Annotated in this window: 41 protein-coding genes, 2 tRNA genes and 1 other RNA gene; 28 read left to right on the forward strand and 16 right to left on the reverse strand. The window is 70.3% G+C overall.

Annotated elements, in window-relative coordinates; genetic code table 11:
- Positions 1–184: 184 nt before the first annotated feature.
- Entirely contained in the window at positions 185–1,798 is a 1,614-nt protein-coding gene (locus tag BGO15_RS02495; protein ID WP_156454760.1) for a mannosyltransferase YkcB-related protein, read from the forward strand.
- Here the strand turns inward: BGO15_RS02495 and BGO15_RS02500 are convergent.
- Positions 1,773–3,230, reverse strand: a complete 1,458-nt coding sequence (locus BGO15_RS02500) for an HNH endonuclease signature motif containing protein (protein ID WP_056210010.1) — start codon at positions 3,228–3,230, stop codon at positions 1,773–1,775. The genes BGO15_RS02495 and BGO15_RS02500 overlap by 26 nt on opposite strands.
- Before the next feature lie 233 nt (positions 3,231–3,463).
- Here BGO15_RS02500 and BGO15_RS02505 point away from each other — a divergent pair, with 233 nt between their 5' ends.
- Entirely contained in the window at positions 3,464–4,531 is a 1,068-nt protein-coding gene (locus tag BGO15_RS02505) for a 2,3-butanediol dehydrogenase (protein WP_056210012.1), read from the forward strand.
- A 48-nt stretch (positions 4,532–4,579) separates the two neighbouring features.
- Here the strand turns inward: BGO15_RS02505 and BGO15_RS02510 are convergent, their stop codons facing one another.
- Positions 4,580–4,738, reverse strand: a complete 159-nt coding sequence (locus BGO15_RS02510) for a hypothetical protein (protein ID WP_048809123.1) — start codon at positions 4,736–4,738, stop codon at positions 4,580–4,582.
- Between the two features lie 76 nt (positions 4,739–4,814).
- On the opposite strand from BGO15_RS02510, the gene BGO15_RS02515 reads away from it, so the two are divergent.
- Positions 4,815–5,198: a DUF3054 domain-containing protein gene (locus BGO15_RS02515; protein WP_056210014.1), complete on the forward strand. Its 384-nt coding sequence runs from the start codon at positions 4,815–4,817 to the stop codon at positions 5,196–5,198.
- 64 nt (positions 5,199–5,262) lie between these two features.
- Positions 5,263–5,628: an ArsR/SmtB family transcription factor gene (locus tag BGO15_RS02520; RefSeq protein WP_045247288.1), complete on the forward strand. Its 366-nt coding sequence runs from the start codon at positions 5,263–5,265 to the stop codon at positions 5,626–5,628.
- Here the strand turns inward: BGO15_RS02520 and BGO15_RS02525 are convergent.
- Entirely contained in the window at positions 5,598–5,798 is a 201-nt protein-coding gene (locus BGO15_RS02525; protein ID WP_235557429.1) for a hypothetical protein, read from the reverse strand. The genes BGO15_RS02520 and BGO15_RS02525 overlap by 31 nt on opposite strands.
- 48 nt (positions 5,799–5,846) lie before the next feature.
- On the opposite strand from BGO15_RS02525, the gene BGO15_RS02530 reads away from it, so the two are divergent.
- The 6 genes from BGO15_RS02530 (at position 5,847) to BGO15_RS02555 (ending at position 10,718) form a co-directional block, all read left to right on the forward strand.
- Positions 5,847–6,743 carry a cation diffusion facilitator family transporter gene (locus tag BGO15_RS02530; RefSeq protein WP_056210015.1) on the forward strand — a complete coding sequence of 299 codons (897 nt, stop codon included), beginning with the start codon at positions 5,847–5,849 and terminating at the stop codon, positions 6,741–6,743.
- Complete coding sequence (locus BGO15_RS02535) at positions 6,740–7,360, forward strand: cation efflux transmembrane domain-containing protein (RefSeq protein ID WP_235557430.1); 621 nt, start codon at positions 6,740–6,742, stop codon at positions 7,358–7,360. Before BGO15_RS02530 ends, BGO15_RS02535 begins: the two co-directional genes overlap by 4 nt.
- Positions 7,361–7,421: 61 nt before the next feature.
- Positions 7,422–7,907, forward strand: a complete 486-nt coding sequence (locus BGO15_RS02540) for a hypothetical protein (RefSeq protein ID WP_045247285.1) — start codon at positions 7,422–7,424, stop codon at positions 7,905–7,907.
- Positions 7,904–8,992, forward strand: coding sequence for a DNA glycosylase AlkZ-like family protein (locus BGO15_RS02545; protein WP_235557431.1), 1,089 nt, complete (start codon positions 7,904–7,906; stop codon positions 8,990–8,992). Before BGO15_RS02540 ends, BGO15_RS02545 begins: the two co-directional genes overlap by 4 nt.
- Before the next feature lie 74 nt (positions 8,993–9,066).
- Positions 9,067–10,314 carry a serine/threonine-protein kinase gene (locus tag BGO15_RS02550; RefSeq protein ID WP_056210019.1) on the forward strand — a complete coding sequence of 416 codons (1,248 nt, stop codon included), beginning with the start codon at positions 9,067–9,069 and terminating at the stop codon, positions 10,312–10,314.
- Positions 10,311–10,718, forward strand: coding sequence for an outer membrane protein assembly factor BamD (locus BGO15_RS02555; RefSeq protein ID WP_156454761.1), 408 nt, complete (start codon positions 10,311–10,313; stop codon positions 10,716–10,718). The genes BGO15_RS02550 and BGO15_RS02555 overlap by 4 nt, the downstream gene beginning before the upstream one ends.
- Positions 10,719–10,720: 2 nt before the next feature.
- Here the strand turns inward: BGO15_RS02555 and BGO15_RS02560 are convergent, their stop codons facing one another.
- Positions 10,721–11,383, reverse strand: coding sequence for an LON peptidase substrate-binding domain-containing protein (locus BGO15_RS02560; protein ID WP_056210024.1), 663 nt, complete (start codon positions 11,381–11,383; stop codon positions 10,721–10,723).
- Between the two features lie 139 nt (positions 11,384–11,522).
- Between BGO15_RS02560 and BGO15_RS02565 the strand changes: the two genes are divergently transcribed.
- Both BGO15_RS02565 and BGO15_RS02570 read left to right on the forward strand, forming a co-directional pair.
- A complete protein-coding gene (locus BGO15_RS02565) occupies positions 11,523–12,098 on the forward strand; it encodes a PadR family transcriptional regulator (protein WP_056210066.1) in 576 nt (191 codons plus the stop codon).
- A 38-nt stretch (positions 12,099–12,136) separates the two neighbouring features.
- Positions 12,137–13,852 (forward strand): ABC1 kinase family protein, encoded by a 1,716-nt coding sequence (locus tag BGO15_RS02570; protein ID WP_056519204.1) that lies wholly within the window; start codon positions 12,137–12,139, stop codon positions 13,850–13,852.
- On the opposite strand, the gene BGO15_RS02575 is transcribed toward BGO15_RS02570, so the two are convergent.
- Positions 13,849–14,349, reverse strand: coding sequence for a hypothetical protein (locus BGO15_RS02575; protein WP_056210026.1), 501 nt, complete (start codon positions 14,347–14,349; stop codon positions 13,849–13,851). The two genes, BGO15_RS02570 and BGO15_RS02575, sit on opposite strands and share 4 nt — an antisense overlap.
- Before the next feature lie 326 nt (positions 14,350–14,675).
- Between BGO15_RS02575 and BGO15_RS02580 the strand changes: the two genes are divergently transcribed.
- Complete coding sequence (locus BGO15_RS02580; protein ID WP_056210029.1) at positions 14,676–15,380, forward strand: hypothetical protein; 705 nt, start codon at positions 14,676–14,678, stop codon at positions 15,378–15,380.
- A 58-nt stretch (positions 15,381–15,438) separates the two neighbouring features.
- On the opposite strand, the gene BGO15_RS02585 is transcribed toward BGO15_RS02580, so the two are convergent.
- The 5 genes from BGO15_RS02585 to BGO15_RS02605 all read right to left on the reverse strand — a co-directional run bounded on the left by BGO15_RS02585 (position 15,439) and on the right by BGO15_RS02605 (position 20,849).
- Positions 15,439–15,526 (reverse strand) — tRNA-Ser (locus tag BGO15_RS02585).
- A gap of 58 nt (positions 15,527–15,584) precedes the next feature.
- Positions 15,585–15,950: a hypothetical protein gene (locus BGO15_RS02590; protein ID WP_156454762.1), complete on the reverse strand. Its 366-nt coding sequence runs from the start codon at positions 15,948–15,950 to the stop codon at positions 15,585–15,587.
- A gap of 354 nt (positions 15,951–16,304) precedes the next feature.
- Positions 16,305–18,596 (reverse strand): transglutaminase TgpA family protein, encoded by a 2,292-nt coding sequence (locus BGO15_RS02595; RefSeq protein WP_056210033.1) that lies wholly within the window; start codon positions 18,594–18,596, stop codon positions 16,305–16,307.
- Entirely contained in the window at positions 18,593–19,837 is a 1,245-nt protein-coding gene (locus tag BGO15_RS02600) for a DUF58 domain-containing protein (RefSeq protein WP_056210035.1), read from the reverse strand. Before BGO15_RS02600 ends, BGO15_RS02595 begins: the two co-directional genes overlap by 4 nt.
- A gap of 25 nt (positions 19,838–19,862) precedes the next feature.
- The gene (locus BGO15_RS02605; protein ID WP_056519207.1) at positions 19,863–20,849 is read right to left on the reverse strand and encodes an AAA family ATPase; all 987 of its coding nucleotides are present in this window, start codon (positions 20,847–20,849) and stop codon (positions 19,863–19,865) included.
- Positions 20,850–21,043: 194 nt separating this feature from the next.
- Here BGO15_RS02605 and ffs point away from each other — a divergent pair.
- The 11 genes from ffs to BGO15_RS02660 all read left to right on the forward strand — a co-directional run bounded on the left by ffs (position 21,044) and on the right by BGO15_RS02660 (position 35,605).
- Positions 21,044–21,140: signal recognition particle sRNA small type (gene ffs, locus BGO15_RS02610), an RNA gene on the forward strand.
- Positions 21,141–21,214: 74 nt separating this feature from the next.
- Positions 21,215–23,356, forward strand: a complete 2,142-nt coding sequence (gene pta / locus BGO15_RS02615; RefSeq protein ID WP_056210037.1) for a phosphate acetyltransferase — start codon at positions 21,215–21,217, stop codon at positions 23,354–23,356.
- Positions 23,353–24,588, forward strand: a complete 1,236-nt coding sequence (locus tag BGO15_RS02620) for an acetate/propionate family kinase (RefSeq protein ID WP_056210039.1) — start codon at positions 23,353–23,355, stop codon at positions 24,586–24,588. Before pta ends, BGO15_RS02620 begins: the two co-directional genes overlap by 4 nt.
- Positions 24,589–24,710: 122 nt before the next feature.
- A complete protein-coding gene (locus BGO15_RS02625) occupies positions 24,711–25,448 on the forward strand; it encodes an HAD family hydrolase (RefSeq protein WP_045246317.1) in 738 nt (245 codons plus the stop codon).
- A gap of 44 nt (positions 25,449–25,492) precedes the next feature.
- Positions 25,493–28,027: a glycoside hydrolase family 65 protein gene (locus tag BGO15_RS02630; protein ID WP_056519210.1), complete on the forward strand. Its 2,535-nt coding sequence runs from the start codon at positions 25,493–25,495 to the stop codon at positions 28,025–28,027.
- Between the two features lie 28 nt (positions 28,028–28,055).
- Positions 28,056–30,209 carry a DNA polymerase III subunit gamma and tau gene (locus BGO15_RS02635; protein WP_056519212.1) on the forward strand — a complete coding sequence of 718 codons (2,154 nt, stop codon included), beginning with the start codon at positions 28,056–28,058 and terminating at the stop codon, positions 30,207–30,209.
- Entirely contained in the window at positions 30,209–30,802 is a 594-nt protein-coding gene (recR, locus tag BGO15_RS02640) for a recombination mediator RecR (protein ID WP_056210041.1), read from the forward strand. Before BGO15_RS02635 ends, recR begins: the two co-directional genes overlap by 1 nt.
- Before the next feature lie 112 nt (positions 30,803–30,914).
- On the forward strand, positions 30,915–32,201 hold the full coding sequence (locus tag BGO15_RS02645) for an aspartate kinase (protein ID WP_045246322.1): 1,287 nt from the start codon (positions 30,915–30,917) through the stop codon (positions 32,199–32,201).
- A gap of 99 nt (positions 32,202–32,300) precedes the next feature.
- Positions 32,301–33,371, forward strand: coding sequence for an aspartate-semialdehyde dehydrogenase (locus BGO15_RS02650; protein WP_056210043.1), 1,071 nt, complete (start codon positions 32,301–32,303; stop codon positions 33,369–33,371).
- A 130-nt stretch (positions 33,372–33,501) separates the two neighbouring features.
- The gene (gene mqo, locus BGO15_RS02655) at positions 33,502–34,962 is read left to right on the forward strand and encodes a malate dehydrogenase (quinone) (RefSeq protein ID WP_056210045.1); all 1,461 of its coding nucleotides are present in this window, start codon (positions 33,502–33,504) and stop codon (positions 34,960–34,962) included.
- Between the two features lie 7 nt (positions 34,963–34,969).
- Positions 34,970–35,605, forward strand: a complete 636-nt coding sequence (locus BGO15_RS02660; protein WP_056210047.1) for a thymidine kinase — start codon at positions 34,970–34,972, stop codon at positions 35,603–35,605.
- Here BGO15_RS02660 and BGO15_RS02665 read toward each other — a convergent pair.
- From BGO15_RS02665 to BGO15_RS02685, 5 genes are all read right to left on the reverse strand, one after another.
- Complete coding sequence (locus tag BGO15_RS02665; RefSeq protein WP_056210050.1) at positions 35,585–36,427, reverse strand: DUF1295 domain-containing protein; 843 nt, start codon at positions 36,425–36,427, stop codon at positions 35,585–35,587. The two genes, BGO15_RS02660 and BGO15_RS02665, sit on opposite strands and share 21 nt — an antisense overlap.
- Positions 36,428–36,499: 72 nt before the next feature.
- A complete protein-coding gene (locus BGO15_RS02670; RefSeq protein WP_045246331.1) occupies positions 36,500–37,267 on the reverse strand; it encodes an HAD-IIB family hydrolase in 768 nt (255 codons plus the stop codon).
- Between the two features lie 58 nt (positions 37,268–37,325).
- Positions 37,326–37,399 (reverse strand) — tRNA-Pro (locus tag BGO15_RS02675).
- Between the two features lie 16 nt (positions 37,400–37,415).
- The gene (locus tag BGO15_RS02680) at positions 37,416–38,378 is read right to left on the reverse strand and encodes a metallophosphoesterase (RefSeq protein ID WP_056210052.1); all 963 of its coding nucleotides are present in this window, start codon (positions 38,376–38,378) and stop codon (positions 37,416–37,418) included.
- Entirely contained in the window at positions 38,375–40,975 is a 2,601-nt protein-coding gene (locus BGO15_RS02685; protein WP_056519216.1) for a transglycosylase domain-containing protein, read from the reverse strand. The genes BGO15_RS02680 and BGO15_RS02685 overlap by 4 nt, the downstream gene beginning before the upstream one ends.
- An 83-nt stretch (positions 40,976–41,058) precedes the next feature.
- Between BGO15_RS02685 and sp36 the strand changes: the two genes are divergently transcribed.
- Together sp36 and BGO15_RS02695 are read left to right on the forward strand one after the other, a co-directional pair.
- Entirely contained in the window at positions 41,059–41,283 is a 225-nt protein-coding gene (gene sp36 / locus BGO15_RS02690; protein ID WP_056210056.1) for a Sp36 family protein, read from the forward strand.
- Positions 41,280–41,747, forward strand: a complete 468-nt coding sequence (locus BGO15_RS02695) for a RidA family protein (RefSeq protein WP_056210057.1) — start codon at positions 41,280–41,282, stop codon at positions 41,745–41,747. Before sp36 ends, BGO15_RS02695 begins: the two co-directional genes overlap by 4 nt.
- A gap of 61 nt (positions 41,748–41,808) precedes the next feature.
- Here the strand turns inward: BGO15_RS02695 and acs are convergent, their stop codons facing one another.
- The gene (gene acs / locus BGO15_RS02700) at positions 41,809–43,773 is read right to left on the reverse strand and encodes an acetate--CoA ligase (protein WP_056210059.1); all 1,965 of its coding nucleotides are present in this window, start codon (positions 43,771–43,773) and stop codon (positions 41,809–41,811) included.
- Positions 43,774–44,215: 442 nt separating this feature from the next.
- On the opposite strand from acs, the gene BGO15_RS02705 reads away from it, so the two are divergent.
- Positions 44,216–45,175 (forward strand): TadA family conjugal transfer-associated ATPase, encoded by a 960-nt coding sequence (locus tag BGO15_RS02705; RefSeq protein ID WP_056210403.1) that lies wholly within the window; start codon positions 44,216–44,218, stop codon positions 45,173–45,175.
- Entirely contained in the window at positions 45,172–46,056 is an 885-nt protein-coding gene (locus BGO15_RS02710; protein WP_235557427.1) for a type II secretion system F family protein, read from the forward strand. Before BGO15_RS02705 ends, BGO15_RS02710 begins: the two co-directional genes overlap by 4 nt.
- Positions 46,057–46,157: the final 101 nt, after the last annotated feature.

Here is a 46,157-nt window from a genome sequence, read left to right on the forward strand (position 1 = left end):
GTGGGCGTTGGCGTGGTCGGGCATCGCCGTCGGCGTGGGGTTCCAAGCCAAGATGATGCAGGCGTGGCTGATCGTGCCCGGGCTCCTCGTCGGCACACTCCTGGTCGCGGGGAATGGGTGGCGCCGCCGCGCAGGACGGGTCGGAGTTCTCGGTGCGGCGACGCTTGTCGCGTCGCTCGCGTGGATGACGATCGTGCAGCTGGTGCCTGCAGGGAGTCGGCCGTACATCGACGGCTCAACAGACAACAACGTGTTCGCGATGGTATTCGGCTACAACGGTGTGGACCGACTGCTCCCCAATTCGGTAGCGGGCGCCGTGGGGTCGACGACTGCGCACGTCACCACGTTGCAGGCGAGTCTTGCCGCACTGTTCTCTTCCGATCCGACCGCGGCGAATGTTTCGCGGCTCAAGCTCTTCCTTCCCGAGTACGCCACGCAGATCGGATGGTTGTACCCCGCGGCCGCTCTCGGCCTCGCGCTCGCGCTGGTGCGCTGGTGGCCCCGACGGCGACGGCCGCGACGAGATGTGGAGCGGATGGCTTTCGCATTCACGGTCGCCGTGGCGGTCTGGTTCGCCGCCTCGGCCGCCGTGCTCTCGTTCGCCACGCTTCCGCACGCTGCGTACGTCGCGGCCATCGGTGTGCAGCTGATTCTGCTCACAGCCGTGGGGTTCTCGCTGGCTGTGCATGATCTACGATCTCCTCGGCGCTGGCGGCGGTTCACGCTGGCCGCGTTGGTCACGCTGACCGCCGTGTGGGGATGTCTGCTTGCTGTGTGGGGCGCGCTGCCCGTTGCGCTGGCGATACCGATGGTCGCCTTCGCGATCATGGGCGTCATCGCATCGATCGTGCTCGGATTCCGCGCCCACGATCGCGTGCTGGCCGTCCCGGCGGATCCTTCCGACATGATGCCCTTCCGATCCGTCGTCACCAGGGAGTTCGCGCCCGAACCGGTGCCGATGATCAGATACTCGCCGGCGATGAACGTCATGCTGGTCCTGGCCGGTATCGCGCTCGTCGGTGGGGCGACGTGGTGGAGCATCCAGGCGCTCGACGCGAATCGCGATGGATCCGGCGGGGAGGCGTACATCGGCGCACGCTCGCAGATCGCCGGCGTCGCCGCCGCGCCCGCTGATCCCCCGGACGACATCGATCGGTCGTTGCCCGACCCGGCCGTTCAGGATGCGTCCTCGGGGATTGTCGGTGGGGACGACGCCCGAGCCGACTCCACGGACGGCACTCAGCAAGCGGCCGTCGCCACCGCTTCGTGGGTGGTCTCGCGATCTGCAACCGCAGATGGTGCGTCTCCAGATGATCCGGGTGACGCGGGCGATCCGCAGGATGGATCTGACGCCGTCGCCACGGGCACCAATGCTCGAGAACGCTTCACGATCTCCGCCCCCGACCTCTGGGTCGCATCCCCGGTCTCGAGTCTCGCGCCCAGAGAGATGCTCGCGGAGGTCGCCCGGCGAACCGCGCAGTCAGCAGATCCCGCGTCATCGATCATTCTCACCGACTCGTGGGCGATCTCGGCCGACATCATCAACGGAACGGGCGAAGACGTGCTCACAGACGGAGGCTACTCAGGGGCTGTTCCCGTGTTCACAGAGGCAGAGCTGGGGAAGATGGTGCGAGACCGTGAGCTTCAGTGGGTCGTACTGCGCCCAGGGGAGAGAAAGGATCCCGTCGGCGCGTTGACGACGACCGGGCTCTGTCACGAGATTCGCGCCTGGGGAAGCGTCACGACATCAGCGCCCGCGCAGGTCACGTCGTTCACGCTGTGGCAGTGCCGACCATGACCGGTTCAGCTGTGACGGTATCGCCCACCACCGGATCGCTGAGGGTGACCCACGGCGGAACGGTGCGAGTGTGGGGTCTCCGCTCCGTCCGCGGACTCCCGGCCCGCTGACTCTCCACATCCCACAGGGGCAGATCGACGGGATCACCGTCGACATCGGGGGCGAAGAACACCCGGCTCGCCGGCGCGTCGCTGTAGTGGCGACCCGTCGGGCTCGTCCAGGTGAGCACGCCGTCGCCCCGCTGCACCACAGTCCAGGGCGAGTGATGCTTCAGCGTGTGGTGTCGTCGGCACAGGTGCGCCAGGTTGTCGGCGCGCGTCTCCCCGCCGAACTGGTGATCGAGCGTGTGATCGATGTCGCAGGCTGAGACCGGGATGCGGCATCCGGGGAACCTGCAGTGCCGGTCTCTCACGGCGAGATGTCGACGCATCTGGTCGCTCGGCCGGTAGCGATCGACGCCGAGCACCGTGCCCGTGAGCGGGTGGGTCAGGATGCGGTCCCACCCGGGTGCTTCTGCGGCCAGCGCCCGTGCCGTGGGTGCATCGATCGGCACGAGGCCGGCGCCCACCGCACACTCGAACGGGTCATCGACCTCGCCGCCCATCAGCGTGAGCACGGGCACCGTGACCTGCACGTGCGCGCGGATGGCCGCGGCATCCGTCACTCGATCGATGTGAGCCGCGGGGTCGGCGGTCAGCAGCAGGTCGGCGAGGATGTCTGCGCGGAGCTGATCGACCGCGCGTGGTGCGGGCAGGGTCGCCGCATCGTCAGCACGCGCGGCGGCCTCGGTCTCGCTCTGCGCGTGCGCGAGCCGGGTGAGGCGATCATGTACGCCGAACGCGAGCATCGACGGCAGCACGGCGACGAGCTCGGCCATTCCGTCATCGAGCGGCGTGACCCGCACCGAGCGGTCGGCACGTGCGCGCGCGTGGCGTGCGGACACGGTCTCGTCGCAGAACCGCTCGGCACGTCGTCGGGCCACCGGGGCGAGGCGTGAGGCCGACGTGCTCTCGGCGTAGTCGAGCACCGCGTTCTCGAACTCGTGGCGCAGCTCGGGGTGGGTGATCGGCAGGCCCGCGTCGACGATCACGCGCACGTGGGCCAGCGCGATGCGACCCTGTGCGAGCGCATCGAGTGTGGTCGGGTAGTCGCCCGCGATCGTGCGGGCCTCGCCCAGCCGCCGTTGCACGGTGCGGTCGGAGACACGCCACGCCGCGCCGATCTCCGCGGCCACCGCACGATGCGGAAGGTCGGCATCGGAGGGGGCCGCGGCATCTGTCCACTCGGCCGCGATGGCCTCGGCCTCGGCGAGCTGGCGAACCTCGAGCGCCTGCAGACGGGCGATCTCGCGCCGCGTGCGCTCGAGTCGGGGGAGCAGCGCGGCGAGCCGCGCGGTGGCCCGCTGCTCGGCGTCACGCTGCTGATCGGTCATGTCTCGAGTGTTGCGCGGGGTTCCGACATTGCTTCGACTAACGGCTGCTCCACAGTGTGTGATCTACGTATATATAAACGATGCAACAGAATGCAACCTTGCATCCATCCGGTCCCGAGCTCGCTCCCGCCCGCGGGGATAGCGTGGAGAAGACGGAGGATCCCGTCAGCCACTGGGGGCGGCCGCGAGGCATGATCATCGACCGCTCCACTATGCAAAGGAGCTGAGCGACCATGAAGGCTGCGCGCTACTACGACCGCGGCGACATCCGCATCGAGGACATCCCCGAGCCGGTCGTCGAACCCGGAACCGTCGGCATCGACGTCGCGTTCTGCGGCATCTGCGGAACCGACCTGCACGAGTACCTCGACGGGCCGATCTTCGTCCCCCCTCACGGTCACCCGCACCCGATCTCCCACGAGTCGGCTCCTGTGACGCTCGGTCACGAGATGTCCGGCGTCGTCTACGCGGTCGGCGAGGGTGTCGACGATCTCGCTGTCGGCGATCACGTCGTCGTCGAGCCCTACATCATCGGCGACGAGGTCGACACGAGCTCAGCCAACAATGCATACCACCTCTCGCACGACATGAACTTCATCGGCCTCGCCGGCCGCGGCGGCGGACTCGCCGAGAAGATCGTCGTGAAGCGCCGCTGGGTGCACCCCATCGGCGACACCATCCCGCTCGACGAGGCCGCGCTCATCGAGCCCCTCTCGGTGGGATACCACGCCTACCAGCGCTCGGGCGCGAAGGCGGGCGACTTCGCCCTGATCACCGGCGCCGGCCCCATCGGCCTGCTGACCGCCGCGGTGCTTCGCGCGCAGGGCATCACGGTCGCGATCTCCGAGCCGAGCTCGCTGCGCCGCCAGAAGGCGCTCGACACGGGCGTCGCCGCGCACGTGTTCGACCCGCGCGAGGTCGACGTCGTCGCCGAGGTGAGGGCCCTCACGAACGGTGTCGGGGCGGATGTCGCATTCGAGGCGACATCCGTGCAGCCCGCCCTCGACACGCTCTTCGACGCGATCAAGCCGACCGGCGTCATCGTCGTCGTGTCGATCTGGGGGCACCCGGGCACGCTCGACATGCAGAAGCTCGTGCTCAAGGAGGTGGACCTGCGCGGCACGATCGCCTACGTCAACAGCCACCCCGAGACCATCGCGCTGGTGCAGCAGGGCAAGGTCGACCTGAAGCCGTTCATCACCGGCAAGATCGGCCTCGACGACCTGATCGACCAGGGGTTCGACACCCTCATCAACCGCAACGAGACCGCGGTGAAGATCCTGGTGGACCCGCGCGCCTGATCGCGTGATGCCGACTCGGCCCGCGGCGAGTGATCGTCGTGGGCCGTGTCAGTGTCGGCGGGCGGTGCGCGCGACGAACAGGAAGGTCGCGAGCGAGCCGAGGGTCGTCAGGGCGGCGACCCAGGGGCCGGGGTTCGTGAGCACCGCGTCGATGAACGCGGCGAGGGTGAGGGCGAGGCCCTGACCGAACTGCGCGAGTGCGTCCATGCTTCATGGTCCCACCTCCGGCGCGCCCAGAGGCTGGATCGGGGAAGATGATCGAGTCGACCGTCGAGGAGTATCCATGTCGCCCCGTCCCGCCCCGCGCACCGTCACCGTCGCGCTCATCGTCGATCTCGTGCTGGTCGTGGTCTTCGCCGCGATCGGGCGCGCCAGTCACCACGAGGACGTCCTCGCGGGGCTCGTGACGACGTCGTGGCCTTTCCTGGTCGGCGCTCTCGCGGGCTGGCTCGTGACCCGCGGCTGGCGGGCGCCGCTCGCACCGGTGCGTACCGGCGTCGGCCTGTGGGTGACGACGGTCGTGATCGGGATGCTGCTGCGCGTCGTGTCCTCGCAGGGCGTCGAGCTCGCGTTCATCATCGTCGCGAGCATCGTGTTGTTCGTGTTCCTGGTGGGCTGGCGATTCGCCGTGCGCGCGATCCGCGGCGGGCGGCGCTCGACCCGTTGAGGTCCCGCGCCCCTCGACGCCGCGGCGTCGCGGGCGACCGGTGCGTCGACTAACGTATCTGCGTATGAGTGCAGATAAGCAAGGATGCGGCTTCTCGACCGAGAGTCCGTACGTCGAGCTGGCGGTCGAGGTGTTCGGGATGCTCGCCGACGCCACGCGGGTGCGCATCGTGCTCGCCCTCACGGATGCGGGAGAGCTCTCGGTGAACCACCTCGCCGACATCCTCGACAAGCCGGCCGCCGCCGTATCGCAGCACCTCGCGAAACTGCGGCTCGCGCGCATCGTCGCCACCCGTCACGAGGGCCAGCGCGTGTTCTACCGGCTGGAGAACGAACATGCGTCGCAGCTGGTGCGCGACGCGATCTTCCAGGCGGAGCACTCGCTCGGCGGCACCCCGCGTCACCACCACGCCGACAGGGTCAGCTCGTGACCGCGCCGCGGCGAGCCGCAGACGGTCGCAGCGCCGAGGATCCTCAGGGGCATCACCGCGGCCACGCGCACGACCACCCGCACGACCATGACCACCCGCACGGTCACGGTCATGACCATCCGCATCATCATGACCACCCCCATGGTGGCATCCGCGGCTTCATCACCCACCTCTTCGTCCCGCACACCCACGATGCGGCGGACTCGATCGACGAAGCGATGGAGGCGAGCAGCGCCGGAATCCGGGCCCTCAAGGTGAGCCTGTTCCTGTTGCTCGCCACGACCGTGCTGCAGGCGGCTGTCGTCGCGATCAGCGGGTCGGTGGCTCTGCTCGCCGACACCGTGCACAACTTCTCCGACGCGCTCACCGCCGTGCCGCTGTGGGTGGCGTTCGTGCTGGGACGCCGGGCGGCGTCGCGCCGCTACACTTACGGGCTCGGGCGGGCCGAGGACCTCGCGGGACTGTTCATCGTGTTCGTCGTGCTCCTGTCCGCCGTCGTCGCGGCCTGGCAGTCGATCGATCGCATGATCCACCCGCAGCCGCTCGAGAACATCGGCTGGGTGATCGCCGCGGGGCTCATCGGGTTCGCCGGCAACGAGGTCGTGGCCGTCTACCGCATCCGTGTCGGGAGGCGCATCGGCTCGGCGGCGCTCGTCGCCGACGGCGTGCACGCCCGCACCGACGGCTTCACCTCGCTCGCGGTCGTGATCGGCGGGCTCGGCGTGCTCGCTGGGTTCCCGCTCGCCGACCCGCTCGTGGGCCTCGCGATCTCCGCGGCGATCGTCGTGCTGCTCTGGGGAACCGTGCGCAGCGTCGGTCGCCGACTGCTCGACGGCATCGAGCCCGAGCTCGTCGACTCGCTCCACCGTGCCGTCGGCGAGACTCCCGGGGTTCGCGGCGTGGCACGCGTGCAGCTGCGTTGGGTCGGGCACCGGCTGCAGGGGGCTGTGCGACTCGAGACGGATGCCGCCTCCCTCGCCGATGCGCAGGCGATCGCCGGGCACGCCCGAGAGCGGGCGCGCACGACACTCCGGAGCCTCGACGACCTCCAGGTCGAGATGGTCACGCCCGTCGTGACGACAGCTGCCGGACACGTCCACGAGGAGTCGTCGTGACCGATCCGGGCGTCACCCCGCGCGGCGGGATGTCGGAGCGCAGCGATCGTCGCGGCATCCGTCTCGCGGTCGCGCTCGAGTGGACGACGCTGCTGTGGAACGTGGTCGGCGTCGTCGTGCTGGCCGTTCTCGCGTGGTCGGCGAGCTCCGTCGCGCTCGCCGGCTTCGGGCTCGACAGCCTGATCGAGATCGGCGCGAGCGCCGTGGTGCTCTGGGAGCTGCGCGGCACGGACGAGGTGCGGCGTCGTCGGGCGCTGCGACTCATCGGGCTGGCGTTCGTGCTCCTCGCGGGCTACCTCGCCGTGCAGTCGATCGTGGCGCTCGTGACAGTGCATCGACCGGCGCCGAGCCTCGGCGGGATCATCTGGACGGCCGTCACCGCCGCGGTGATGTTCGCTCTCGCCGCGGGGAAGAGCGCGGTCGGGCGCCGCATCGGCAACGAGGTCGTGGTCACCGAGGGCAGGGTCACCCTGATCGACGGGATCCTGGCGGCGAGCGTGCTCGCGGGGCTGCTGCTCGATGCGGTGCTCGGCTGGTGGTGGACGGATGCCGTCGTCGGTGTCGTCATCGTCTTCTACGCCGTCCGCGAGGCCGTGCACATCTTCCGCGAGGGCTGACACGGCCGCGGCATCCGAGTGCCTGCTTCCGGATGTCGCACGCCGCCGCCATGCTGGACGCGTGGCGATCCGATCCTTCGAGCTGAGCACCCTCGTGCCGGGCGTGCCGGAGCGCGCGGTCGACTTCCTCGCGAAACTCGACGGGCACCGCGGCATGCATCCCTACCTCCACTCGGCCGACGTCGTCGCCCGCGGCGAGGACGGGCGGGGTGTCTGGGCCGACTGGGTGATCGTCGAGCGGCCGACGGTGTGGGGCATCCCTTATTCGATCCGGTTCCCGGCGCGCATGACGCGCGTCTCGCCGACGCTTCTCATCGGTGACGTGCGCGCGGCGCCGGGGTGCACGCTCACCACGACGACGTCCGCGACGCCGACCGAGGCGGGCACGCTCGTGAGCGAGGTCACCGAGGTGACCGCTCCGGCACCGCTCGTCGGCTACATGACCCGTCACGCTCGGCTCGCGCACACGCGCACCTACGGGCTGCTGGCGGGTGAGCTGAACAGGCTGGATGCCGCGGCCTCCGCGCCCGAGGAGGGAGCGGCGTGACCGACACGGTGCAGCTGTCGAACGACGAGGCGCGGCGCATCGCCGTGCGTGCGGCGCTGCTCGACGCGGAGCGTCCGGGCGACGTCGTCGAGGTCGCCGAGCAGCTGGCGATCATCAAGATCGACCCGACGAGCGTGATCTCCACGTGCGAGAACACCATGATGTGGTCGCGCATCGGCTGGTCGTACGAGTCGGGTCAGCTGCAGAAGGCGGTCGAGATCGACCGGCTGCTGTTCGAGTACGACGGCACGTTCCGCCCGGTGAGCCTGCTGCCGCTCATGCTGCCGCGCATGCGGGCGATGCCGCTGCGGGACCGCACCAAGGAGTGGTTGGCCGCCAACCCGACGTTCAAGCACGAGGTGCTCGCGCGGCTGCGAGGCGAGGGGCCGCTGAAGGCGAGCGAGATCCCCGACACCGCGCAGGTCGCCCGCCACAGCGACAGCGGGTGGTACGGGCCGAACCAGGTGCCGCACATGCTCGAGTTCCTGATGCGCACGGGCGAGGTCGCCGTCGTACGGCGCGAGGGACGCACGAAGGTGTGGGATCTCGCCGAGCGGGTGTTCCCGTCTGACCTGCCGCAGTACGGCGAAGAGGAGGCGGCGCGCCTTTACGAAGGGCGACGCCTGCAGGCCGCGGGGCTCGCCAAGCAGAAGTCGCCCTGGAGCGGAGCCGGTACCGCGGGGCTCGCGGCGACGGTCGAGGGCTCGTCGTGGAGATGGCGGGTCGACCCGACCGCGCTCGCCGCGCTCGACGAGGACGCCGGCGGACGGGTGGCGATTCTGAACCCGTACGACACGACGCTGTTCGACCGGCCCCGGCTGCGGGAGCTCTTCGACTTCGACTTCGTGCTCGAGCAGTTCAAGCCGAAGGACCAGCGCGTCTACGGCTTCTTCGCGCATCCGATCCTTGTGGGCGACCGGTTCATCGGCTTGCTCGACGCGCAGATCGATCGCAGCGAGAACGTGCTGCGGGTGAATGCGCTGCACGAGCTGGTGCCGTTCGACGAGGATGAGACCGAGATGGTGAGGGCCGAGCTGTTCGATCTCGGCGAGTGGCTCGGGATGCCGGTGGTCGGCCTGCGCTGAGCGCTCGGGCTGTTGTCAAGCACCGCGGTCGGCGCCGGGGTGTGTGCCAGCATGGGGGGCCGGAGGTGATCCCCGTGGATGACGACACGGCAACCGCACCGCTGGTCCCGGATCTCGGAGTCGCCCTCAGTGGGCGATATGTGCTCGAGGACGTGATCGGCAGTGGCGGCTACGCGAGGGTGTGGCGCGCGAACGACGCACAGCTCGGGCGCACCGTAGCCGTGAAGGTGTTCACCCTGGACGGCACTGATCGCTCCGAGCGAAGCCGCATGGCGAGCGAGACGCGGCTCCTGGCTTCACTCGCGCACCCCAACCTGGTCACTCTGTACGACGCTCAGATCGACGCCGAGCCTCCCTACTTAGTGATGGAGTTCATCGACGGCCCAAATCTGCGTGACACCCTCGTTCGCACGGGAGCCTTCTCGCCGGCCCGCACGGCGGACGTGGCCGCGCAGCTCGCAGGTGCGCTCGCCGTCATTCACCGGCGAGGCATCGTCCACCGCGACATCAAGCCGGCCAACGTCTTGCTGAGGCCCGCTCACACCCCGGGGCATCCGCCGCTCGCAACTCTCGCCGACTTCGGCATCGCCTCTCTCATCGACACCACACGCGTCACCGCGACCGGAACCCTCGTCGGAACGGCGGCCTACCTCAGTCCAGAGCAGGTGAAGGGCGCCAAGCCTGCGACGCCGGCGGATGTCTACTCTCTCGGTCTGCTCCTGCTCGAGGTGCTGACCGGCGCGCCAGCGTTCGCCGGGGCGACACCGCACGAAGCGCTCGCCATCCGACTGACGCGCTCCCCGGAGATCCCGGCGGGCATCGCCGACGGCTGGCGCACATTGCTCGAAGCGATGCTGCAGATCGAGCCCGAGGCGCGGCCCACGGCGGCCCACGTGGCCGACGCCGCGCTCGCCTTGATGCGTGGCGACGATCTCTCTGGTGCCACCGCGGTGTGGTCCGCGGTGAGCGGGCCGGTTACAGTGCGACCCGATGGCGAGCCTGCGTCTGCGGCAACTGACGACGCACCGCAGAACCTCACCGCGCTGCCTACGGGTGCGCCGACACGTCCCGACCTGCCGCCCGAGCCGTCGGCGGAGGCCTCGGCGCCAGGTCAACGGCGCCGAGCCGAGGCGCCTCGCCGGCGAACCTTCCGCTGGGTGGTACCCGCGGTCGTTGCACTGATCGTGGTGATCGGGGTCGTGGTTGTCGCGATCGGTTTCGCCTCTGCGGGCCCGCACCCGACGGTTCAGCCGACCATGCCCGCGGTGCCCGGCGACCTCGGCTCTCACCTGCAGCAACTGTGGACGCAGGTCGGCGGATGAGGCGGACCACCCGTGCCGTGATCATGACGATCGCAGCGCTCGCCCTCGCCGGGTGCGCGAGTCCCTCGCCGTCCCCGGCTGCCGCGCTGCAGGCGCTCGTCGCGGATGCCGCCGACCAGGCGCAGAGCGGCGACTACGCGGGCGCAACCGCGACGATCGATGACCTCGAGAACCAGGTTGCCGCGGACCGATCGAGCGGCAGGTTGTCGACCGACCGCGCCGATGCGATCGACGCGACGATCGCGCTGGTGCGCGCCGACATCGCGGCGTTGACGGCTCCCGCGAGTCCGACTCCCCGTCCCACCTCCACGACCGTGTCGACCGGCGGCTCCGGCAATCACGGTGACAACGGCAGCAGTGGGAACAACGGGAACGGCAAGGGGAAGGGCAAGGGCGGCGGCTGACCTCAGTCGCCCCGGGGGTCGCCCGGTTCGCCGCCGAAGGCGTCCTCGATGTCGATGGGCGGCGCGGTGACGACGGGCTCCACGTCGAGGGTCAGATCGAGGATGCCGCGCAGCAGCCCGCCCATCGTGGTCGAGCGCAGCAGCGTGTAGCGGTCGAACTCGCCGAGCGGTGCGATCGCGGCCAGCTGCCAGGCGGACTCGACCGGGTCGTCGGACAGCTCGGTGTCGGCGTCCCACTGCAGATCGCGGAACTCCGCCGCGCGGGTGAGCACGCGCCGCACGGTGCGCTCGGCCTCGGCGCGCAGCGGCGCGAGCGCCTCGTCCCACGTGAGCCGGGGAAGGGGTGACGCATCCGCCTGCGGGTACGGGTCGTCGTCGAGCCAGCGGTCGACGACGACGCGCTCGCCGCCAACGGCGATGACGTGCAGGGCATCGGTGCCGCTCGGGTCGACCTTCACGATGCGTGCCATCGTGGCGATGCCCTCGCGCTCCTCGCCGCCGCCGGCCTCCCGGCCGCGCGCGATCAGCACGACGCCGAACTGCGGCTCCTCGTCGTCGAGGAGGCGACCGAGCATCGTGAGGTAGCGGGGCTCGAAGATGCGCAGCAGTAGCGGCGTGTGCGGGAACAGCACGGTCCCGAGGGGGAACATCGCCGCGGCATCCATGGCCTCAGTCAACCAGCGGGACGGATGCCGCGGGCCGCCGCGGGCGGATTCGCAGACAGCCGATCACCCCCTTCCTCTTCGACACATCTCGATATATCGTTAACCATCGTTCGATAGTCGAGTGGGCCTGGAGGGCATCATGAGCGGTGGATTCGGTGGCGGCTTCGGCGGGTTCGGCGGCGGACCCCGGGGGTTCGGCGGACGCGGCCCGGGCGGCAACGTGTGGGAGCAGTTCGAGCAGTTGCGCGGTGCCTTCGACAAGCGTGTCGGCATGCGCATGGGTCGCGGCGATGTGCGCGCCGCGGTGTTGGCGCTCCTCGCCGAGCAGCCCATGCACGGCTACCAGATCATCAGCGAGATCGCCGAGCGGTCCGGCGGGGCATGGAAGCCGAGCGCCGGCTCGGTCTACCCGACGCTGCAGCTCCTCGCCGACGAGGGCCTCATCAGCGCCGAGGAGTCGAACGGTCGCAAGACCTATTCCCTCACCGACGCGGGCCGCGAGGCTGCCGAGGAGGCGTCCGAGAAGTCCGCTCCCTGGGAGGCGCCGAGCATCAAGGACGCCTCGGGTTTCGGCGCGCTGCCCAAGGCCGCGGTCGAGCTGGCGCAGGCGGCCGCGCAGGTCGCCCGCAGCGGCACGAAGGAGCAGGCGGAGGAGGCTGCCGCGGTGCTCGATGAGGCGCGGCGTAAGCTCTACTCGATCCTCGCCCAGGCCTGACCGGCGTGCCGCCGGCCCGTCGGCGTCAAGGAGAATCAATGCCTGACGTCGCAGACACGCGCGCCCGTTACCGCCGCATCCTCTGGTTCGCGGCGCGCCAGCTCGCACGCACGTGGTGGTTCGAGCTCTTCCTCCCGCGCGTCGGTCTCGAGCGTCTCGCCGCGCGCGGACGAGCAGAGCGGATGCGCCGCTTCGCGCGTCGCTTCCACGACCTCGCCGTCGACCTCGGCGGGCTCGTGATCAAGGTCGGACAGTTCATGTCGTCACGCCTCGACGTGCTGCCGCCCGAGATCACGAAGGAGCTCGAGGGACTGCAGGACGAGGTGCCGGCGGTGCCGTTCGTCGACATCCGTGCCCTCGCCGAGGCGGAGCTCGGGGTGCCGCTCGACGCCGCGTTCGCGTGGGTCGACGAGGTGCCGGTGGCCGCGGCATCCCTGGGACAGGCGCACCGTGCCCGTCTCGCGGGCGCCGTCGCCGACGACATCGGTCTCACCGACGTCGTCGTGAAGGTGCAGCGCCCCGGTATCGACCGCATCGTCGACGTCGATCTCGCCGCGCTGCGGCGGGTGGGCCGCTGGCTCAGCCATGTGCGAATCGTCTCGGATCGCGTCGACATGCCCCACCTCGTCGAGGAGTTCGCGGCGACGAGCCTCGAGGAGATCGACTACCTGCACGAGGCGGCCAGCGCCGAACGCTTCGCCGAGAACTTCGCCGACGACCCCCGGGTCGCGACCCCCGAGGTCGTCTGGGAGCGCACCACGCGGCGCGTGCTGACCCTCGCCGACGTCACCGCGATCAAGATCACCGACGCGGACGCTCTGCGCGCCGCCGGCATCGACCCGGCGGAGGTCGCGCCCGTGTTCGCCGAGGTGATGTTCGAGCAGCTGTTCACCCACGGCTTCTTCCACGCCGACCCGCACCCGGGCAACATCTTCGTGACGCCGGTGCGAGCGGCGGATGCCGCGGCTCCGGGTGAGCCCGCAGCATCCGGCACCGGGGCGCCCGCGCCCGCGTGGAAGCTCACGTTCATCGACTTCGGGATGATGGGCGAGGTTCCCAGCGGCATCCGCTCGGGTCTGCGGAAGCTCCTCATCGCCGTCGCATCGCGCGACGGGAAGGGTCTCGTCGCCGCGATCCAGGACGTCGGCGTGCTGCTGCCATCGGCCGACACCGGCGAGCTCGAGCGTGCCCTGACGCAGCTGTTCTCGCGATTCGGCGGCATGGGGTTCGCTCAGCTGCGCGAGGTCGATCCGCGCGAGTTCCGCGATTTCGCCACCGAGTTCGGCGATGTGGTGCGCTCGCTGCCCTTCCAGCTGCCCGAGAACTTCCTGCTCATCATCCGCGCGATGTCGCTCACCTCCGGGGTATGCAGCTCGCTCGTCGCCGACTTCAACCTGTGGAACTCGGTCGAGCCGTATGCGTCGAAGCTGCTGCGCGACGAGCGCGGAAACCTCCTGCAGGATGTCGCGACCCAGGCGCTCTCGTGGGTGACGACGGCCGCGCGGCTGCCGCAGCGCGTCGACGGTCTCGTGACGCGGTTCGAGCAGGGCAAGGTCGCGCTCGACACCTCTCGGATCGAGCGTCGCGTGAGCAGGCTCGAGCGCATGGGGCGCCGTCTCATCGCGGCGGTCGTGTTCGCCGCGCTGCTGATCACGGGCGCTGTGCTGCATCTGCAGGATCCAGTGTTCGGCACGGTCGTCATGATCGTGTCGGTCGTGCCGTTCCTCGGCGCCCTGATCGGCGGGAGGCGCTAGGCGTCAGTCCCCGGCTCGCGCCCGGCCGGCTTCGGGAACGCCGCGCGCATGTAGTCGGTCTGCAGGTAGTCGGAGACGCCGATGAGGATCAGCGCGAACACGATCTGCTCGGTGATCACCCACAGCGGATAGAGCCCGGGGATCGCCGCGAGCACCAGCGCGATGACGGGAAAGATGCGGCTGAACAGCTGCAGGCGGCGGTAGGCCCAGTACCAGCCGGCGCGGGCGCGCCAGAGGAAGTAGAAGAGCGTCGTGGAGATGCCGAGCACGACGAGGCAGCGCATCCACACGGCGATCGTCACCTCGGCGCCGACGGCGAGCAGGACGACCCCCGTGACGACGGTCGCGATGCCGAGCAGGAAGCACACGACGAGCAGCCAGGCGATCACGGTGAAGGCGCGCCGCACCTTGGGGTCGGTCGACGGCTCGACGCGATGATCGGCGGCACGGCCGCCCGCGATCCGGTCGAGTCGGCGCAGCATCGGTTCGAGTGACATGGTGCTAGCTTAAGCCATGCTGAAGGTTGATGGGTGCCGAGGCTCCGGCCCGGGTGTGGAGCCGTTGTCCAGGCCGACCCCCTACCGTGGAGGCCAGCAAGGGGAGTACTCCCGTCTGCGGCGACGCCGTCATTACGGTCACGCGATCGTGACCCGGTGCGCCGGCCCACCCTGGGTGGAGGAGACCTTGGCGTCCGTTGCACGCCGTCCCCGGAGCATCCCTTGCCACTCATCGACCGCACCGCCCGCACGGCGATCGATGTCGTGCGCTCGGGCCTTCGACGAATGGATGCCGCGGCCGCACCCATCGCCACGAAAGGTTCGAGATGAGCTCCTTCTCCCGTCTGTTCGACCTCGCCAAGAACGCCCTGAACTCCGACACGGTGCGCGAGGTGCGCCGCTCGGTCGGAGGGCAGGGCGCGGCATCCGCTCGTGATCCGCTCACCCCGCCGCCGGTCCCCGGGAGCGACGCGACGGCTGCATCGGCCGCCGATCGTCAGGCGATCGCGCGCTACGACTACCTGATGCAGACCGCCGACCCGCAGCACATCGAGCAGATCCACCGCGACGCGTTCGCCCGGCTCACACCCGACCAGCGCGGAGTGATCGAGCGACGCATGCGCACCGAGCTGCCCGTGCACGAGCAGCCGCGCTCCTCATCGCCCGGCGACCTTGCGCGGGCGGCCGGCCGGGCGGAGGCGCAGCGCCCCGGCCGCATGCGGGGCATCCTCGCTCGCGCGGGCGGCGGGGCCGCGGCCGTCGGCGCCGGCGGGGCCGCGCTGGGCCTGCTCGGCGCGGTTGCGGGCGGCGCGATGCTGAGCGCCGTCGCCGCGCCCCACCTCGAGCACGCTGCGGGTCTCGGTGTCGACATCGATCAGCTCGCGCAGGGCGTCGACGTCGAGGGGGTCGCCGCCGGGGCCGACGGAGTCGTCGGCGGCCTCGGGGATCAGGTCACCGGCATCGGCGACCAGCTCGGCGGACTCGGCGACCAGCTCGGCGATGTGGGGCTCGGCGAGATCTTCGGTCGCTGACAGCGCCGACTCCACGACGAACCGGCTGCCGCGCTCGGAAGCGCGACAGCCGGTTCGATGGCGGAGGATGGGGGATTCGAACCCCCGAGGGCTTTCACCCAACACGCTTTCCAAGCGTGCGCCATAGGCCACTAGGCGAATCCTCCATGGCCCGAAGGCCTCGATCATCCTAGCCGAGCCTCACCGCACGCGCTGCGCAGGGCCTCACCGCGTCACCGCCGACAGGATGACGACGCCGAAGACGAGCACAGCGAACACGACGAGCGCCGTGCGTGCGATGAACGCGCGCCGCTCAGGTGCGAAGGTTGTGTGGGGGCCTTCCGAGAATGCCGCCGCATCGTGAGCCACGGCAACGTCATCGATGCTCTTCTCGCCGAATGCAGCTGCCTGACGCGCATCGTCGAGCCGCCGTTGCCGGCCCGCTGCCGCCAGCGAGGCGAAGACCACCTGCGCCAGGCGCTGCGCCTGCCATCGGATCCTCGCGGCGGCGATCATCACGACGACCGTCGCCACCGCCAGCGCCTGGGTCACCACGATGGTGAGACCCGCGCCGTGGACGCGCGCGGTCAACACGCCGCAGGCGAAGGTGAGCAGCAGCAGTCCGTCGGCTACCGCCCACCAGGTGCGCGAGCGCTTCAGGTGGGTTCGGGCGACGATCGGCCACAGCCGATTCGGTCGCCAGAACCGCCATCCGGCGGGCGCAGGCCGTAGGCCCGGCAGCGGAGTCCAGCCCGGAGGTGGCACCCACATCGCGTTCTCCCGCACCCACCGATCGTTGGGCGTCGGCCATCCCCGCGGCACACGGACATCGACCGGCACCCCCGGCACCCTCGCTCGTCCGACCCCCATGAGCCCCCGCACCTTCGCCCGCGCACGGATTCGACCGAGACTACCGAGCGGATCGGCCGCTCGGAAGAGTCGCACTCACTCCCGCGCCCACAACGACCGGGGCCAGGCTCGGGCGATCAGCCGGCGCGCGGGTGCGACCGACCCGAGCACGCCGGAACGCACCGCAGCGGCCGCATCCGCCGTCGCCGGGTCTCCGCTCGCGGCACGCCGGGCGCGACGCCCCGTCGGCGCGGGTGGCGGGGCGTATGCCGCCCGCTCGACCGCGTCGACGAGTCTCCACACCGCCTCGGCTGGCACGCCGGGCTGCGCGATGAGCGCGGCGCCGAACTCACGAGGCGACGCCGCTGCGCTCACGGGCACTCCCACATCGCGCGCGGCATCCTGCACCCAACTCCATGCGGCGACCGCGTCCCCACGGGCCGCAGCTGCGCGCAGCCGTCTCGCGCGTGCGGCGCCCAGCACGCCCGGCACCGCGAGAACGGCGATGACGAGCACCGCACCCAGCGCCCAGGGAACGATGGCAGCGATCGCCGGTCCGCTCGTCGAGGTGGTCGACGTCGTCGTGCCCGTGGTGGGTGCGGTCGACGGCTGGTCGCTCGGGGCGGCGGTCGGCGCGCTCGAGGCGGTCGGCTGCGGTGTCGAGCCCGAGCTGTCGACGGTGCCGGACGTACCCGACCCCGGTGCGAAGCTCGTCGAGACGCCGAGGCTCTTCGTCGGCTCGAAGCGCACCCACCCGATGCCCTGGAAGTACGCTTCCGGCCAGGCGTGCAGCTGGTCGCTGACGACCTTGTAGGTCACCGTGTCCGGAGTCGACGACGAATACGTCCCCGGCAGGTAGCCGATCACGATGCGCGTGGGGATGCCGAGGGAGCGCGCCATCAGCGTGAACGCCGAGGCGTAGTGCACGCAGTAGCCCGACTTGACCTGCAGGAATCGCGCGACGGCGTCGGCGCTGGATCCGTCGAACCCCTGCTCGACCGGCGCGTTGAGCGAGTAGGTGAACTCGTCGCCACGGAACCACGTCTGCAGCGCGATCAGCTTGTCGTAGGCGCTCGTCGCCCCCGCGGTGACCTGCTGCGCGTCGGAGGTGATGATCGTCGGCAGGTTCTGCGGCAGCACGGTGTAGATCGAGTTCGTCGAGCGGGCCGGTGCGGCCTCGATCTGCTCGAGGGTGGGCTGCGGACTCGTCGTCGTCACGGTGTACTGCTGGCCGCGGGTCGATCCGCCCTGGGACTCGACGGTGAGGTTCTGGTCGGCGATCGCCCACGATCCGGTCAGGCCGCTGATGGATGCCGCGGGGTACGGCACGGGCAGCCAGGTGGTGTCGAGGCGGCTGATGTCGATCTGCGTCTGCGCCTCGGTCGTCGTGATGGTGCTCCCGAGCGCCTGAGCCGGGAACGTGCCGTCGGATCCGATCGCCGTCGTCGACGGCGCGTCGGGCACCCAGGTGCCCGACCCCTGCAGGAGGGAGAGCGTCGCGAGTCTCAGGTACGGCGCCGATCCGGTGTCGGTCGTCACCGTGAGGATCTCGGTGGAGGCGGGATTGCGCAGGTTCCGGCCCAGATCGATCGAGGCGTCCACGCCGACCGAGACCGAACCGGGCACGAGGACGACCGGGTTCAGCGTCGGGAGCAGCGGCGCAACGATCAGCGTCGTCACGAGGGCGGCCGCGCCCAGCACGAACCCGGCTGCCGTGCGCACCGCGCCCGGTCGCTCCGGCTCCCGGCGGGTGTGGGTCTCGAACCGGAACAGCAGCAGGAAGGTCGCCCCGAGCGTCACCAACTCCCACGTCGGCATCGACCGTTGCACCGACACCGTCGGGATGAGGGCCACGGTCAGCAGCGCGACCACGGCGAGAAGCGGCATCCGCGCGGTCACGACGATGTGGTCGAGCGCGATCGCGAGTAGTGCGACCGAAGAGACGAGGAGGAACGCGATCGCGGCCGTGGCATCCAGCGGCGCGTAGCCGGTGATGATGTCCTGCGCCGCGCGCGAGAGCACCTCGGGCACGGCGGCGAAGACCGCCGGCGAGGGGATGACGAGCAGCCACGCCTGACCGGCGAAGAAGAGGCCGGTGACGCCGAGCATCCACACGACGAGCTCGATCAGGCTGACCGCCCATGCCGGCATCCCGCGCACGCGCAGGAGGTACCCGATCGTCAGCACGAGCGCGGCGAGACCGAGCGCGGCGGCGAGCCAGAAGCCGGGAGTGATCACTCGCAGCAGGGGAAGGAGCGCCGCGACGAGCGCGACGAACGCTCCCACGGTGAGACGGAACGTGCCCCGCGCGGTGCGACGCGGACGTCGAGCCACAGATGCGTCCCGTGTCGCGAACACCCGGTCGTGTGCGGTGGGGTCGTCGCTCATGCGCTTTCGCCCTCCGTCGCCGCCGACTCGGATGCCGCCGCGCGCCGTTCGAGCTCCTGCCACACCGTCGCGAGCGGTTCGGCGCCCGTCAGCGCGGCTGCGCGCCATCCGCGTGCGCGGACCGCGGGCAGCGCGCCGGACTCGGGCGCCGCGGTCAGCAGGATCGGCAGGGCGGAGTGCGGGGCGATCGTCGCGAGAGGCGCGGCATCCGAGAGACCCAGGCTGCCGGCGAGGAGGATCACGGGGCCCGTGAGGCCGCCCGTGAACCGTTCGGCGAGCCGATGCAGCCCTCCCCCCGTACCCGTCGGCGCCACGGTCGCGAGGAGGAAGGCGAGATCGCCGAGACCGCTGTGCTCTTCGGGGTCGATTCGTTCCGCGAGGGGGGTGCCGTGCGCGTCGACGACGCTCACGGCGAAGCCCTCTCGCGCCAGATGGGTCGTGATCGACAGGCACGCCGAGACCGCTGCCTCGAAGCCCCGGTCGCCGCCGGGTGCACTCGCCCGCGCCGGCCAGCGTGCAGCATCCAGGTCGATCACGACCGTCGCCTCGGGAGCGGCCTCCTGCTCCTCCTGACGCACCATGAGCTCGTCACGGTGGGCGGTCGCGCGCCAGTGGATGCGACGCATCGAGTCGCCCGGTGCCCATGCCCGGGGGATGAGATTGTCCGCGCCCTGGCCCAGCCGGCTCGTCGCCGCCGGCAACGCGCCCCCGGTCTGCACCGCCATCGCGGCGAGGGCCGGCACATCGACGAGCTCGGGCGTCACCACGACGTCGGTCGCCTCACCGGCGGCCTGCGAGCGCCGCACCAGGCCGAACGGATCCGTCGAGGTCACCTGCAGGCGGCCGAGTCGATGGATGCCGCGCACCCGCGGGCGCACGCCGTACCTCAGCTCGATCGTGCGCGACCCCGACCCGGGTCGCAGAGCGGGGAATACGCCGCGGGCATCCCCGGCGAGGCTTCGGGGGAGGCGGTCCCGCCACTGCCCGGGCGGCACCGGCAGCGAGCCGTGCACAGTGGCGTGCACGCGCACCCGCGCGTCCTCGCCGACGGCCGGCAGGGCGGGCACGACCTGCCGCGTCGCGTCGAGGCGACGACGCAGGCCGAACTGCGTGACGGCGCCCCACAGCACGGCTGCGATCAGCAGCACGGCGAACCACACGAGCTCCTCGAGTCCGAGCATCGGGGCGGCGATGAGGCATCCGAGCGCGACGACGAGGGCACCGGTGCCCCGCAGGGTCAAGGGCCAGGATCGCACGGCGACGTGGTCAGACCCGCACGCCGAGCGGCACGCGCACGGTCTGCACGATCTCGTCGATCACTGTCCGCACCCGGTCGTCGCCGGCACCGCCGGAGACCCGTGTCGGGATGAGCCGGTGCGCGAACACGGGGGAGATGAGCGTCGCGACGTCGTCCGGGATGACGAATGTGCGGGTATCCAGCGCTGCCCACACCTTCGCGGCCCGGACGAGAGCGAGCGTCGCGCGCGGCGAGGCACCGAGCCGGAGCTCGGGGTGAGAGCGCGTCGCCGCAGCGAGCGACACGGCGTACTCCTCGACCGCGGGGGAGACATGCACCCGCCGCGCCCACCGGATCAGCTCGTCGAGCTCGGCGAGCCCCACGACCGGGGTGACGAGGTCGATCGGATTGGCGGTGTCACGCTGGCGCAGCATCTCGGCCTCGGCTGCGGCATCCGGGTACCCCATCGAGATGCGCATCATGAACCGGTCGCGCTGCGCCTCGGGCAGGGCGTACGTCCCCTCCATGTCGAGGGGGTTCTGCGTCGCCACGACGAAGAACGGCGAGGGCAGCAGATGGGTGCGGCCATCGACCGTCACCTGACCCTCGGCCATCGCCTCCAGCAGCGCCGACTGCGTCTTCGGCGATGACCTGTTGATCTCGTCGGCGATCACGACGTCGGCGAAGATCGCGCCCGGGGTGAACTCGAAATCCCGGGTCGCGGGGTTGAACACCGAGACGCCGGTCACATCGCTCGGCAGGAGGTCGGGGGTGAACTGGATGCGACGCACCCGGGCGTCGATCGCGGCCGACAGCGCGCGGGCGAGCATCGTCTTGCCGACGCCCGGAACGTCCTCGATGAGCAGGTGCCCTTCGGCGAGGAGCGTCACCAGCGCTGCTCGCACGGCATCCGGCTTTCCGTCGATGACCGACCCCACGGCCTGCACGATCGCGCCCGTCAGCTCGGCGAATCGTGCCGCATCCAGCGTCGCGGGCGCCTCGGTCACATCCGTCATACGTGCTCCCGACATCGGTGGGGCTCCCGGGGGAGAGCCGCTTCGTAGGCCGGGCGGAGCCTCGGTCTAGGCCGATCGTAGCTGTGCGCCGCCTATGCGGGGCTGGGCGAATCCTGGGCGCCGATTCTCGGATCGCCCAGTGGAGCCGATGCGTCGTGCGCGTCGCGGAGGCCGCGGCATCCGGGTAGACTCGAGGTCGCTCTCCGCGAGGCGGCATCCAGGCCAACTCCCCCAGGACGGAAACGTAGCAAGGGTAACCGGGCTCTGCCGGGTTCGCGGAGAGTCTTTCTTTTGCGGGGATGTTCGCCGATTGTTCCGGCGCTCGCGCCCGGCGGTCCGTGCATGGCCCGGCATAGGCTGGTGGGGTGGCGCAGAGCATCCTGATCACGTCCGCCGAAGGTCATTCGGGCAAGTCGACGATCGCGCTGGGCGTGCTCGACGCCCTCAGCCACAGCGCCGCACGGGTCGGCGTCTTCCGCACCATCGCACGGTCCCGCGACGAGCGCGACTACGTGCTCGACCTGCTGCTGGCCCACGACGGCGTCGACCTCGACTACGACGCGTGCATCGGCGTGCACTACGACGACGTGCACGACAACCCCGACCAGGCGCTCGCCGTCATCGTCGAGCGGTACAAGGCGATCGAGGCCGTCTGCGACGCCGTCGTCATCCTCGGCAGCGACTTCACCGACGTCGGCAGCCCCGCGGAGCTCGGCTACAACGGCCGCATCGCGGCGAACCTCGGCGCCCCCGTGCTGCTGGTGCTCGGCGGTCGCGCCCAGCAGGGGCAGAGCGAGCAGCTGGGATCGACCCTCGCCCGCACCCCCGACGAGATGGGTCAGATCACGAGCCTCGCGCTGAGCGAGCTGCGCGCCTCCCGGGCCGAGCTGTTCGCCATCGTCGCGAACCGCACCGACCCCGACGCCGACGCGGTCGTCGCCGCGATCCGCGACGTCGTCGAGCAGAGCCCGGCCCGCGGCATCCCGATCTGGGCGCTGCCGGAGGACACCCTGCTGGTCGCACCGTCGGTGCGCGGCGTGCTGCGCTCGCTCGGGGCGACGTTCCTGAAGGGCGACGAGGCGCTGCTCGACCGTGAGGTGCTGAGCGTCGTCGTCGCGGGGATGTCGATGGTCAACGTGCTCCCGCGGCTGACCGAGAGCGCCGTCGTCGTGATCCCGGCCGACCGCTCCGAGGTCCTCCTGGCGACCCTGCTCGCCAACGCGTCGGGGACGTTCCCGTCGGTCGCTGCCGTCGTGCTCAACGGCCCGTTCGCGCTGCCCGAGCCCATCGACCGGCTCATCGACGGCCTGCGCTCGCCGCTGCCGATCATCGCCACCGACCTCGGCACCTACGACACCGCGGTGCACATCATGAACACCCGCGGTCGCCTCGCCGCCGAGTCGCCGGCCCGCTACGACCGGGCCCTGGCGCTTTTCGAGCGGCACATCGACACCGCCGAGCTGACGCGGCTGCTCGGCCTCGTGCGGCCGACGGTCGTGACCCCGCTCATGTTCGAGTACGGCCTCATCGAGCGCGCCCGTGCCGACCGCAAGCGCATCGTGCTGCCCGAGGGCGACGACGACCGGGTGCTGCGGGCGGCGGCGACGGTGCTGGCCCGCGGGGTGGCCGACCTCGTGATCCTCGGCGACGAGCAGGCCGTGCGCGGACGCGCCATGACCCTCGGCATCGACATCTCCGCCGCGCGGATCATCAGTCCGTTCGACCCGGTGCTGGGCGCCCGCTTCGCCGAGGAGTACACGCGACTGCGCGCGGCGAAGGGGATGACCCTCGAGCGCGCCGCCGACACCATCACGGATGTCTCCTACTTCGGCACGCTGATGGTGCACCTGGGGCTCGCCGACGGCATGGTCTCGGGCGCCGCGCACACCACCGCCCACACGATCCGGCCCGCGTTCGAGATCATCAAGACCCGGCCGGATGTCTCGGTCGTCTCGAGTGTCTTCCTCATGGCCCTCGCCGACCGGGTGCTCGTCTACGGCGACTGCGCGGTCATCCCCGACCCCTCCGCCACCCAGCTGGCGGACATCGCGATCTCCTCCGCCGAGACGGCCGGCCAGTTCGGTATCGAGCCGCGCGTCGCGATGCTGTCGTATTCGACGGGGGAGTCGGGGTCGGGCGCCGACGTCGACAAGGTGCGGGAGGCGACATCCCTCGTGCGCGAACGCGCCCCGCAGCTGCTCGTCGAGGGACCCATCCAGTACGACGCCGCTGCCGACGCGGCCGTCGCGCAGAAGAAGCTGCCGAGCTCGGCCGTCGCCGGGCGCGCCACCGTGTTCGTCTTCCCCGACCTCAACACCGGCAACAACACCTACAAGGCGGTGCAGCGCTCGGCCGGCGCGATCGCCATGGGACCTGTGCTCCAGGGGCTCAACAAGCCCATCAACGACCTGTCGCGCGGCGCCCTCGTCGACGACATCGTCAACACCATCGCGATCACCGCCATCCAGGCCCAGGGCGAGACCGCGCCGAAGGGGGAGCAGGCATGAGCGTCGTGCTGGTCGTCAACAGCGGGTCGTCGTCGTTCAAGTACCAGCTGATCGACATGTCGACCGAGTCCGTGCTCGCCTCGGGTCTCGTCGAGCGCATCGGGCAGGCCGACGGCCGCGCCCGGCACACGGTGACGGCAGCCGCCTTCGGCGGGTCGGATGCCGCGGCCCCCACCGTGCTCGACGCGACCACCGAGCGGGAGCTGCCCATCGCCGACCACGCGGCCGGCTTCGCGGTGATGCTCGAGGCCTTCGCCGAGAGTGGTCCCTCGCTCACCGAGCGCCCGCCGCTCGCCGTCGGGCACCGCGTCGTGCACGGCGGGGCGCGCTTCTTCGAGCCGACCCTCATCACGCCGCTCGTCGAGATCAACATCGACGACCTGTCGATGCTCGCGCCCCTGCACAACCCCGGTGCGGTGCAGGGTATCCGTGCCGCGCGGGCCGCCTTCCCCGACATCCCCCATGTCGCGGTCTTCGACACCGCGTTCCACCAGACCATGCCGCCCGAGGCATACACGTACGCGATCGACCGCGACCTGGCCGATCGGTACCGGTTGCGCAAGTACGGGTTCCACGGGACATCCCACAAGTTCGTCAGCGAAGCCGCCGCGGCGTTCGTCGGCCGTCCGCTGCGCGACCTGCGTCAGATCGTCTTCCACCTCGGCAACGGCGCGTCGGTCACCGCGATCGACCGCGGCCGCTCCGTCGACACCTCCATGGGGTTCACCCCGCTCGAGGGGCTCGTCATGGGAACCCGTTCGGGCGACCTCGACCCGGCCGTGCTGCTGCAGCTCGCGCGACGCGCGCGCATGACCACGGACGAGCTCGACGACCTGCTCAACAAGAAGTCCGGCCTCGTCGGGCTCGCGGGCGCGTCCGACATGCGCGACATCCTCGCGCGCGTCGAACAGGGCGAGGATGCCGCGGTGCTCGCGTTCGACGTGTACATCCATCGCCTGCGCGCCTACGCCGGCGCCTACCTCGCCCAGCTCGGCGGCGCCGACGTCATCAGCTTCACCGCGGGTGTCGGCGAGAACGTCCCCGTGGTGCGCGCGCAGGCGCTCGCGACCCTCGGCTACGCCGGGGTGCTGATCGATCCCGTCCGCAACGCGGCCCGGGGCCGCGGCATCCGCGTCATCTCGGCCGAGGACTCACCTGTCACCGTGCTCGTCGTGCCCACGAACGAGGAGCTCGAGATCGCCCGGCAGACGCTGCAGGTCGCCCGCACCTGAGCGTGCGGGACGCGCGGATCAGCCGACGCACCCGGGCGCTGCGGCCGGCCTTCGGGCTAGGGCGTGCGGTGGCTACGCTGGACGAGCGGACCCGGACCATCCACGAGACCCTCGGAGGCGACGTGACCCTGCCCGACCTGACGACCTACGACGCGGTGCTGTTCGATCTCGACGGCGTGCTCACGCCGACCGCCGAGGTGCACATGCACGCGTGGCGCACCATGTTCGAGCAGCTGTTCGCGGCCTGGGACGTGACGCCCGCGTACACGGACACCGACTACTTCGAGTACCTCGACGGCAAGAAGCGGTACGACGGCGTCGCGAGCCTGCTGCGCTCGCGCGACATCGAGGTGCCGTGGGGTGAGCCTTCCGACACGCCCGACCGTGACACGGTCTGCGGCATCGGCAACCGCAAGAACGAGGTGTTCGCGGCGATCCTGCGCTCCGAGGGCATCGAGCCCTATCCGGGCTCCGTCGCCCTCCTCGACCTGCTGCAGGACCAGGGCGTGCCCGTGGCCGTCGTGTCCAGCTCGAAGAACGCCGACGAGGTGCTGCGCGCCGCCGGGCTGCGCGACCGGTTCGAGGTCGTCGTCGACGGGGTGCTCGCCGAGAACGAGAACCTCGCGAGCAAGCCCGCACCCGACGTGTTCGCCGCCGGGGCCCGGCTCCTCGGCGTCGACCCCGCCACCAGCGCCGCCGTCGAGGATGCTCTCAGCGGCGTGCGGTCGGCCGTCGCGGCCGGATACGGCCTCGTCGTCGGCGTCGACCGCGGAGTCGGCGAGGGGTCGCTGGCGGAGGCCGGGGCATCCGTCGTCGTTCCCGACCTCGGCGTGTTCGTGCCCGACACATCCGCTTCATAGACTGACTCGACACCTCTCCGCCCACCCGAGCCGAAGGCCTGCCCATGATGGATCGCGACCGCTTTCCCGTCGACCCCTGGCGTCTCGTCGAGACGCGACCGTCGCTCGATGACGTGGGGGTGACCGAGACGATCTTCTCGGTCGGGAACGGCTACCTCGGCCTGCGCGGCAACCACCCCGAGGGTCGGCACGCGGTCGAGAACGGCACCTTCGTCAACGGCTTCCACGAGACGTTCCCCATCCATCACGCCGAGCGGGCGTTCGGGTTCGCCGAGGTGGGCCAGACGATCATCAACGCTCCCGACGCGAAGGTGATCCGCGTCTACGTCGACGACGAGCCGCTCACGCTCGACGTCGCCGACCTGCGTGAGTACGAGCGCGTGCTCGACCTGCGCGACGGGGCGATGCGACGCCACATCCTGTGGTGCACCCCCTCGGGCAAGGAGGTCGTGATCGACCTCGAATGGCTCGTCTCCTTCGAGGAGAAGCACCTGGCGGTGATGCGCATCGACGTCACCGTGCTCAACGACGACGCACCGGTCACGATCTCGAGCCAGCTCGTCAACCGTCAGGACGGCGAGGACATCTACGGGGGCACGCCCGGCTCCGGCAAGGCCGGCGCGGGCTTCGACCCGCGCAAGGCCGAGCGCATCGCGCAGCGGGTGCTGCAACCCGACACCTACTGGCAGGACGGCGACCGGTCGGTGCTGAGCTACCGCGTCACCGCATCGGGGATGACGATCGCCGTCGCGGCGGACCACATCATCGAGACCGCGAACGACTACACGTCGCGCCGCCTCATCGAGCCCGACATCGCCAAGAACGTCTTCCGCGTGCACGCGAAGGCCGGTGTTCCTGTGCGTCTGACGAAGTTCGTCTCCTACCACACGTCCCGTGGGGTGCCCGCCGGCGAGCTCGTCGATCGGTGCCGCCGCACCCTCGACCGCGGCGCGGAGTTCGGTGCCGACGCGGTGTTCGCACAGCAGCGCGAGTGGATGGACGCCTTCTGGAAGCGCTCCGACGTGCGCATCGGCGGTCACGAGGACCTGCAGCAGGCGACCCGGTGGTGCCTGTTCCAGCTCGCGCAGGCCTCGGCTCGCGCCGACGGCCAGGGCGTGCCGGCGAAGGGCGTCTCGGGCTCCGGCTACAGCGGCCACTACTTCTGGGACACCGAGATCTACGTGCTCCCCTTCCTCGCGTACACGAGCCCGCTCTGGGCGCGCAACGCCCTGCGCATGCGCTTCCTCATGCTCCCGGCCGCGCGCAAGCGTGCGAAGCAGCTCAACGAGGCGGGGGCGCTGTTCCCCTGGCGCACGATCAGCGGCGAGGAGGCGTCGGCATACTACGCGGCGGGCACCGCGCAGTACCACATCAACGCCGACGTGAGCTATGCGCTCGCGAAGTACGTGCGGGCGACAGGCGATGACGACTTCCTCTACCGTGAGGGCGTCGACATCGCCGTCGAGACCGCGCGGCTGTGGGCGACGCTCGGGTTCTGGCGCGAGAGCGACGAAGAGGATGCCGCGACCTTCCACATCCACGGGGTGACGGGTCCCGACGAGTACACGACAGTCGTGAACGACAACCTGTTCACGAACGTCATGGCCCGCTTCAATCTGCGTTTCGCCGCCCGCACGGTGCGCGAGATGGAGGTCGAGCGCCCTGAGGAGTTCCGGCTCATGGCCGAGCGCCTCGGCCTTGACGCGGAGGAGCCCGACGCGTGGGAGATGGCCGCCGAGGCGATGCACATCCCTTACAGCGAAGCCCTCGGCATCCACCCCCAGGACAGCGTGTTCCTCGAGCGTGAGCTGTGGGACCTCGAGAACACCCCGGCCGTCCAGCGGCCGCTGCTGCTGCACTTCCACCCGCTGGTGATCTACCGCTACCAGGTGCTGAAGCAGGCCGACGTCGTGCTCGCCCTGTTCCTGCAGGGCAACCACTTCACGAGCGCGGAGAAGCTCGCGGACTTCGAGTACTACGACCCGCTGACCACGGGCGACTCGACGCTGTCGGGGGTCGTGCAGTCGATCCTCGCGGCGGAGGTCGGCTATCAGGACCTCGCCCTCGAGTACTTCCTCGACGGCATCTTCGTCGACCTCGCAGACCTGCACCACAATGCGTCGGACGGCGTGCACGTGGCATCCGCCGGTGGGGTCTGGACCTCGCTCGTGAGCGGGTTCGGCGGCATGCGCGACCACTACGGCGAGCTGTCGTTCGACCCGCGCCTGCCGAAGGACTGGCCCGAGCTGGCCTTCGCGCTGCGCTGGCACGGCACGCACCTCGACATCACGGTCCGTCGCGACGAGCTGCTCGTGGTCGCGGAGCCGGGCGAGGGTTCGGCCACCTTCACGGTGCGCGGTCGCGAGTACACGATCGCGGGCGGTGAGGAGCTCTCGATCGCGCTCGACGGGCAGGGCCCGGTCAAGCCCGGGCGCCCGACGCTGCGCAAGATCATGAAGGATTCGCGCCGCGAGGACGGCTCTCTGCTGGTGGCCTCCGTGCCCACGCCGACGACATCGATCCCGGTCGTGACCGGGGCGACGCCGATCGCCGAGACGGATGCCGCGGGCCCGGCCTGATGTCCCACCCACACCGTAGAGTGACGGGGTGACCACCGCCCTCTACCGCCGCTACCGCCCCGAGGCGTTCGGCGAGATGATCGGGCAGTCGCAGGTCACCGAGCCGCTCATGACGGCGCTGCGCGGCGACCGGGTCGGTCACGCCTACCTGTTCTCGGGTCCGCGCGGCTGTGGCAAGACGACCTCTGCGCGTATCCTCGCGCGCTGCCTGAACTGCGCGCAGGGCCCGACCGACACCCCGTGCGGCACGTGCGACAGCTGTGTCGAGCTGGGACGCGGCGGCGGCGGGTCGCTCGATGTGGTCGAGATCGACGCGGCGAGCCACAACGGCGTCGACGATGCCCGCGACCTGCGTGAGCGGGCCGTGTTCGCGCCGGCCCGCGACCGCTACAAGATCTTCATCCTCGACGAGGCCCACATGGTCACCCAGCAGGGCTTCAACGCGCTGCTGAAGCTCGTCGAGGAGCCCCCCGACCACGTCAAGTTCATCTTCGCGACGACCGAGCCCGAGAAGGTTCTCGGCACCATCCGCTCGCGCACCCACCACTACCCGTTCCGGCTCGTGCCGCCGGCTGCCATGCTCGACTACGTCGCGCAGCTGTGCGAGAGCGAGGGCGTGCAGGTCGAGGCCGGTGTGCTGCCGCTCGTGGTGCGTGCCGGAGGCGGCTCGCCCCGTGACACGCTCTCACTGCTCGACCAGCTCATCGCCGGGTCCGAGGGCGGCGTGGTCGCCTACGACCGGGCGGTCGCCCTCCTCGGCTACACGCCCGGTGCGCTCCTCGACGAGATCGTCGATGCCCTCGGCGGGGGAGACGCGGCATCCGCTTTCGCGGCGGTCGACCGCGTGGTGCAGACCGGACAAGACCCGCGGCGGTTCGTCGAAGACCTGCTCGAGCGGCTGCGCGACCTCATCGTCATCGCAGCAGTCGGTCGGGGTGCGACTGCCGTGCTGCGCGGAGTGTCCGAGGAGGAGATCGAGCGGATGTCGCGCCAGGCCACGACGTTCGGTGCCTCACTGCTCTCGCGCATCGCCGATGTGGTCGTGGCGGCCCTCGACGAGATGAGCGGCGCGACATCGCCCCGACTGCAGCTCGAGCTCATGATCGCTCGCGTGCTCACGCAGGGGGAGGCGGCGGTGTCAGGCGTCGCGGCCGCGTCGGCGCCCGCCGCGCCGCCGGTGACACCCGCTCGTGCGTCGGAGCCGGCCCCGGCCCCGGCCGGCCCGAGCGAGCCCGCTCCCGTCCTTTCGAGCGAGCCCGTTCCTGCGACCGAGCCGACCGAGCCCGTCGCGTCAGCCGCCGCCGTCACCGACCCGGTCGCCCCCGTGCGTGCGGCACCCACCGGGCCTCTCACCACCGAGCACGTGCGCGACGCGTGGACCGAGGTGCTGGCCCGTCTCGAGACGATCGATCGCACCTCGTGGCTGGTCGCCTCGTCGGCTCGGGTGGTGTCCCTCGAGGGTGATGTGCTCACGCTCGCGTTCACGTCGCAGACCGACCTCGCGGCGTTCAAGAAGCGCACCGCGGGCGCCGGGCCCAGCGAAGACCTTCGCCAGGCGATCTCCGGGGTGCTCGGCATCCGGGTGAAGTACATCGCCCGGTACGAGGGCGACGGACCCGCCGACGGTGCGTCCGCGCCCGAGCCTCCCGCACCGCGCGGCGGTGTCGCCGCCACACCGCCGTCCCGCAGGTCCGGCAGCGAGCGTCCGACGCCGGCCCGGGCATCGGCGGCCGCGGCCGCCTCGGTGACCGACTGGGCGGTGGCTCCGATCCCGGGCGACGATGAGGCACCGTCCGGGGTCGAGGCATCCGCTGCGCCCCGCGCCGTGGTCGCCCCGCCCGCGCCGCAACCGATCGCGCCCGAGCCGGTCGCTCCCGCGCAGTTCGCCGTCGACGACGAACCCGAAGACGCCGTGCCGACGCCCGACCGTGACCTGCCGCCGCGCGACGGCGACGTGCTGCCGCCTACGGCAACGACACCGTCGGTGGCCGTCGACGAGGACGACGACGTCGACGACGAGCTCGACACCGACGCCGGCGTCGGTGCCCCGCCGGTCATCGCCCCGCCGACGCCGCGCGTCGCCACCGGACCCGAGCGCTACGGCGAGGCCGTCGTACGCCAGTTGCTCGACGCCCGGTTCGTGGGTGAGGAGCCCTATTCGGCGCCGACGAGGTTCGCCTGATGTACGACGGCATCGTCCAAGAGCTGATCGACGAGTTCGGGCGTCTCCCCGGCATCGGCCCGAAGTCGGCGCAGCGCATCGCGTTCCACATCCTGCAGACCCCGAGCTTCGACGTGTCGCGGCTCGCGACCCTGCTCGTCGACATCCGCGAGCGGGTGCGGTTCTGCGAGATCTGCGGCAACGTCTCCGAGCAGGAGCGTTGCGCCATCTGCCGCGATCCGCGCCGCGACCAGACGCTCATCTGCGTCGTCGAAGACGCGAAGGATGTCGCGGCGATCGAGCGCACGCGGGAGTTCCGCGGTCTCTACCATGTGCTCGGCGGGGCGATCAGCCCGATCGGCGGCGTCGGTCCCGATGACCTGCGTATCGCGCAGCTCATGCAGCGCCTCGCCGACGGCACGGTCACCGAGGTCATCCTCGCGACGAACCCCAACCTCGAGGGCGAGGCGACGGCGACCTACCTCAGCCGCCTGCTCACGACGCTCCAGATCGCCGTCACCCGACTGGCCTCGGGCCTCCCGGTCGGCGGCGACCTCGAGTACGCCGACGAGGTCACGCTCGGGCGTGCCTTCGAGGGGCGCCGCGCGGTCTGACGCATCGCGGCCCGTCCCGCCGGACACATGGCGGATCGGCGATGCGGCCTTGCCTAGAATGGACGGTCGGGCGCGGCATCCGTGCGCCAGGCATATTCCCGGGAGTTCCACTGTGGCGTTGATCGTGCAGAAGTACGGCGGCTCGTCCGTCGCCGACGCCGAGAGCATCAAGCGGGTCGCGAAGCGCATCGTCGACACGCGGCGTGCCGGGCACGACGTCGTCGTCGCGGTGAGCGCCATGGGCGACACGACCGACGAGCTGCTCGACCTCGCCCACGAGGTCGCCCCCATCCCGGCGCCGCGCGAGCTCGACATGCTGCTCTCGTCGGGCGAGCGCATCTCGATGGCGCTGTTGGCGATGGCGATCCACTCGATGGGCTTCGAGGCGCGCTCGTTCACCGGCAGCCAGGCAGGCATGATCACGGATGCCACCCACGGCGCGGCGCGCATCGTCGATGTCACCCCGGTGCGCCTGCGCGAGGCGCTCGATGAGGGCGCCATCGTCATCGTCGCGGGCTTCCAGGGCTTCAACCGCGACACCCGCGACATCACGACTCTGGGTCGTGGCGGGTCGGACACGACGGCCGTCGCGCTCGCCGCCGCCCTGAGCGCCGACGTCTGCGAGATCTACAGCGACGTCGACGGCATCTTCACCGCCGATCCCCGTGTCGTGCCGAAGGCCCGCAAGCTCGGCGTCGTCACGAGCGAGGAGATGCTCGAGCTCGCCGCCAACGGCGCCAAGGTCCTCTACATCCGGGCGGTCGAGTACGCCCGTCGTCACGGCGTGACCATCCACGCCCGGTCATCGTTCAGCTCGGCCGAAGGGACGTTGGTGCTCGGCCCCGACGCCCGTGCCGAGCGTCTCGCACAGGGAGAGCACATGGAAGAGCCGATCGTCGCGGGCGTCGCCACCGACCTCAGCCAGGCCAAGGTCACGGTCGTCGGGGTGCCCGATGTTCCCGGCAAGGCCGCCGAGATCTTCACGATCGTCGCGAAGTCGGGCGCGAACGTCGACATGATCGTGCAGAACGTGTCGGCCGCCGCCACCGGTCGCACCGACATATCGTTCACGCTTCCCAAGTCGGATGCCGCGGCGGCCCTCCGCGCCCTCGCCGCCGACCAGGCGGAGGTCGGCTTCGAGGCGCTGCTGCACGACGACCAGATCGGCAAGCTGTCGGTCGTGGGTGCGGGTATGCGCAGCCACTCGGGTGTGTCGGCGACGCTGTTCGACGCGCTGTCGAGCGCCGGCATCAACATCGAGATGATCTCGACGTCCGAGATCCGTATCTCCGTGGTGGTGCGTGGGTCGGATGTCGCCGCCGCCGCCCGCGCGGTGCACACCGCCTACGGGCTCGACGGTGACGACGAGGCCGTCGTCTACGCCGGCTCCGGCCGCTGAGGCCCGACTTCATGCGCCGAGGGGGATCGGCGCCCGGATAGAATCGGGCAAACCTTCCGCCCGCGACTTCCGCGCGCCCGTCCCACCCGAGGTACCCGCATGACCCGCATCTCCGATTCCGGATTCACCGTCGCCGTCGTGGGCGCCACTGGCCAGGTCGGCACGGTGATGCGCGAGATCCTCGCCGAGCGCGCCTTCCCGGTGCGCGAGCTTCGCCTGTTCGCGACGGCGCGCAGCGCCGGCACGTCGGTCGAGTACCAGGGTGTCTCGGTCGTCATCGAGGATGTCGCGACCGCCGATCCGGCCGGCATCGACATCGCCCTCTTCTCGGCGGGTGCGACCGGCAGCCGCGCCCACGCGCCCCGGTTCGCCGAAGCGGGCGCCACCGTCATCGACAACTCCAGCGCCTGGCGCATGGACCCCGAAGTGCCGCTCGTCGTCAGCGAGGTCAACCCGCACGCCATCGACGAGGCCGTCAAGGGCATCATCGCGAACCCCAACTGCACGACCATGGCCGCGATGCCCGTGCTGAAGGTGCTCGACGCCGACGCCGGGCTCGAGCGTCTCATCGTCTCGACCTACCAGGCCGTCTCGGGGTCGGGTCTCGCCGGCGCCCGCGAGCTGCTCGGCCAGGTGGAGGGCGTGCTCGCGCAGGGCCACACGCTCGACCTCGTGCACAACGGGGCATCCGTCGACTTCCCGGAGCCCGAGAAGTACGTCGCCCCGATCGCGTTCGACGTCATCCCGTTCGCGGGCAACCTCGTCGACGACGGTCTGAACGAGACCGACGAGGAGAAGAAGCTCCGCAACGAGAGCCGCAAGATCCTCGAGCTGCCCGAGCTGCGCGTCGCCGGCACCTGCGTGCGCGTGCCCGTGTTCACCGGTCACTCGCTGTCGATCAACGTCGAGTTCGCCCGTGACATCACACCCGAGCGCGCGCGCGAGCTGCTCTCGGCCGCGCCCGGTGTGCGTCTCGAGGAGGTTCCGACACCGCTGCAGGCCGCCGGCACCGACCCCAGCTACGTGGGTCGCATCCGCGCCGACCAGTCGGCGCCCGAGGGCAAGGGTCTTGCGCTCTTCATCTCGAACGACAACCTCCGCAAGGGTGCCGCGTTGAACGCGGTGCAGATCGCCGAGCTCGTCGCCGCGAAGCTGCAGGTCACCGCCTGAGCCCGATCGCCTCGAAGGGCCGGATGCCGCGGCATCCGGCCCTTTCGCGTCGGTCAAGAACGCCCGACTTTCACGGGCCGGCGAGGCCCTCGCGCGAGGGCGGGTCGCGCGCGCGAACTAGACTCGAACGGTGAGCGAAACCCTCGATGTCGCCCTGATCGGCGGCGGAGTCATGAGTGCCACGCTGGGCACCTTCCTGCAGCAGCTGCAGCCCGACTGGAAGATCGCGGTGTTCGAGCGTCTGGGCGATGTCGCCCAGGAGAGCTCCAACGCGTGGAACAACGCCGGCACCGGGCACGCCGCGCTCTGCGAGCTGAACTACATGCCGCAGGCGGCCGACGGTTCCGTCGACCCGGCGAAGGCGGTCTCGATCAACGAGCAGTTCCAGCTGAGCCGTCAGTTCTGGTCGTCGCTGATCGACCAGGGCATCCTCGATGAGCCGTCGACGTTCATCAACGCGACCCCCCACATGACCTTCGTGCGCGGCGAGAAGGATGTCTCCTACCTCCGTCACCGGTATGAGTCGCTGAAGCAGCAGCCGCTGTTCTCGACGATCCAGTTCAGCGACGACTCGCGCGTCATCAACCAGTGGGCCCCGCTGCTCATGGACAAGCGGCTGAAGGCCGACGAGCCGTTCGCGGCGACGCGCGTCGAGGCCGGCACCGACGTCGACTTCGGCTCGCTGACGCGGCAGCTATTCGACGGCATGGCGGCGCGGGGCGCCGACATCCTCACGGGCCGCGAGGTGCGCAACCTGAAGAAGCTCGCCGACGGCACGTGGCGCATCGACTACCGCCACACGGTCGGGCGTGCTCCGGCGCGGGTGAACGCGCGGTTCGTGTTCGTCGGCGCCGGCGGCTGGGCGATCAAGCTGCTGCAGAAGTCGGGCATCCCCGAGATCAAGGGATACGGCGTGTTCCCCATCGGGGGCCAGTGGCTGAAGACGAGCAACCCCGACGTGGTCGCGAAGCACCGCGCGAAGGTCTACTCGCAGGCGTCGGTGGGCGCCCCGCCGATGTCGGTGCCGCACCTCGACACCCGCGTCGTCGACGGCGAGACCTCCCTGCTGTTCGGCCCGTTCGCGACGTTCAGCCCCAAGTTCCTGAAGACCGGGTCCCGCTGGGACATCGTCGCCCAGGTGCGTCCGTCGAACCTGTTCAGCATGCTGAAGGTGGGCGCGACGAACCTCGACCTCGTGAAGTACCTGGTCAGCGAGCTGCTGAAGACGCACAAGGGCAAGATGAAGAGCCTGCAGGCGTTCATGCCCACCGCCGACGCGAAGGACTGGGAGTTGCTGAACGCGGGCCAGCGCGCGCAGGTGATGGTCGGCGGCAAGCTGCAGTTCGGCACCGAGGTGGTCTCGGCCGGCGACGGCTCGATCGCGGGCCTGCTGGGGGCATCGCCCGGCGCCTCGACGGCGGTCGCGATCATGCTGAACCTGCTGAAGACGTGCTTCCCCGACCGCATCGCCGGATGGCAGCCGAAGCTCACCGAGCTGATCCCGACCTACGGCGAGACGCTGAACGACAAGCCGGAGCTCGCGCGCGAGACTCTCGCGCGCACGGCCGGCGACCTGTCCATCTCGGTCTGACGCGGGCGTGGCGAAGCTCTACTTCCGCTACGGAGCGATGAACTCCGGAAAGTCGACGGCGCTGCTGCAAGCCGCCTACAACTATGAGGAGCGCGGCCAGACCGTGCTGCTGGCCAAGCCCGAGATCGACACGAAGGACGCCGACCGCATCTCGAGCCGTCTGGGCGTCACCCGCCCGGTCGACTTCCTCGTGCGGCCGGAGGACGACATCCGGGCGATCTTCGCGCAGCACCGCGCGCGCGTGCACGCCGAGGCCGAGTCGACCCTGGTGCCCGAGAACCGCGATGTGGCGTGCCTGATGATCGACGAGGCGCAGTTCCTCACGCGGGAGCAGGTCGACGATCTGCTGCGCATCGTGGTGCTCGACGGCGTGCCGGTGCTCGCCTACGGCATCCGCACCGACTTCCAGACGCACGCGTTCCCGGGGTCGCGGCGTCTGATGGAGCTCGCCCACAGCCTGGAGGAGCTGAAGACCATCTGCCGCTGCGGCCGCAAGGCGCTGTTCAACGCGCGGCTGGTCGGCGGCCGGTTCGTGTTCGACGGCGATCAGGTTGCGATCGACGAGCTGTCGAGCGAGCGGGTCACCTACGAGTCGATGTGCGCGGAGTGCTATCTGCGCGAGTCAGGCGGGCTGCTCGGCTGACGCCCGCCGCGGCGGCCACGGCACAAGCATCGAGGTGCGCCGGCGGTAGTCGGCGTACGCCGGGTACTTCTCCGACGTGATCGACTCGGTGAACACGGTCGACCCGATGAACAGCACCGTCAGCAGCGCCGCTCCGATGATCGACCAGTTGAGCGCGCCGCCCCAGAACGAGACTCCGGATGCCGCGGCCGCCGTCGCGCCGAGCAGATATAGCATCCACCACTGGGCCTGCTCGCAGAAGAAGTTGGGGTGGCGGCTGTAGCGGAAGAGGCCGGTGTCGACGAAGCCGGGGGACAGGGTGCCGCCCGCGGCGCGCTTGCGCTGGTGGAATTTCCACTGCTGCTGGTCGGCGGTGAACTCGCCCACGAGGAACAGCAGGAACAGCAGCGACCACGCGGCATCCCACCCGGTGAACGGTGCGGGGAACGCGAGGGCGACGACGGCCGGAAGGGTGATGAGCACGAGCAGAGCGTTCTGGTACAGGACGATGAAGAACAGGTTGAACGCCTGGAACTGGCCCGGCGACATGCGCGCCCGAAGGATCGCCCACCGGTAGTCCTCCATGCCGGTGTAGCCGCCCTTGCGGGCGAAGTTGAACGTGAGGCGAGCGCCCCAGAGGGTGACGAGCACAGCCATCACGACGAGACGCGTGGCGTCGACGCCGGTGCCGAGCGCGAAGCCCGCGAAGATCCACACGTAGACGACCGGGACGACCGACCAGATGCGGTCGACCCACGAGGTGTCTTTCGTGATCAGCGACAGCACCCAGCAGGCGGCGCTCACGACGCCGGCGACGGTCAGAACCCAGGCGAGAGCGGTCACGTCGTCAGCGTAGCGCCGCCCGGGGACGGCGAGGGCGGTCGCCGTGGCGCCGGGGTGAGCGCGGCGGGAGCGTCAGCGCGCGTCGGGGAGGGTGGGGATGAGTTGCTCGAGGAACACGGCGGTGTCCTCCCAGCCCTCGACCGCCTGGCAGGCGACGCCGAGGGCGAGCACCGGGTAGTCGTTGCCGTCCGGGTCGAGTCGGTCGCCGACGAACAGCATCTCATCGAGCGAGATGCCGGTCTGCGTCGCGAGCTGCGCCATGCCGTAGGCCTTGTCGATGCCGCGATGGGTGATGTCGACGGACGTCGAGCCGCCCGAACGCACCTCGAGATCGGGGATGCGGGCGGCGACGGCCTCGCGCAGCGCATTCTTCTTCTCGCCGGTCGGATCCCACGCCATCTTCGCGTCGAGGGGAGCCTGCTGTCCGAGGGCGGAGAACGTGATCTGCGAGCCGCGGTCCTCGAGAATCGGGCCCCAGGGCTCCGCCTCCCACAGGCCGAGACGCTCCGCCTCCTCCTGCACCGCCGCCAGCGCCCGAGACTTCTCATCGTCGCTCAGCGCGTGGGCGTAGATCGTCTCGATGCCGTCGGCGTTCAACCGGTAGTACTGGGTGCCGCAGGTGGGCATCAGGTGGAAGCGATCGAACACCGTCGACGCGGCATCCGGCAGCTTCTCGACCACCTGCGCGCGGAACTGGCCCAGCTGGCCGCCCGAGATGATCGCGACCTCCACACGCTGGGCGAGGGCGACGAGCAGATCGCCGATGCGCGGATCGATCGCGCTCTTCGAGGGCGCGAGAGTGTCATCGAGATCGAAGGCGACGAGCCGGGGCGCGGACATGTGGTCTCCGTTTCTGGATATGACGAGGGCTCCGTCATTCCGGCGGAGCCCTCTGCAGTCGGGGTGACAGGATTTGAACCTGCGGCCTCGTCGTCCCGAACGACGCGCGCTACCAAGCTGCGCCACACCCCGTGGCAACCCTCCGAGTCTACCCCGTCGCCGCGGCCTGCGACGAATCGGGCGCGGGCACGAGAGTGAGCAGCGAGGCCTCGGGGCGGCATCCGAATCTCACCGGCGCGTAGATCGACTGGCCGAGTCCGGCGCTCACGTTCAGGGGAACCGTGCGGCCGTGATGCGTCCAGGCGCTGAGGCCGCGCGCCTGGTCGAGGGGGATGTCGCAGTTGGCGACGAGGGCGTTCTTGGCGAACGGGATGCGCACCTGTCCGCCGTGCGTGTGGCCCGCGAAGATCGCGTCGGCACCGAGGTCGTCGAACACGTCGAGCACGCGACGATAGGGCGCGTGGGTGACGCCGAGGGTCAGGTCGGCGACTCCCGCGGTGCGCTGCGCCTCGCGCAGCGGGGGGAGCGCGGCGAGGTCGTCCCAGTGTCGATGTGCGTCGTCGACACCGAACGCGTCGACGCGAAGCCCCGCCACGTCGATGCTCGAGGCGGCGTTGTTGAGGTCCTGCCAGCCCAGGTCGTCACGCAGGAAGCGATCAAGGGCATCGGTGTCGATGCGCTCCTCCCGTACATGGCGTTTCGAGGGCCCCGTGAAGTATCGGAACGGGTTGCGCGGCGCAGGGGCGTGGACATCGTTCGACCCGTGCACGAACACGCCGGGGATTCCGCCGAACGCCGACAGAGCAGCACGCACGCCATCGAGGCCCTCGGGATGGCCCAGGTTGTCACCCGTGTTCACGATGAGATCCGGGCGCAGATCGTCGAGACCCGCGACCCACCTCTGCTTGGCACGCTGCCACGGTGCCATGTGCAGGTCGGACAGGTGCAGGACGCGGATCGCCGGCGCTCCCGGCGGCAGGATCGCCACCGTGTGCGTGCGAACGGTGAACAGGAAACGCTCGACGCTCGTTCCCCACACCGCCGCGGCGGCGCCCGCTGCCCCGACCGCGCCGAGCGCGATCAGGGCAGTGCGGGTGGTGGTCGGCGTCATCCGCTGCCGGTGCCGCCGGAGCCGCCGCCACCCGAGCCGCCGCCACCCGATCCGCCGCCGCTGGCGGGGGTGCAGGTGATCGCGATCGGGTCACTCGGGCGTGCCGACTGGCCGGCGCCGGGGCTGGTGCCGCTCGCCTTGGCGTTCGGCGTGGAGCAGATGGCCGGGTTCGCGAAACTCACGTTTGTGAAGCCCGCGCTGCTCAGCGTCGCCTGCGCCTGCGACGGCGACTGTCCGCTCACCCCTGGAATCGGAACCGCGGGTGCGTTGCCGGTGCTCGGCGACAGCGTCACGGTGGTGCCTCCGGCGACCTGGCCCGCGGCCGGATCCTGCTGGGCGACGAGGCCGGCGGCGACCGTCGAGTCCACCGGGGTGCCGGTCTGCACGTTGAAGCCGGCGGTCTGCAGCTGCTGCGTGGCCTGGTCGACCGTCAGACCCACCACGTTCGGCAGTGTCGACATGACCTGCTTCGTGAGGTTGGGGTCGGGCGCCGGGAAGGCGTCGCCGCCGTAGAGTTTGTCGGCCGCGCCCTGAATCTCCTTCGCCAGGACGTAGCGCAGGTTGGAGAGCTGCCTTCCGCCGGTCGAAAGGTGGAAGAGGTTCGAGAAGCCGTTCGCGTTGCCGACCCACACCGCTGTCGTCGCCTTGGTCGACGACTCGATCAGCCACGTGTGCGTCTGCTCGTTCGTACCCGTCTTGCCGAGCAGCGGGGTGCCGTCGTACGGATTTCCGCCCGTACCGGTTCCTCCGCGCATCACGCCCTGCAGGGCGTAGGCCGCGGTGGCCGCGACATTCGGGTCGATGACCTGGGAGCAGTTGGAGGCAGGCTTGGCGAGCTCGGTGCCCGAGGCATCCGTCACCTTGTCGATGACCGTCGGGCTGCAGTAGATGCCGTTGTTCGCGACGGTCGCGAACGCCTCGGCCATCGCCATCGGCGACACGTTGTCGACGCCGATGACCTCGGTGCCGTAGTCCATCGGAATCGGCTTGCCGTTGCCGAATGTGACGCCCATCTTGGCGACAGTCTGCGCGATCGGGCACAGCCCGATCTTCGAGGCCATCGCGAGGAAGCCCGAGTTGATCGACGCGGCCGTGAACTGCATCGGCGTGCCGATCATGCCCTGGCCCTCGAAGTTTCCGATCGTCTCGTTGTTCGCGTTGGTCCAGGTGCCGTTGCAGGTGGGGATGTTCTTGAACACCCGGTTGCGGCCGTCGATGACCTGATTGACCGAGTTCCCCGCTTCGAGCCAGGAGACCAGGGTGAAGATCTTGAAGGTCGAGCCCGCGGGGAATCCGCCCGACTTGCCATACGTCGAGTTTCCGGCGTAGACGAGGCTGGAAGTGCCGGGCGTTGATCCGGCCGAATCGGATTCGCTGTAGTTCGTGTTCTGCGTGATCGAGAGCACGCGTCCCGTGGACGGCTCGATCGTGACCGACGTCGACCCGAGGTCGATGCCGGCCATCGTCGCCGGCACGTACTTCGACATCGAGCCCTGCGCGGAGTTCTGCAGGTTCATGTCGATCGTGGTGTAGATCTTCAGGCCACCCTTCTGCAGCTTCGCGGCGCGCTCCTCGGGGGTGGAGCCGAACGCCGGGTCGTTGGAGACGACGTCTTGCACGTACTTGCAGAAGTAGGGCGCGGAACTCGCCGCGCATCCCGTCTTCGGGGTGGTGATCGTGGGGATGATCGGGTCGGACACGGCCTTGTCGTGATCGGCCTGCGAGATCTTGCCGTCGATCAGCATGCGGTCGAGAACGTAGGTCTGCCGCTGCTTGGTGAGCGCGTAGTGGTTTGCGTCGCCGTTGGTCGTGCTGGCGGGCTGGTCGATGCGGTAGGTGTTCGGATTCTGCACCATGCCCGCGAGGGTCGCCGCCTGCTCGAGGTTCAGGTCTTTGGCGTGCACGCCGAAGTAGCGCTCGGCTGCCGCCTCGATACCGTACGTCTGCCCGCCGAAGTTCGAGATGTTCAGGTAGCCGACGAGGATGTCGTTCTTGGAATACTTCTGCTCGAGTGCGATGGCGTAGCGCATCTCCTGCAGCTTGCGCTGGATGCCGCTGCCGCCCGACGAGTTGGTGGCGTCGTTGTAGCACTTCTGCACATCGGCGTCGTTCGTCGCCGTCGAGTAGCAGTTCTGCACGAGCACGTTCTTCACGTACTGCTGGCTGATCGAGGATCCACCCTGCACGTTGTTGCCCTGGATGTTCGAGAGCAGCGCGCGCGTGGTGCCGATCAGGTCGATCCCGCCGTGCTCGTAGTACCGCGGGTCCTCGCTCGAGAGGATCGCCTGGTACATCACCGGCGCCACCTCGTCGTACGTCACCGGCGTGCGGTTCTGGGTGTAGTACGAGGTCATCTCGGTGTACTGGCCAGTCGACGGGTCCTTCGCGTAGAAGACCGTCGGCTGCATCAGGGTCTGGATGTCGAGGTTCGACGGGAGATCCTCGAACATGTTGATCGCACCCGATGCGGTGGCCGAGGTGACCGCGATCGCGGGGGTGACCGTGGCGGCGATGAGGACTCCAGCGACGGCGCTGAGTCCGATCAGTCCGGCGAGTCCGGCAAGCAGACCACCACCCGTGGTTTTCGATGCAGGCATAGGCTTGATCGTAAGCCAGGATGCTGGGCGAAGCCTTGCAGGCCCGCGCCCGTGCGCGCCCGACCACGACCCGACGGAGCCTCATGACCACGTGGGAGTACCTCACCACGCCCCTGCTGATCCACAACACCGCCGCGATCCTCAACAACTGGGGCAAGCATGGGTGGGAGCTCGTTCAGGTGGTGACGGGACCCGAGGGGGGCCTCGTCGCCTACTTCAAGCGGCCCGTGACGACGGATGCCGCAGCCAACGTGGGACTCGCGGCCGCCGCCGAGGCCGCGCAGCGTTTCGAAGGAGAAGACCGATGACCATCAGTGCCCGCCTCGCCGAGCTCGGACTCGAGCTGCCGGAGGTCGTCCCTCCGGTGGCGGCCTACGTGCCCGCCAAGGTGCACGGCGACCTCGTCTACACGGCCGGTCAGCTGCCGTTCGTGTCGGGTGCGCTGCCGGCCACCGGCAAAGTCGGAGACGGCCACGGCCTCGTGCCGGCGTCAGATGCGGCCTCCTATGCCCGCCAGTCCGCGTTGAACGCGATCGCCGCCGCGGCAGCGGTCGTGGGGGGAGTCGACAAGCTCACGGGTGTGCTGAAGGTCACCGGCTTCGTTGCGTCGGTGCCGGAGTTCACCGGCCAGCCGGGCGTCATCAACGGAGCGAGCGAGCTGCTCGGCGAGGTGTTCGGTGAGGCCGGCCGCCACGCGCGATCCGCCGTCGGTGTTCCCGTGCTCCCGCTCGACTCGCCTGTCGAGGTCGAGGTCGTCTTCACTCTCGCCTGAGCGCACACGCGAGAGGAGGGGTCGGCGCCTGTGCGCCGACCCCTCCTCTATATAGGGCGTGTCAGCGCACCTGCGCCGAGATGACGCTCATCACCGCCGTGTCGGCGAGCGTCGTGGTGTCGCCGACCTCGCGGCCCTCCGCGACATCCCGGAGCAGACGGCGCATGATCTTGCCGGAACGGGTCTTGGGCAGCTCGCCCACGATGTAGACGTCACGCGGGCGCGCGATCGGACCGATCTGCTCGCCCACCCACCCGCGCAGTGTGCCGGCGAGCCCATCGGGGGAGTGCTGTTTGAGGTAGTTCTCCTTGATGATGACGAATGCGACGACAGCCTGGCCGGTGGTCTCGTCGCTCGCTCCGACGACCGCAGCCTCGGCGACGGCCTCGTTCGCGACCAGAGCCGACTCGATCTCGGCGGTGGAGAGCCGGTGGCCCGAGACGTTCATCACGTCGTCGACACGGCCGAGCAGCCAGATGTCGCCGTCGTCGTCGAGGCGCGCGCCGTCTCCCGCGAAGTAGTACCCCTGGTCGGCGAACTTCTCCCAGTAGGTCTCGACGAACCGCTCGGGGTCGCCCCAGATGCCGCGCAGCATCGACGGCCACGGCTCGGTGATCACGAGCAGTCCGCCGTTGCCGTTGCCGACGTGGGCGCCGCTCTCGTCGACGACGTCGATCGAGACGCCGGGGATCGGCACCTGCGCCGAACCGGGCTTGGTCTCGGTGACGCCGGGCAGTGCGGAGATCATGATGGCCCCGGTCTCGGTCTGCCACCACGTGTCGACGATCGGGGCCTCGTCAGCGCCGATGATCTCGCGGTACCAGATCCAAGCCTCGGGGTTGATGGGTTCGCCCACCGACCCGAGCACCCGGATGCTCGACAGGTCGTACTGCTGGGGGATCTGCCGGCCCTGCTTCATGAACGAGCGGATGGCGGTGGGCGCCGTGTAGAGCACGCTCACCTTGTACTTCTCGACCAGCGCCCACCAGCGGCCGGGCTCGGGTGATTCGGGAGTTCCTTCGTAGAGCACCTGCGACGCGCCGTTGGAGAGCGGACCGTACGTGACGTAGGAGTGGCCTGTGATCCAGCCGATGTCGGCGGTGCACCAGTAGACATCCGTCTCGGGGTGGATGTCGTGCACGACCTTGTTGGTGAAGGTCGCCTGCGTGAGGTACCCGCCCGACGTGTGCAGGATGCCCTTCGGCTTCCCGGTGGTACCCGACGTGTAGAGGATGAACAGCGGGTTCTCGGCGGGGAACGGCTGCGCCTCATGATCGGCGGATGCCGCGGGCACGGCCTCATGCCACCAGATGTCGCGCCCTTCGGCCCAGTCGACGGGATTGTCGCCGCGCTTGACGACGAGCACGTGCTCGACGGTCTCCTGCGCCCCGGATCCGCGGTCGGCGAGTGCCTGGTCGACGGCGGGCTTCAGCGGTGAGACCTTGCCCTTGCGCCAGCCGCCGTCGGCGGTGATCACGAGCTTTGCTCCGGCGTCGTCGATGCGGGCGCGCAGGCTGTCGGCGGAGAACCCGCCGAACACCACGGAGTGGATCGCTCCCACGCGGGCGACCGCGAGCATGGCCGCGACCGCCTCTGGAATCATCGGCAGGTAGATCGCGACGCGGTCGCCGCGGCCGATGCCGAGGTCGCCGAGCACGTTGGCGAGTCGCTTGACCTCGTCGGTGAGCTCGGCGTACGTCACCTGGCGGGAGTCTCCCGGCTCGCCTTCCCAATAGAGGGCGACGCGGGCGCCGTTGCCTGCCTCGACATGCCGGTCGAGGCAGTTGTAGGCGACGTTCAGCTCGCCGTCGGCGAACCATTCCGCGAACGGCGGGTTGGTCCAGTCGAGCACCTGCGTGAAGGGGCGGTGCCAGTGCACGAGCTCCCGCGCCTGCTCGGCCCAGAAGCCCTCGCGGTCGGCTGCGGCGCGTTCGTAGAGCTCCGCGGTGCCCACGGCCTGGGCGCGGAAGGAAGCGGCGGGCGCGAAGTGCCGGTCCTCGTGAAGAAGGCTGTCGATCTGACTCATTGCTCGCTCCTTTGCGTGCCGTCGAGAGGGACGAAGGTCCACATTGTGTATAGCACCGCGCCGCGACACGCTCGGGTGCCGAACGTTGCGCGAGGTTGCGGGGCGCCCGGGTTTGGCACGATGCCTGAGGTTGCGTAAGGTGTGCTTCGGAACGCGTTCGCGCGTTCTGCATGTCACCCGCAACCCCCAATGCAAGGTGGCGTGCGAGGCGGCGCCCTTCCCCCAGGGCGCCGCCTCCCGCCAGGACATCGCCGCCTTTTACCCGAAGGGCGGCGATGTTGCGTCTCACATCCCCCCGGATTCCTCCCCAGGCGCGGCGGCCGACTCGGGATCGCTCGATGCTCCACCGATGCGAGCGGGCAGGATGCCGCGGCATCCGCGTCTTTCTAACGTCGCCGGTGTGCAGCAGCTCTTCGTCGCCCGGCCCTCGTCCGCGGCACCCATGGCATCCGCTGACCTGGCGCCCGGGCGCCCGATCGCGCAGTTCGGGGTGCTGGCGCCGCTGATCGCCGACCCTGCCGTGACCGACGTTTTCGTCAACGGCGGCGACGGGGTCTTCGTCGATCGTGGCGATGGCGCCGTGCACGAGAAGGGGGTGCGACTCAGCGCCGAGGACGCCCGTGCACTTGCCGTGCATCTCATCGCGTTGGGCGGTCGTCACATCGACGACGCGACGCCCTGCATCGATGTGCGCGTCGCCGGCGGTCTGCGCGTGCATGCCGTACTGCCACCGCTCGCTGTCGACGGCGCGGTGGTCTCGATCCGGGCGCGACGGTTCGAGTCGCCCACCCTCGACGATCTCCAGCGTGGCGGGATGTTCGGCCCCGCGCAGCGGTCTCGGCTCGACGATCTCGTCGCTCACCGCCGCAACGTGCTCATCGCGGGCGCCGCGGGGAGCGGTAAGACGACACTGCTCGCCGCGATGCTGGCGGCCGTACCGGTGACCGAACGTATCGTCACGATCGAGGATGTCGCCGAGCTCTCCTTCGAGCACCCGCATCACGTTCGCCTGGAATCCCGGCAGGCCAATCTCGAGGGCGCCGGTGCGATCGGTCTCGACCGACTGGTGCGCGAGGCGCTGCGCATGCGGCCCGATCGGCTGGTCGTGGGCGAGTGTCGCGGAGCCGAGGTGCGAGAACTGCTCACGGCGCTCAACACCGGCCACGACGGCGGCGCGGGCACCGTGCACGCCAACGGCATCGGCGACGTCGCCGCCCGACTCGAGGCGCTGGGTGCTCTCGCCGGACTCGACGACGCGGCGCTCGCGAGACAGGTCGCGAGCTCGATCGATGCGGTGGTCTTCCTCGAACGGGATGCCGCGGGCCGCCGCCGTGTCGGGGCCGTGGGTGTGCCGGTCCTCCAGGCGGGGCGACTGCGCGTCGAGGCGGAGCCCGTCGCATGATCGGCGCCGTGCGCGGTGGCTCCCGGCGCCGCGCTCCCGATTCGATGTCCTCGTCCGCCGATGTCGCCCTGCAGCTCGCGGTGCTGCTGCAAGCGGGCGTGACCCCCGATCGAGCGTGGGAGCACATCGTCGCTGCGGGCGCGCGCGATCTCGCACCGCTCACCGACGGTGGCGACCGCGCCGTCGCGCTGGCGCGACTCGGAGACCAGTGGGCGCCGCTCGCCGCGGTGTGGCAGGTTGCCATCACGGTGGGCGCGCCGCTCGCGGTCACACTGCGCGATGCCGCGACGGCGGTGCGCGACGCCGACGAGGTGCGCGACGAGATCGCGGTGGCCCTGGCGGAACCGGTCGCGACCGCGCGGCTGGTGGCATGGCTGCCCGCCGTCGCCGTGCTGCTGTCCCTTACTCTCGGATTCGACCTGTCCGCTGTCGTGCGCTCGCCGATCGGCATCGCGTGCCTCCTCGCCGGTGTCGCGCTGATGCTCCTCGCCCGCCGCTGGACACGGCGCCTCGTCGCCCGCGCGCAGCCGGCTGCCGGGGTGGCCGGCATCGACGCCGACCTCGTCGCCATCGCGCTGTCGGGCGGCACATCGCTCGATGCTGCACGGCGCGCGGCGGCCGAGGCGGGGCATCCGGTCACCGTCGAGACCGTGCGGGCGCTCGAGCTGTCCATGCGCGCGGGCGTGCCGGCCGCGGAGCTGCTGCGCGCGCAGGCCGCGCGTCAGCGACGCCTCGCCCGCACGGACGGGCGGGAGCGCGCGGCGCGGCTGGGGTCGGCGCTGCTGCTGCCCCTCGGGGTGTGCACGCTGCCCGCCTTCCTCCTGCTGGGGGTGGCGCCGATGATCCTCGGCGTGCTGGCCAGCGGCGGAGGCGTCATCTGAACCCGTGCCCACCCACCCGTGCCCGCCCACCCGTGCCCGCCCACCCGTGCCCGCCCACCCGTGCCCGCCCACCCGTGCCCGCCCACTCGTGCCCCCGACAG

Source organism: Microbacterium sp. 71-23 (genome assembly GCF_001897265.1).
GTDB lineage: Bacteria > Actinomycetota > Actinomycetes > Actinomycetales > Microbacteriaceae > Microbacterium > Microbacterium ginsengisoli.

What these genes read in the sequence shown, in the direction of transcription:
- BGO15_RS02495 (WP_156454760.1), top strand. Translation starts at nt 185, where the DNA reads ATGACGATCGTGCAGCTGGTGCCTGCAGGGAGTCGGCCGTACATCGAC.
- BGO15_RS02500 (WP_056210010.1), bottom strand. Translation starts at nt 3,230, where the DNA reads ATGACCGATCAGCAGCGTGACGCCGAGCAGCGGGCCACCGCGCGGCTC.
- BGO15_RS02505 (WP_056210012.1), top strand. Translation starts at nt 3,464, where the DNA reads ATGAAGGCTGCGCGCTACTACGACCGCGGCGACATCCGCATCGAGGAC.
- BGO15_RS02510 (WP_048809123.1), bottom strand. Translation starts at nt 4,738, where the DNA reads ATGGACGCACTCGCGCAGTTCGGTCAGGGCCTCGCCCTCACCCTCGCC.
- BGO15_RS02515 (WP_056210014.1), top strand. Translation starts at nt 4,815, where the DNA reads ATGTCGCCCCGTCCCGCCCCGCGCACCGTCACCGTCGCGCTCATCGTC.
- BGO15_RS02520 (WP_045247288.1), top strand. Translation starts at nt 5,263, where the DNA reads ATGAGTGCAGATAAGCAAGGATGCGGCTTCTCGACCGAGAGTCCGTAC.
- BGO15_RS02530 (WP_056210015.1), top strand. Translation starts at nt 5,847, where the DNA reads ATGGAGGCGAGCAGCGCCGGAATCCGGGCCCTCAAGGTGAGCCTGTTC.
- BGO15_RS02555 (WP_156454761.1), top strand. Translation starts at nt 10,311, where the DNA reads ATGAGGCGGACCACCCGTGCCGTGATCATGACGATCGCAGCGCTCGCC.
- BGO15_RS02560 (WP_056210024.1), bottom strand. Translation starts at nt 11,383, where the DNA reads ATGGATGCCGCGGCGATGTTCCCCCTCGGGACCGTGCTGTTCCCGCAC.
- BGO15_RS02565 (WP_056210066.1), top strand. Translation starts at nt 11,523, where the DNA reads ATGAGCGGTGGATTCGGTGGCGGCTTCGGCGGGTTCGGCGGCGGACCC.
- BGO15_RS02570 (WP_056519204.1), top strand. Translation starts at nt 12,137, where the DNA reads ATGCCTGACGTCGCAGACACGCGCGCCCGTTACCGCCGCATCCTCTGG.
- BGO15_RS02575 (WP_056210026.1), bottom strand. Translation starts at nt 14,349, where the DNA reads ATGTCACTCGAACCGATGCTGCGCCGACTCGACCGGATCGCGGGCGGC.
- BGO15_RS02580 (WP_056210029.1), top strand. Translation starts at nt 14,676, where the DNA reads ATGAGCTCCTTCTCCCGTCTGTTCGACCTCGCCAAGAACGCCCTGAAC.
- BGO15_RS02595 (WP_056210033.1), bottom strand. Translation starts at nt 18,596, where the DNA reads ATGAGCGACGACCCCACCGCACACGACCGGGTGTTCGCGACACGGGAC.
- BGO15_RS02605 (WP_056519207.1), bottom strand. Translation starts at nt 20,849, where the DNA reads ATGACGGATGTGACCGAGGCGCCCGCGACGCTGGATGCGGCACGATTC.
- BGO15_RS02620 (WP_056210039.1), top strand. Translation starts at nt 23,353, where the DNA reads ATGAGCGTCGTGCTGGTCGTCAACAGCGGGTCGTCGTCGTTCAAGTAC.
- BGO15_RS02630 (WP_056519210.1), top strand. Translation starts at nt 25,493, where the DNA reads ATGATGGATCGCGACCGCTTTCCCGTCGACCCCTGGCGTCTCGTCGAG.
- recR (WP_056210041.1), top strand. Translation starts at nt 30,209, where the DNA reads ATGTACGACGGCATCGTCCAAGAGCTGATCGACGAGTTCGGGCGTCTC.
- BGO15_RS02650 (WP_056210043.1), top strand. Translation starts at nt 32,301, where the DNA reads ATGACCCGCATCTCCGATTCCGGATTCACCGTCGCCGTCGTGGGCGCC.
- BGO15_RS02670 (WP_045246331.1), bottom strand. Translation starts at nt 37,267, where the DNA reads ATGTCCGCGCCCCGGCTCGTCGCCTTCGATCTCGATGACACTCTCGCG.
- BGO15_RS02680 (WP_056210052.1), bottom strand. Translation starts at nt 38,378, where the DNA reads ATGACGCCGACCACCACCCGCACTGCCCTGATCGCGCTCGGCGCGGTC.
- BGO15_RS02685 (WP_056519216.1), bottom strand. Translation starts at nt 40,975, where the DNA reads ATGCCTGCATCGAAAACCACGGGTGGTGGTCTGCTTGCCGGACTCGCC.
- sp36 (WP_056210056.1), top strand. Translation starts at nt 41,059, where the DNA reads ATGACCACGTGGGAGTACCTCACCACGCCCCTGCTGATCCACAACACC.
- BGO15_RS02695 (WP_056210057.1), top strand. Translation starts at nt 41,280, where the DNA reads ATGACCATCAGTGCCCGCCTCGCCGAGCTCGGACTCGAGCTGCCGGAG.
- acs (WP_056210059.1), bottom strand. Translation starts at nt 43,773, where the DNA reads ATGAGTCAGATCGACAGCCTTCTTCACGAGGACCGGCACTTCGCGCCC.
- BGO15_RS02705 (WP_056210403.1), top strand. Translation starts at nt 44,216, where the DNA reads ATGGCATCCGCTGACCTGGCGCCCGGGCGCCCGATCGCGCAGTTCGGG.
- BGO15_RS02710 (WP_235557427.1), top strand. Translation starts at nt 45,172, where the DNA reads ATGATCGGCGCCGTGCGCGGTGGCTCCCGGCGCCGCGCTCCCGATTCG.